At 67.8% G+C, this 54,291-nt stretch carries 57 protein-coding genes, 2 tRNA genes and 1 pseudogene (1 of these 60 only partly in view); 23 read left to right on the forward strand and 37 right to left on the reverse strand.

Annotated elements, in window-relative coordinates; genetic code table 11:
• Positions 1 to 137 precede the first annotated feature (137 nt).
• From ACILRB_RS00005 to ACILRB_RS00015, 3 genes are all read right to left on the reverse strand, one after another.
• Positions 138 to 1,628 (reverse strand): MBOAT family O-acyltransferase, encoded by a 1,491-nt coding sequence (locus ACILRB_RS00005; RefSeq protein ID WP_395664250.1) that lies wholly within the window; start codon positions 1,626 to 1,628, stop codon positions 138 to 140.
• A gap of 2 nt (positions 1,629 to 1,630) precedes the next feature.
• A complete protein-coding gene (locus ACILRB_RS00010) occupies positions 1,631 to 2,647 on the reverse strand; it encodes a hypothetical protein (RefSeq protein ID WP_395664251.1) in 1,017 nt (338 codons plus the stop codon).
• 496 nt (positions 2,648 to 3,143) lie between these two features.
• Positions 3,144 to 3,219, reverse strand: a tRNA-Asn gene (locus tag ACILRB_RS00015).
• Positions 3,220 to 3,408: 189 nt separating this feature from the next.
• On the opposite strand from ACILRB_RS00015, the gene ACILRB_RS00020 reads away from it, so the two are divergent.
• From ACILRB_RS00020 to ACILRB_RS00030, 3 genes are all read left to right on the forward strand, one after another.
• Positions 3,409 to 3,482, forward strand: a tRNA-Cys gene (locus tag ACILRB_RS00020).
• Positions 3,483 to 3,628: 146 nt separating this feature from the next.
• Positions 3,629 to 4,531 carry an efflux RND transporter periplasmic adaptor subunit gene (locus ACILRB_RS00025; RefSeq protein ID WP_395664252.1) on the forward strand — a complete coding sequence of 301 codons (903 nt, stop codon included), beginning with the start codon at positions 3,629 to 3,631 and terminating at the stop codon, positions 4,529 to 4,531.
• Between the two features lie 49 nt (positions 4,532 to 4,580).
• A complete protein-coding gene (locus tag ACILRB_RS00030; RefSeq protein ID WP_395664253.1) occupies positions 4,581 to 5,627 on the forward strand; it encodes an RluA family pseudouridine synthase in 1,047 nt (348 codons plus the stop codon).
• Positions 5,628 to 5,691: 64 nt separating this feature from the next.
• Here the strand turns inward: ACILRB_RS00030 and ACILRB_RS00035 are convergent, their stop codons facing one another.
• From ACILRB_RS00035 to panC, 4 genes are all read right to left on the reverse strand, one after another.
• On the reverse strand, positions 5,692 to 5,871 hold the full coding sequence (locus ACILRB_RS00035; RefSeq protein WP_395664254.1) for a hypothetical protein: 180 nt from the start codon (positions 5,869 to 5,871) through the stop codon (positions 5,692 to 5,694).
• A 95-nt stretch (positions 5,872 to 5,966) separates the two neighbouring features.
• The gene (locus ACILRB_RS00040) at positions 5,967 to 6,293 is read right to left on the reverse strand and encodes an acylphosphatase (protein ID WP_395664255.1); all 327 of its coding nucleotides are present in this window, start codon (positions 6,291 to 6,293) and stop codon (positions 5,967 to 5,969) included.
• A 38-nt stretch (positions 6,294 to 6,331) separates the two neighbouring features.
• On the reverse strand, positions 6,332 to 7,231 hold the full coding sequence (locus ACILRB_RS00045; RefSeq protein WP_395664256.1) for a hypothetical protein: 900 nt from the start codon (positions 7,229 to 7,231) through the stop codon (positions 6,332 to 6,334).
• A gap of 98 nt (positions 7,232 to 7,329) precedes the next feature.
• Positions 7,330 to 8,199, reverse strand: coding sequence for a pantoate--beta-alanine ligase (gene panC / locus ACILRB_RS00050; protein WP_395664257.1), 870 nt, complete (start codon positions 8,197 to 8,199; stop codon positions 7,330 to 7,332).
• Between the two features lie 192 nt (positions 8,200 to 8,391).
• Here panC and ACILRB_RS00055 point away from each other — a divergent pair, with 192 nt between their 5' ends.
• The 6 genes from ACILRB_RS00055 to ACILRB_RS00080 all read left to right on the forward strand — a co-directional run bounded on the left by ACILRB_RS00055 (position 8,392) and on the right by ACILRB_RS00080 (position 15,780).
• Positions 8,392 to 10,698, forward strand: a complete 2,307-nt coding sequence (locus ACILRB_RS00055) for an NADP-dependent malic enzyme (protein WP_395664258.1) — start codon at positions 8,392 to 8,394, stop codon at positions 10,696 to 10,698.
• Positions 10,699 to 10,966: 268 nt separating this feature from the next.
• Entirely contained in the window at positions 10,967 to 12,025 is a 1,059-nt protein-coding gene (gene gmd / locus ACILRB_RS00060) for a GDP-mannose 4,6-dehydratase (RefSeq protein ID WP_395664259.1), read from the forward strand.
• Between the two features lie 199 nt (positions 12,026 to 12,224).
• Positions 12,225 to 13,190 carry a GDP-L-fucose synthase family protein gene (locus tag ACILRB_RS00065; RefSeq protein WP_395664260.1) on the forward strand — a complete coding sequence of 322 codons (966 nt, stop codon included), beginning with the start codon at positions 12,225 to 12,227 and terminating at the stop codon, positions 13,188 to 13,190.
• Positions 13,191 to 13,417: 227 nt separating this feature from the next.
• Positions 13,418 to 14,683, forward strand: coding sequence for a hypothetical protein (locus ACILRB_RS00070; protein ID WP_395664261.1), 1,266 nt, complete (start codon positions 13,418 to 13,420; stop codon positions 14,681 to 14,683).
• A gap of 151 nt (positions 14,684 to 14,834) precedes the next feature.
• Positions 14,835 to 15,161 carry a hypothetical protein gene (locus ACILRB_RS00075; protein WP_395664262.1) on the forward strand — a complete coding sequence of 109 codons (327 nt, stop codon included), beginning with the start codon at positions 14,835 to 14,837 and terminating at the stop codon, positions 15,159 to 15,161.
• A 130-nt stretch (positions 15,162 to 15,291) separates the two neighbouring features.
• On the forward strand, positions 15,292 to 15,780 hold the full coding sequence (locus ACILRB_RS00080) for a hypothetical protein (RefSeq protein WP_395664263.1): 489 nt from the start codon (positions 15,292 to 15,294) through the stop codon (positions 15,778 to 15,780).
• Positions 15,781 to 15,823: 43 nt separating this feature from the next.
• Here the strand turns inward: ACILRB_RS00080 and ACILRB_RS00085 are convergent, their stop codons facing one another.
• From ACILRB_RS00085 to ACILRB_RS00100, 4 genes are all read right to left on the reverse strand, one after another.
• Positions 15,824 to 18,202 carry an RND family transporter gene (locus ACILRB_RS00085; protein ID WP_395664264.1) on the reverse strand — a complete coding sequence of 793 codons (2,379 nt, stop codon included), beginning with the start codon at positions 18,200 to 18,202 and terminating at the stop codon, positions 15,824 to 15,826.
• A gap of 67 nt (positions 18,203 to 18,269) precedes the next feature.
• Entirely contained in the window at positions 18,270 to 18,806 is a 537-nt protein-coding gene (locus tag ACILRB_RS00090) for a gamma carbonic anhydrase family protein (RefSeq protein ID WP_395664265.1), read from the reverse strand.
• Between the two features lie 33 nt (positions 18,807 to 18,839).
• Positions 18,840 to 19,235, reverse strand: coding sequence for a DUF3126 family protein (locus tag ACILRB_RS00095; protein WP_395664266.1), 396 nt, complete (start codon positions 19,233 to 19,235; stop codon positions 18,840 to 18,842).
• Between the two features lie 85 nt (positions 19,236 to 19,320).
• Positions 19,321 to 20,088 carry an alpha/beta fold hydrolase gene (locus ACILRB_RS00100; RefSeq protein ID WP_395664267.1) on the reverse strand — a complete coding sequence of 256 codons (768 nt, stop codon included), beginning with the start codon at positions 20,086 to 20,088 and terminating at the stop codon, positions 19,321 to 19,323.
• A gap of 165 nt (positions 20,089 to 20,253) precedes the next feature.
• Here ACILRB_RS00100 and ACILRB_RS00105 point away from each other — a divergent pair, with 165 nt between their 5' ends.
• A complete protein-coding gene (locus tag ACILRB_RS00105) occupies positions 20,254 to 20,478 on the forward strand; it encodes a DUF2093 domain-containing protein (RefSeq protein WP_395664268.1) in 225 nt (74 codons plus the stop codon).
• Positions 20,479 to 20,506: 28 nt separating this feature from the next.
• Here the strand turns inward: ACILRB_RS00105 and ACILRB_RS00110 are convergent, their stop codons facing one another.
• The 8 genes from ACILRB_RS00110 to ACILRB_RS00145 form a co-directional block, all read right to left on the reverse strand.
• The gene (locus tag ACILRB_RS00110; RefSeq protein WP_395664269.1) at positions 20,507 to 21,814 is read right to left on the reverse strand and encodes a 3-deoxy-D-manno-octulosonic acid transferase; all 1,308 of its coding nucleotides are present in this window, start codon (positions 21,812 to 21,814) and stop codon (positions 20,507 to 20,509) included.
• A gap of 51 nt (positions 21,815 to 21,865) precedes the next feature.
• Complete coding sequence (locus ACILRB_RS00115; RefSeq protein ID WP_395664270.1) at positions 21,866 to 22,129, reverse strand: DUF4170 domain-containing protein; 264 nt, start codon at positions 22,127 to 22,129, stop codon at positions 21,866 to 21,868.
• A gap of 164 nt (positions 22,130 to 22,293) precedes the next feature.
• A complete protein-coding gene (locus tag ACILRB_RS00120) occupies positions 22,294 to 23,118 on the reverse strand; it encodes a 3'(2'),5'-bisphosphate nucleotidase CysQ (RefSeq protein WP_395664271.1) in 825 nt (274 codons plus the stop codon).
• A 154-nt stretch (positions 23,119 to 23,272) separates the two neighbouring features.
• Positions 23,273 to 23,953, reverse strand: a complete 681-nt coding sequence (locus ACILRB_RS00125) for a hypothetical protein (protein ID WP_395664272.1) — start codon at positions 23,951 to 23,953, stop codon at positions 23,273 to 23,275.
• 263 nt (positions 23,954 to 24,216) lie between these two features.
• Positions 24,217 to 25,194: a dicarboxylate transporter/tellurite-resistance protein TehA gene (tehA, locus tag ACILRB_RS00130; RefSeq protein ID WP_395664273.1), complete on the reverse strand. Its 978-nt coding sequence runs from the start codon at positions 25,192 to 25,194 to the stop codon at positions 24,217 to 24,219.
• Between the two features lie 44 nt (positions 25,195 to 25,238).
• The gene (locus tag ACILRB_RS00135) at positions 25,239 to 25,745 is read right to left on the reverse strand and encodes an ester cyclase (RefSeq protein ID WP_395664274.1); all 507 of its coding nucleotides are present in this window, start codon (positions 25,743 to 25,745) and stop codon (positions 25,239 to 25,241) included.
• A 75-nt stretch (positions 25,746 to 25,820) separates the two neighbouring features.
• Complete coding sequence (locus tag ACILRB_RS00140) at positions 25,821 to 26,609, reverse strand: glycine betaine ABC transporter substrate-binding protein (RefSeq protein ID WP_395664275.1); 789 nt, start codon at positions 26,607 to 26,609, stop codon at positions 25,821 to 25,823.
• Entirely contained in the window at positions 26,606 to 27,721 is a 1,116-nt protein-coding gene (locus ACILRB_RS00145; protein ID WP_395664276.1) for an L-dopachrome tautomerase-related protein, read from the reverse strand. The genes ACILRB_RS00140 and ACILRB_RS00145 overlap by 4 nt, the downstream gene beginning before the upstream one ends.
• 642 nt (positions 27,722 to 28,363) lie before the next feature.
• Here ACILRB_RS00145 and ACILRB_RS00150 point away from each other — a divergent pair.
• The gene (locus ACILRB_RS00150; RefSeq protein ID WP_395664277.1) at positions 28,364 to 28,867 is read left to right on the forward strand and encodes a cupin domain-containing protein; all 504 of its coding nucleotides are present in this window, start codon (positions 28,364 to 28,366) and stop codon (positions 28,865 to 28,867) included.
• A gap of 7 nt (positions 28,868 to 28,874) precedes the next feature.
• Here the strand turns inward: ACILRB_RS00150 and ACILRB_RS00155 are convergent, their stop codons facing one another.
• Positions 28,875 to 29,564 (reverse strand): response regulator transcription factor, encoded by a 690-nt coding sequence (locus ACILRB_RS00155; RefSeq protein ID WP_395664278.1) that lies wholly within the window; start codon positions 29,562 to 29,564, stop codon positions 28,875 to 28,877.
• 170 nt (positions 29,565 to 29,734) lie between these two features.
• On the opposite strand from ACILRB_RS00155, the gene ACILRB_RS00160 reads away from it, so the two are divergent.
• Positions 29,735 to 30,124 carry a response regulator transcription factor gene (locus tag ACILRB_RS00160; RefSeq protein ID WP_395664279.1) on the forward strand — a complete coding sequence of 130 codons (390 nt, stop codon included), beginning with the start codon at positions 29,735 to 29,737 and terminating at the stop codon, positions 30,122 to 30,124.
• A 21-nt stretch (positions 30,125 to 30,145) separates the two neighbouring features.
• On the opposite strand, the gene ACILRB_RS00165 is transcribed toward ACILRB_RS00160, so the two are convergent.
• Positions 30,146 to 32,164: an ATP-binding protein gene (locus ACILRB_RS00165; protein ID WP_395664280.1), complete on the reverse strand. Its 2,019-nt coding sequence runs from the start codon at positions 32,162 to 32,164 to the stop codon at positions 30,146 to 30,148.
• Positions 32,165 to 32,245: 81 nt separating this feature from the next.
• Complete coding sequence (locus ACILRB_RS00170) at positions 32,246 to 33,187, reverse strand: DMT family transporter (RefSeq protein ID WP_395664281.1); 942 nt, start codon at positions 33,185 to 33,187, stop codon at positions 32,246 to 32,248.
• A 125-nt stretch (positions 33,188 to 33,312) separates the two neighbouring features.
• Here ACILRB_RS00170 and ACILRB_RS00175 point away from each other — a divergent pair, with 125 nt between their 5' ends.
• Positions 33,313 to 33,804: an Lrp/AsnC family transcriptional regulator gene (locus ACILRB_RS00175; RefSeq protein ID WP_395664282.1), complete on the forward strand. Its 492-nt coding sequence runs from the start codon at positions 33,313 to 33,315 to the stop codon at positions 33,802 to 33,804.
• A 31-nt stretch (positions 33,805 to 33,835) separates the two neighbouring features.
• Here the strand turns inward: ACILRB_RS00175 and ACILRB_RS00180 are convergent, their stop codons facing one another.
• Both ACILRB_RS00180 and rclC read right to left on the reverse strand, forming a co-directional pair.
• Positions 33,836 to 34,324, reverse strand: a complete 489-nt coding sequence (locus tag ACILRB_RS00180) for a cupin domain-containing protein (protein WP_395664283.1) — start codon at positions 34,322 to 34,324, stop codon at positions 33,836 to 33,838.
• Positions 34,325 to 34,403: 79 nt separating this feature from the next.
• Positions 34,404 to 35,057, reverse strand: a complete 654-nt coding sequence (gene rclC, locus ACILRB_RS00185) for a reactive chlorine resistance membrane protein RclC (protein WP_395664284.1) — start codon at positions 35,055 to 35,057, stop codon at positions 34,404 to 34,406.
• A gap of 437 nt (positions 35,058 to 35,494) precedes the next feature.
• On the opposite strand from rclC, the gene ACILRB_RS00190 reads away from it, so the two are divergent.
• The 9 genes and pseudogenes from ACILRB_RS00190 (at position 35,495) to ACILRB_RS00230 (ending at position 43,385) form a co-directional block, all read left to right on the forward strand.
• Positions 35,495 to 36,676 carry an L-dopachrome tautomerase-related protein gene (locus ACILRB_RS00190; protein ID WP_395664285.1) on the forward strand — a complete coding sequence of 394 codons (1,182 nt, stop codon included), beginning with the start codon at positions 35,495 to 35,497 and terminating at the stop codon, positions 36,674 to 36,676.
• A 70-nt stretch (positions 36,677 to 36,746) separates the two neighbouring features.
• Entirely contained in the window at positions 36,747 to 37,718 is a 972-nt protein-coding gene (locus ACILRB_RS00195; RefSeq protein WP_395664286.1) for an MBL fold metallo-hydrolase, read from the forward strand.
• A gap of 167 nt (positions 37,719 to 37,885) precedes the next feature.
• A complete protein-coding gene (locus tag ACILRB_RS00200) occupies positions 37,886 to 38,314 on the forward strand; it encodes a DsrE family protein (protein ID WP_395664479.1) in 429 nt (142 codons plus the stop codon).
• Positions 38,315 to 38,586: 272 nt separating this feature from the next.
• Positions 38,587 to 39,540 (forward strand): annotated as a pseudogene (locus ACILRB_RS00205) (ABC transporter substrate-binding protein); the annotation flags it as partial.
• A gap of 6 nt (positions 39,541 to 39,546) precedes the next feature.
• A complete protein-coding gene (locus tag ACILRB_RS00210) occupies positions 39,547 to 40,425 on the forward strand; it encodes a branched-chain amino acid ABC transporter permease (protein ID WP_395664287.1) in 879 nt (292 codons plus the stop codon).
• Positions 40,426 to 40,427: 2 nt separating this feature from the next.
• The gene (locus tag ACILRB_RS00215; RefSeq protein WP_395664288.1) at positions 40,428 to 41,276 is read left to right on the forward strand and encodes a branched-chain amino acid ABC transporter permease; all 849 of its coding nucleotides are present in this window, start codon (positions 40,428 to 40,430) and stop codon (positions 41,274 to 41,276) included.
• Positions 41,273 to 42,067 carry an ABC transporter ATP-binding protein gene (locus tag ACILRB_RS00220; protein WP_395664289.1) on the forward strand — a complete coding sequence of 265 codons (795 nt, stop codon included), beginning with the start codon at positions 41,273 to 41,275 and terminating at the stop codon, positions 42,065 to 42,067. The genes ACILRB_RS00215 and ACILRB_RS00220 overlap by 4 nt, the downstream gene beginning before the upstream one ends.
• Positions 42,064 to 42,786 carry an ABC transporter ATP-binding protein gene (locus tag ACILRB_RS00225; RefSeq protein WP_395664290.1) on the forward strand — a complete coding sequence of 241 codons (723 nt, stop codon included), beginning with the start codon at positions 42,064 to 42,066 and terminating at the stop codon, positions 42,784 to 42,786. Before ACILRB_RS00220 ends, ACILRB_RS00225 begins: the two co-directional genes overlap by 4 nt.
• A 179-nt stretch (positions 42,787 to 42,965) precedes the next feature.
• Complete coding sequence (locus ACILRB_RS00230; RefSeq protein ID WP_395664291.1) at positions 42,966 to 43,385, forward strand: hypothetical protein; 420 nt, start codon at positions 42,966 to 42,968, stop codon at positions 43,383 to 43,385.
• Positions 43,386 to 43,445: 60 nt separating this feature from the next.
• Here ACILRB_RS00230 and ACILRB_RS00235 read toward each other — a convergent pair whose 3' ends face one another.
• The 10 genes from ACILRB_RS00235 to ACILRB_RS00280 form a co-directional block, all read right to left on the reverse strand.
• On the reverse strand, positions 43,446 to 43,895 hold the full coding sequence (locus ACILRB_RS00235; protein ID WP_395664292.1) for a hypothetical protein: 450 nt from the start codon (positions 43,893 to 43,895) through the stop codon (positions 43,446 to 43,448).
• Between the two features lie 238 nt (positions 43,896 to 44,133).
• Complete coding sequence (locus ACILRB_RS00240; RefSeq protein WP_395664293.1) at positions 44,134 to 44,631, reverse strand: hypothetical protein; 498 nt, start codon at positions 44,629 to 44,631, stop codon at positions 44,134 to 44,136.
• Positions 44,632 to 44,662: 31 nt separating this feature from the next.
• Complete coding sequence (locus ACILRB_RS00245) at positions 44,663 to 45,106, reverse strand: hypothetical protein (protein WP_395664294.1); 444 nt, start codon at positions 45,104 to 45,106, stop codon at positions 44,663 to 44,665.
• The gene (locus tag ACILRB_RS00250; protein WP_395664295.1) at positions 45,103 to 45,444 is read right to left on the reverse strand and encodes a hypothetical protein; all 342 of its coding nucleotides are present in this window, start codon (positions 45,442 to 45,444) and stop codon (positions 45,103 to 45,105) included. Before ACILRB_RS00250 ends, ACILRB_RS00245 begins: the two co-directional genes overlap by 4 nt.
• A gap of 112 nt (positions 45,445 to 45,556) precedes the next feature.
• Positions 45,557 to 46,036, reverse strand: coding sequence for a rod-binding protein (locus tag ACILRB_RS00255; RefSeq protein WP_395664296.1), 480 nt, complete (start codon positions 46,034 to 46,036; stop codon positions 45,557 to 45,559).
• Positions 46,037 to 46,084: 48 nt separating this feature from the next.
• The gene (locus ACILRB_RS00260) at positions 46,085 to 46,459 is read right to left on the reverse strand and encodes a hypothetical protein (RefSeq protein WP_395664297.1); all 375 of its coding nucleotides are present in this window, start codon (positions 46,457 to 46,459) and stop codon (positions 46,085 to 46,087) included.
• A 29-nt stretch (positions 46,460 to 46,488) separates the two neighbouring features.
• Positions 46,489 to 47,244, reverse strand: a complete 756-nt coding sequence (gene fliR / locus ACILRB_RS00265) for a flagellar biosynthetic protein FliR (RefSeq protein ID WP_395664298.1) — start codon at positions 47,242 to 47,244, stop codon at positions 46,489 to 46,491.
• Positions 47,241 to 49,331, reverse strand: a complete 2,091-nt coding sequence (gene flhA / locus ACILRB_RS00270) for a flagellar biosynthesis protein FlhA (protein ID WP_395664299.1) — start codon at positions 49,329 to 49,331, stop codon at positions 47,241 to 47,243. Before flhA ends, fliR begins: the two co-directional genes overlap by 4 nt.
• Positions 49,332 to 49,422: 91 nt before the next feature.
• Positions 49,423 to 50,445 (reverse strand): bile acid:sodium symporter family protein, encoded by a 1,023-nt coding sequence (locus ACILRB_RS00275; RefSeq protein WP_395664300.1) that lies wholly within the window; start codon positions 50,443 to 50,445, stop codon positions 49,423 to 49,425.
• Positions 50,446 to 50,697: 252 nt separating this feature from the next.
• Entirely contained in the window at positions 50,698 to 51,741 is a 1,044-nt protein-coding gene (locus tag ACILRB_RS00280; protein ID WP_395664301.1) for an extensin family protein, read from the reverse strand.
• Positions 51,742 to 51,901: 160 nt separating this feature from the next.
• On the opposite strand from ACILRB_RS00280, the gene arfB reads away from it, so the two are divergent.
• A complete protein-coding gene (arfB, locus tag ACILRB_RS00285) occupies positions 51,902 to 52,324 on the forward strand; it encodes an alternative ribosome rescue aminoacyl-tRNA hydrolase ArfB (RefSeq protein WP_395664302.1) in 423 nt (140 codons plus the stop codon).
• A gap of 139 nt (positions 52,325 to 52,463) precedes the next feature.
• Here arfB and ACILRB_RS00290 read toward each other — a convergent pair whose 3' ends face one another.
• The 3 genes from ACILRB_RS00290 to efp all read right to left on the reverse strand — a co-directional run.
• Positions 52,464 to 52,949 carry a DUF2852 domain-containing protein gene (locus tag ACILRB_RS00290; protein WP_395664303.1) on the reverse strand — a complete coding sequence of 162 codons (486 nt, stop codon included), beginning with the start codon at positions 52,947 to 52,949 and terminating at the stop codon, positions 52,464 to 52,466.
• 121 nt (positions 52,950 to 53,070) lie between these two features.
• Positions 53,071 to 53,862, reverse strand: coding sequence for an inositol monophosphatase family protein (locus ACILRB_RS00295; protein WP_395664304.1), 792 nt, complete (start codon positions 53,860 to 53,862; stop codon positions 53,071 to 53,073).
• Positions 53,859 to 54,291, reverse strand: partial view of an elongation factor P gene (efp, locus tag ACILRB_RS00300; RefSeq protein ID WP_395664305.1) — the 3' portion only. 137 nt of this gene lie beyond the right edge of the window; only the last 433 of its 570 coding nucleotides appear in the window; the start codon falls outside the window, past its right edge; its stop codon occupies positions 53,859 to 53,861. The genes ACILRB_RS00295 and efp overlap by 4 nt, the downstream gene beginning before the upstream one ends.

Below are 54,291 nucleotides of genomic sequence, written 5' to 3' on the forward strand. Positions count from 1 at the left end.
TTTGTCGGCAGATGCGGCTCGATCTTTGAAAATTGTTCGTCCGTCAGCCAGAACTGATCCCGATTCATCGGCGCTTCCTTTCGGAAGCCGTGAATCACAAACCGCTGATCACGCCAACCATTTTATGGGTCCAGACCCTAGAACTGGAAGTAAATGAAGTCGAAGCTGCCGAACGCGCCCCACAGGATGACGTTATAGGCCAGCAGGACGGCCGCCGTCGTCGACGCCCAGGGCTTGCGCCCAAGGCTTCTCAGCAGGCTGGCTTTATTGGCGAGCACGCCGTCGACGACGATCAGAAGCGCGAGATTGGCGACGAGCACGACGAGTTCGACGCTCGGAATGCCGAGGATCTTGAAGGTTCCGTAAGACAGGTCGCCGAGGGAGGTCCAGGATTTCAGAATGTGGACGGCGTCCGGCACGTCGCGCGCCCGGAAAAAGACCCAGCCGACGAGAACGATCGCGAGCGTGTAAAACACGCCGACGACATTGCCGAGGCGGCCATGCCAGCTTCTGACGTCCGTGACCGTCACGGTCGCCGCTTCGGCGCCGACGGCCAGGGGCTTCCGGCGCGCCACGAATTTCATGCGCCTGAACAGATCCTCCGCGACGATCGCCGCGCCGTGCCACAGCCCCCAGATCAGGAATGTCCAGTTCGCGCCGTGCCACAATCCGCTGACGCCGAAGACGATCAGCGTGTTTCTCGCCCATTTCGGGCGCGTGGTGCGGTTGCCGCCGAGGGGAATGTACAGATAGTCGCGAAACCAGGTCGAAAGGGAGATGTGCCAGCGGCGCCAGAAATCGGTCAGGCTCGACGCGAAATAGGGCTGCCGGAAGTTGGTCATGAGATCGACGCCGATGATCCGCGCGATTCCGATCGCCATGTCGGAATAGCCGGAGAAATCGCAGTAGATCTGCAGGGCGAAGAAGACCGACGCCAACAATGTGTAGCTGCCGTCGAACGATCCGGGGCTCGCATAAACGCCGTTGACGAAGGGCGCCACGACGTCGGCGACGCACATCTTCTTGAAAAGACCCCAGGCGCACAACCACAGGCCCGATCCGATCCGGTCCGGGGTCGTCGGCCGCCAGTTCCTGTATTGCCTCAGCATGTGGGACGCGCGCTCGATCGGGCCGGCCACGAGCTGCGGGAAGAAGGCGACGTAAAGCGAATAGAAAAGAAGATTACGTTCGGCGGGAAACACGCGATTGTAAACGTCAAGCGTGTAGCCGACCGACTGGAACGTATAGAAGGAGATGCCGATCGGCAGGATCAGGTTGAGCGCAAGCGGCGGAATTTCAACGCCGACGAACCCGGCCGCGCCGACGAAGCTCGCGAGCATGAAATCCAGATATTTGACCGAAAACAGGATGCCGAGATTGACGCTGAGCGCCGTGGCGAGCGCAATTTTTCTCAACAGCGGCTTCCTGGCCGTATCGATGACGATCGCGGTCGTATAATCGACCACGGTGGTCAGAAGCAGCAGAAGCAGAAAAGACGGACGCCAGGCCGCATAAAAGATATAGCTGGCGATCAGCATCACGACGGGTCGCGCGCTTTTCGGCGCCGAAAAGAACAGCGACAGGAACGCCGCGAAAAATATCGCGAACTCGAAAGAGTTAAAAAGCATTCTCAGTGTTCTCCCATCGCGGCGCGTCCGACGAGATCGGCAAGGCCGCTCGTGTATTTTTGCGCGCCCGCAGGATTAAGGTGGACCGGGTCGGAGAACTCCTTCGGCTCGTAGAGCCAATAGGCCGGGCCAAGGACATGCGCGTTCGGGAAGGGGCGCAAGGCGTCGGTCAGGGCTTGATCGACGGGCGGAGGCGGGGCGTATTCGCCCTGACGGAAGGCGGCCGGCGCCACGAACACCTGAAAGCCATACTGTTCCGCGAGCCGCATGAGCCGCAGGAAGTCGGGATCGCTCGGGTTGAAGGGGCGCTTCATGATTTCATTGGGACGGTCGGTCGGAAGCGCATAGCCGTCCGGCAGGCGGTCGCCGGGAAAATGGCTTTGGGATTTGATGAAAAAATATCCGCGGTCTTCGCCCAACTGGCGAATCTGATCGGCGTTGGACCTGTATTGCGCGACGACCCCGCGCCCCCGGGATTCAAACGCGAAAACCACGGCGTCACGGACGAAATTACGGAACGGAAAGAGAATATTGGCGATTTTCTTATTGTCCTGAAGCAGAGCCCAGAATGACGATTCATGCGGATCGGCTTCCGGAAGAAGCTGCAGAAGGACATGGCTCGGCACGTTGCCGGCCTTGAGGGCTGAGTCCAGAAGATCGACGAATTTCGAGTCGCCGGGAATGGCGAGATTATACGCCGTGACCTCGCCGCCCAGCGCCCGGTCGAAGCTTTCCGGCTCAAAGCCGGCGAGCGATTTGCTGTTGCCGAAGGCGAAGTAGCGGAATTTCGCGTCCGGGCTGAACAACCCGGCCTTCTGCGCCGCAGCATATTTGACGTTTTTCACGGCGGCCGCGCCGTTCTGAACATAAGGGAATAGATATTGCAGGGCGTAAAGACACACCCACACAATAGAAAAGACGATCAGGAAACGAATGATTGACGCACGTAAAGATTGATAAGTCCGTCCCAGCGGCAAGTCCCGCGATTCTGTCGCCCAATCCTTTACACGAACGTCCATATGATAATCCGCTGTAAGATCAAGCCATATGCTCGAAGATTTATTTCAGGACCCATACAACCCATGCCAATTTGCGGGATTGTGACGGCCGTTATCGAATGACCTTTTATCGTAGCTGTAACTTGCGCGTGAATGACGGCAAAATTTTTGCAGCGCATTGATTTGGACTTCATGCGTCATTTTGTCCGTTGATAGGCGGGCGCGACACGGCGCCCGACGCGTTCTCGGCGGCGGATCGGCCTGTTCGATCCTGGCTTTGACGGCGCGATTCATCGCTCGAACGCAGGACCGGCGGGGCGCCGCCCGGGAGCTCGCGGCGGCGCCCTTGCCTGACGCCAATGACCCGCCGGGGGCTTTCAGGATGGCATGGGGCGAGCCGGAAACGCTCTCACAGAAGCTTAGGGAGGACGGCGCGGAGAAACGCCGGGACCCCGCGTCAACTCGTCATGACGCGGAAAATCCTGGACGTTTAGATAAGGGCGCGATGAAAAATCGGTGGCTCCCTGAGCAGGACTCGAACCTGCGACCGATCGATTAACAGTCGATTGCTCTACCAGCTGAGCTATCAGGGACCGGCTCCGCGGCGCGCCCAGGGGGGCGGCGTCGGCGGATGGCGGCATATAGCAAGCCGTTTGGCGCTTGCAAAGCCCTAATGCGACGGTTTTGCAGGCTCAGGCCGCATCAGCGGCGAAGCGCCGAAGTTTCCTTGCCTGCCGGCCGCATCCTTTGCTATAGGCGAAGCGCGCTGTCGTCGCGACGGAGGCCTCGTGGCGGAGTGGCTACGCAGAGGACTGCAAATCCTTGCACCCCGGTTCGATTCCGGGCGAGGCCTCCAATCTCGAAGACCGCGCGGAAGGCCGGGAAACTTCCGCGAATTTCTTCTCCAAACTTTCTCCCCAGGCGCTGACGCAAGCGCGTTTCGGTTCTAAGCTTGCGCGGGAGCCGCCGCCCGAGCGCCGAGCCATGCCGGATTTTTCACCCTTGAACGCCATCGACTCGCGCCGCGGCGCCTGCGCCTCGCGCCGCGGCGCCTGCGCCGCCGTTCTTTTTGGAGCGACGCTCGTCTCCGGCGGTCCCGGCCTTCGCGCCGAAACGCGCGAGCCCGCCGCCATGACCGTGAGCGTGGTCAAGGCGAAGACGCAATGTTTCGTCGACAGCCTGCGGCTCGACGGCCATGCCGTCGCGCGCGAGGAGATTCTGCTGCGCCCCGAATATGAAGGGCTGCTGCTCTCCCAGATTCTGGTCGAGGACGGCGCGACGGTCGCGGCCGGCCAGCCCGTGGCCCAGCTTCTGCGGCCCGACTGGCTGCCCGGCCTGCCGACCAAGGCGACCATGACCGCGCCCGCCGCCGGAACCCTGCTGCACGGGCGCATCGCCGTCGGCATGCCCGCCTCCGCCCGGGCCGAGCCGATGTTCCGCATCGTGCGCGGCGGCGAACTGGAGCTTCAGGCGCAGATCCCCCTGCCCGCGCTCGCCCGCGTCAGGCCCGGCCAGGTGGCGCGGATCGAGGCGCTCGACGGCCGCGAGCTCGCCGGCGCGGTGCGGCTCGTCTCGCCCGAAATCGACCCGATGACGCAGCAGGGCTCGGCCCGCATCCAGCTCAGCTCGAGCGCGGGGCTGAAGCCCGGCGCCTTCGCCACGGCGATCGTCGACGCGGGCCAGAGCTGCGGACCGTCAGCGCCGCTTTCGGCCATCCTCTACGGGCCGCAGGGCGCGATCGTGCAGACGGTGCGTGACGACCGCGTCGAGACCCGCAGGGTCAAGGTCGGGCTGTTCGGGCCGTTCGAGGCCGAGATCCGCGAAGGTCTCGCGCCCGGCGACGTCGTGGTTTCGAAAGCCGGCGCCTTTTTGCGCGAGGGCGACCGCGTGCGCCCGGCGTTCTGACGCGCCGGCGGACGTTGGCTCCCAAAACTCAAATCCAAGAGGACGGCGCTTGAGCGCTCAGACATTTCAGGTGACGGAAGACGAGGACGGGCTCAGGCTCGACCGCTGGTTCAAGCGGCGCATCCCTTCGCTCTCCCTCTCCCATCTCAACAAGATCGTGCGCACGGGGCAGGTCCGCGTCGACGGCGCGCGCGTCAAGACCGCGACCCGGCTCGCTGAGGGCCAGAACGTGCGCGTGCCGCCGCTCAACCTCGAGGCCGCGCCGGTTGCGCCGGCCGTGCGCATTTCGGCCGAGGACGCCCGCGACATCCGCAACATGGTCCTCTACGAGGACAAGGACCTCATGGTCCTGAACAAGCCGTTCGGCCTCGCCGTGCAGGGCGGCTCGGGCATGAAGCGCCATATCGACGGCATGCTCGCTTCGCTCCCCAACGAACGCGGCGACCGGCCCGTTCTGGTGCATCGTCTCGACCGCGACACCTGCGGCGTGCTGCTCGTCGCCAAGACGCGCAAGGTCGCGGCCGAGCTTGGCGAGATCTTCCGCTCGCGCGAGGCGCGCAAGATCTACTGGGCGCTGGTCGAGGGCGTGCCCAAGCCCGCGCAGGGCAAGATCTCGCTGTTCCTCGCCAAGGGCGAAGGCATGGACGTTCGGCCGGTCCGGCCCGGCGAAGACCGCGCCGCGCTCGAAAAAATGCGCGTGGCGAAGCATGGCGACGAGGACGCGCGCCATTCGGTGACCTATTACGCCACGGTCGACTCCTTCGCGCCGCGCGTCGCCTGGCTGTCGATGAAGCCGATCACCGGCCGCACGCACCAGCTGCGCGCCCATGCGGAGGCGATCGGCCATCCGATCGTCGGCGATCCCAAATATGGTCTGAAGCCGAAGACCGACCCGCGCCGCTCCGATCCGATGCGCGCGATCCCCGAGGGCGTCGAGAAGAAGCTGCATCTGCTCGCGCGCCGGCTCGTGCTGCCGCATCCGCGCGGCGGAATCCTCGACGTCACGGCGCCGCTGCCGCCGCATATGGCGAAATCCTTCGAGCTGTTCGGCTTCGACGCGAAACGCTACGATCCGATCGAAGGCGCGCCCGAATAGGGCGTGGCGCCGGAAAGCTTCAGGCGTCCCGGTCCGGCGTCATGCGCCGGACCAACACGCGGCGTTATTGCGTCTTGTCCTTGCCCGTGTCGTAGCAGACTTTCGGAAAGACCGGCGCGTTGAACTTCACCGGGCCGCCGCAGCGGTCGCAGCCGGCGAGCGCGAAGGCCGACAGCGCCACGGCGGCCAGCGCAAGCCGCGCCCTGCGCGGCCTCAAAGCGGCCCCAAAGCCTTTATGCGCCACGCCGCTCATCCGCTTCGCCTCCGCTCCGTCGAGACTTCAATATCGCGGCAGGGCGGCGCGCGGCAAGGGCGCAGGTCCTTGAACGCTGGGGCGCGTCAAACCGTCGGCAGGCGCACGAAGCCGGCCCCCTCGCCGCGCAGCGCGAGCTCATTCTCGCCGGCCTCGAACAGCTCCACGGCGGAAACCCGCGCCGCCGGCGGCCCGCGCCAGAATTTTTCGCACATCAGCGCGACCGCCGCGGCCGGCCCGGCGACCACCGCCTCGACCTCGCCGCTGGCGCGGTTGCGCACGAAGCCTTCGAGTCGGAGCGCTTCAGCCTCGGCCAGCGCCCAGTCGCGATAGCCGACCCCCTGCACCCGCCCGGCGACGATGGCGCGCAGGACGCGTCTTGATTCGGGCCCCGGATGGTCGTCGTTCGCCAAGGCTCGCCTCCGCTCGCCGCCAAGAGGAAACGCCGGCGTCAGGGACCGGCGAGGAAATTGATCTTCAATACCTGTCCCGCGGGACATTGCGAATTCGGCTGGGGGATGGGCGTGGGGAAAAAATAGGCGTTGTCGCAGCTTTGGCCGCCCCCGACGCAACGCGCGTTCGGATTGCCGCATTTGACCGGATAGTTGGCGCTTCCATAGGTTCCGCCGCGCGGCCCCTGGCAGACATAGGTCGGCTGCCCAACGCAGGAGAGCGCCACGGGAAGATTATAGGACGCGCCGCCGGCGTTGGCGCAACGGTTGAGCGTCCAGCCGTCGGCGGTGCAGTTCTGCGGGATGACGCTGACGTCGTACCAGACGCAGCTCGCCATGCTCGTCGGGTAGCAGCCGTTCGCGCCGGCGCCGAAGGTCGTTTCGACCATCGTCTGGTTGCGGGCCTGGGCGAGGTTGCAATTGGGGAGCCGGCCCGCCGGAACGGGCGTGGCGGAGGCGCAGAACCGCGTGGTTCCGGCCGTGGCCGGCACGGTGGCGGCGCAGCTCGCGCCCGGAGGAATGGCCATCTGCTGGTTGACGAGGCCGCGGAGGCAGTTCGCCGCCCAGACGATGGGCCCGGGCTTCTGCGTGGCGTAGTTCGTGAAGGCGACATAGAGCGTGGCCGCGCCGCTGTTGGCGACGAGCACGCTGACGCCCGGGGCGCCGGCGGCGAGGTCCGGGTCGCAGGCTTTCGCGGCGATCGCGCGATCCGCCGGATCGACGATGGCGCGCCGGCGCCCGCCCCCGTCGACGAGCGCCGGCTCGCCCGAGGAGGGGCAGGCGAGGGTCAGATCGTCCGCCGCCGCAGCCGGCGCAAAACCTGTGGCGACGCCGCACAAGGCGCAAAACGCCGCCAGCAGCGCGGCCCTGACGACAGATTCGATGAATGTTTTCGCCATTGCGCGCGCTCCGGCCGCGATCCAAGCGCCGGTCGGATGCGTTGATGCGCCGGCGCCTTTAAAATGACGCGCGATCGCTGGCGCGAGGCTTGCGCCTGTCAGACGGCGAGATTGTCGATGAGCCGCGTGCGGCCGAGCCGCGCCGCCGCGAGCAGCCGCAGCGCCCGCGCGCCGAAGCCCTCGGCCGGCTCGGGCTCCAGCGTCGCGGCGTCGCGCGCCTCGACATAATCGGCGTCGAAGCCCGCGATCGCGAGCGTCTCGCGCGCCTGCTCAAGGCTCTCCCCGACTTCGCCGCCGGCCCGGATCGCCGCGGCGCAGGCGCACAGCGCCTCGTGCAGCGCAGGCGCGCGCCGCCGCTCCTCCGCCGAGAGATAGACATTGCGCGAGGACAGGGCGAGCCCGTCCGCCTCGCGCAGCGTCGGAGCCGGGACGATCTCGACGCCGAGGTCGAGGTCGCGCGTCATGCGCGAAACCACCTTGAGCTGCTGATAGTCTTTCTCGCCGAACACGGCGAGGTCGGGGCGGCACTGGTTGAAGAGCTTGGCGACGACGGTGGCGACGCCTGAAAAATGCGTCGGCCGGAAACGGTCCTCGAGCCCCGCGAGCGCCGGGCCGCCGACTTTCACCATGGTGGCGAAGCCGTCCGGATAGATTTCAGCGGCGGCGGGGGCGTAGACGAGGTCGCCGCCGGCCGCGGCGAAGGCCGCGGCGTCGGCCGCGAGCGCGCGCGGATAGGCCTCGAAATCCTCGCCCTCGGCGAATTGCGTCGGATTGACGAAGATCGACATGACGACGCGGGACGCCCTCGCCCGCGCATGGCCGACGAGCGAGGCGTGGCCGGCGTGGAGCGCGCCCATGGTCGGCGTCAGCGCCACGCGTTCGCCCTGCGCGCGCCAGCCTTCGACGACGCGCCGCAGCGCCCCGGACTCCCGCACCACCGCGACGTCCCCGATCCGTTCAACCGTCATGCCCGCGTCTCCAGATCCGCGACGTTCGCGCGCGCCAGCGCCGGCGGGACGATGGACTCCCCCGCCGCGCTGGCCTATGCCACATGGGTTCGCCGGCCGGAAACGGCCGACAAGTCGACGCCGTCGACGCCGGCCCGCCGCCGGCGCGCGGGCGATCCCGAAGATCGACGCGGCGAGCAGGGAGCAAGCCCAGTGTCTCAGCAGATTCCTTCAGAGCTCGCGTCGAACGCGCTCCACTACCACCGCTCGCCGCGGCCGGGCAAACTCGAGATCAGGGCGACGAAGCCGCTCGGCACGCAATACGACCTGTCGCTCGCCTATTCGCCGGGCGTCGCCGCCGCCTGCCTCGCCATCGCCGGCGATCCGGCCGAGGCCGCCGAAATGACGGCGCGGCAGAACCTCGTCGCGGTCGTCACCAATGGCACGGCGGTGCTCGGCCTCGGCGACATCGGCCCGCTCGCCGCCAAGCCGGTGATGGAGGGCAAGGCCGTCCTGTTCAAGAAATTCGCCGGCATCGACGTGTTCGACATCGAGGTCGAGGAGAAGGACGTCGATCGCCTCGTCGACATCGTCGCCGCGCTCGAGCCGACCTTTGGCGGCATCAATCTCGAGGACATCAAGGCGCCGCAGTGCTTCGACGTCGAGCGCAAGCTGCGCGAGCGCATGAAGATCCCGGTCTTCCACGACGACCAGCACGGCACCGCCATGGTCGTCGGCGCGGCCGTGCTCAACGCCATGGAGCTCAGCGGCAAGCGCCTCGACGAGGTCAAGATCGTGACCTCGGGCGCAGGCGCCGCGGCGCTCGCCTGCATCGACTTTCTGGTCGAACTCGGCGCGCGGCCCGAAAACATCACCATCACGGACATCGACGGCGTGGTCTACAGGGGCCGGCCCTCCATGAACGAGCGCATGGCGATCTACGCCCGCGACACCGACGCGCGGACGCTCGGCGAGGCGATCGGCGGCGCCGACGTGTTCCTCGGCCTTTCGGCCGGCGGCGTGCTGAAGCCCGAGATGACGAAGGAGATGGGCGAGAAGCCGCTGATCATGGCGCTCGCCAATCCGACGCCGGAGATCGAGCCCGAGGCCGCGCACGCGGCGCGCCCCGACGCCATGGTCTGCACCGGGCGCTCCGACTATCCAAACCAGGTCAACAACGTCCTGTGCTTTCCCTATATCTTCCGCGGCGCGCTCGACGTCGGCGCGACCACGATCAACGAGGCGATGAAGCTCGCCGCCGTCAGGGCGATCGCCGAACTCGCCCATGAGCCGCCCTCCGACGTCGTGGCGCGCGCCTATGGCGGGAAGTCGCGCCAGTTCGGCGCCGAAAGCCTCATTCCCTCGCCCTTCGACCCGCGCCTGATCCTGCGCATCGCGCCGGCGGTGGCGCGCGCGGCGATGCAGAGCGGCGTGGCGCTCCGGCCGATCGCCGATTTCGCCGCCTATGAAGAAACGCTCGCGCGCTTCGTGTTCCGTTCGGGCTTCATCATGAAGCCGCTGATGCAGGCGGCGAAGGCCGATCCGCGCCGCGTCGTCTACGCCGAGGGCGAGGACGAGCGCGTGCTGCGCGCCGTCCAGATCGTGGTCGACGAAGGCGTCGCCAAGCCGATCCTGATCGGCCGCCCCGAGGTCATCGTCTCGCGTCTCGAGCGCTTCGGCCTGTCGATCAGGCCCGATCGCGATTTCGACCTCATCAATCCGCAGGACGATCCGCGCTACCGCGATTATGTCGCGACCTATCTCGAGGCCGCCGGCCGGCGCGGCGTGACGCCCGACAACGCGCGCACCAAGGTGCGCACCAACTCGACCGTGATCGCGGCGGTCGCGGTGAAGCGCGGCGACGCCGACGCCATGCTCTGCGGCCTCGACGGGCGCTTCAAGTCGCGCCTCGCCTATATCCGCGACATCATCGGCCTTGCGCCGGGCGTCACGGATTTCGCGTCGATGAGCCTCGTCATCACGAACAAGGGCCCGTTCTTCATCACCGACACCCATGTGCGCGACGACCCGAAGGACTTCGAGCTGGCCGAGACGGCGATGCTGTGCGCCCGCCATGTGCGCCGTTTCGGGCTCAGCCCCAAGGTGGCCTTCCTGTCCCATTCGGACTTCGGCTCGGACGACGGCGAGTCGCCGCGCAAGATGCGCCGCGCGCTCGAGATCTTCCACAAGCGCGCCCCCGACGTCGAGGCCGACGGCGAGATGCAGGCCGACGCCGCGCTGTCCGAGATGGTGCGCGAGCGGCTCGTCACCCAGTCGCCGCTGAAGGGCGAGGCCAATCTGCTGGTGATGCCCAATCTCGACGCGGCCAACATCGCCTATTCGCTGGCGGTGAGCCTCGCCGACGCCCTGCCCGTCGGGCCGCTGCTGATCGGCGGCGCGCTTCCGGCCCACATCGTGCGGCCCTCGACGACCGCGCGCGGCATCGTCAACATGACCGCCTTCGCGGTCGTCGAGGCGCAGAGCCTCGCCCGCGACGCAAAGCCGCAGCTTGCGCCCTGAAGGCGCGGCCGGGCCCTTTCGGCGCGCGCTTCCAAAGACGGGACCGCGCCCGGGCGGCGCGCCGACCGCGGCCAAAATCGGCGCTTTTTCCGCGACGCTTCGTTAAATGACGAAAAAGCTCTATGCTCAGGATACGCGCGAGGCGTAACTTTTGCTGGCCCAGCCGGAGGCCGCTGGCCATGCCGGTCCGCTTCTGCTATGGCTCCGCCTCGGCCGATAGCGAATACGCCCGCACGGGTCCGCAACAGATCAAAGGTATCAACCCCTTATGACTGCACAAAAGACAGCCTTGATCACCGGAGTCACTGGCCAGGATGGCGCTATCCTCGCCGAACTTCTGCTTTCCAAAGGTTACATTGTGCACGGCGTCAAGCGCCGTTCTTCACTGATCAATACGGACCGCATCGACCATCTGTATCATGATCCCCATGAAGAAGACGTCGGCTTCTTCCTGCATTATGGCGATCTGACCGATTCGACGAACCTCATCCGCATCGTTCAGGAAGTTCAGCCCGACGAGATCTATAATCTTGCGGCGCAGAGCCATGTGCAGGTGAGCTTCGAGACGCCGGAATACACCGCCAATTCCGACGCGCTCGGCACGCTGCGCATCCTCGAGGCGATCCGCATCCTCGGCCTGACCGAGAAGTCGCGCTTCTACCAGGCGTCGACCTCCGAGCTTTACGGCAAGGTGCAGGCGGTCCCGCAGAGCGAGACGACGCCCTTCTATCCGCGCTCGCCCTACGCCGCCGCCAAGCTCTACGCCTACTGGATCACGGTGAACTACCGCGAAGCCTATGGCATGCACGCTTCGAACGGCATCCTGTTCAACCATGAAGGCCCGACCCGCGCGGAGACCTTCGTGACGCGCAAGATCACCCGCGCCGTCGCCGCCATCCATCTCGGCTTCCAGGACAAGCTCTACCTCGGCAACCTCGACGCCCAGCGCGACTGGGGCAACGCCAGGGATTACGTCGAAGGCATGTGGCGCATCCTTCAGCAGCCCGAGCCCGACGATTATGTGCTCGCGACCGGCGAGATGCACACGGTGCGCGAGTTCGTCGAAAAAGCCTTCGCCGAAATCGGCATTTCCATCGGCTGGAAGGGCGAAGGCGTCGACGAGCGCGGCTTCGACCTGAAGACCGGCAAGGCGCTGGTCGAGATCGACCCGCGCTATTTCCGCCCGACCGAGGTCGAGCAGCTTCTCGGCGACCCGACCAAGGCGTACAAGAAGCTCGGCTGGAAACACAAGACGACCTTCAAGGAGCTGGTCTCCGACATGGTCGCGAGCGACCTCGTCGTCATGAAGGCGCGCGGGCGCGTCTGAACGGCGCGTCGCGCCGGGTCCTTCGACCCGAGTCGTCCCGACGGGGCGGCAGGCCCGGCCGCCGGGCCTTAGAGTCCCGCGCGCCGGCAGACCTCCTGCGTTCGGGGCACGGCCGCCGGGCGCGGCCTCCCGCGGCGACGGCGCGTGTCCTTTTGCGTTTCGCGGCCGCCGCGCAGCCGGCGGGCAACGAGGAGAAACCATGGCCGAAGTTTCGACGGGCGCGGCCCGCAACAGACGAATCTGGGTCGCCGGCCATCGTGGCATGGTCGGCTCCGCCATCGTGCGCCGGCTCGCGGGCGAGCCCGTGGACGTGCTGACCGCCGGACGCGAGACGCTCGACCTGCGCGACCAGGCCGCCGTGCGCGCCTGGGTCTCGCGCGAGAAGCCCGACGTGATCATCCTCGCCGCGGCCAAGGTCGGCGGCATCCTCGCCAACGACACCTATCCGGCCGACTTCCTCGTCGACAACATCGTCATCGAGGCGAACGTCATCGAGGCGGCGCACCGCGCCGACGTCGAGCGCGTCGTGTTCCTCGGCTCGTCCTGCATCTATCCGAAATTCGCGCCGCAGCCGATCCACGAGGATTCGCTGCTGACCGGCCCGCTCGAGCCGACCAACGAATGGTACGCCATCGCCAAGATCGCCGGCATCAAGATGTGCCAGGCCTACCGCCGCCAGCACGGGCGGCGCTACATCTCGGTGATGCCGAGCAACCTTTACGGCCTCAACGACAATTTCGACCTCGCCAACAGCCATGTGCTGCCGGCGCTCATCCGCAAGTTCCATGAGGCCAAGCTCGCCGGCCGCAAGGAGGTCGTGGTGTGGGGCACCGGAACGCCGCTGCGCGAGTTCCTTTACGTCGACGACCTCGCCGACGCGGTCGTCTTCCTGATGGACAATTACGACGGGGCCGAGCCGATCAACTGCGGCGCCGGCTGCGACGTCACCATCCGCGAACTCGCCGAGACGGTCGGCCGCGTCGTCGGCTTCGAGGGCGCGCTGGTGTTCGACACGTCGAAGCCTGACGGCACGCCGCGCAAGCTCATGGATTCGGGCCGCCTCGCCGCGCTCGGCTGGACCGCGAAGACCGGCCTCGCGGACGGGATCGCCGAAGTCTATCGCTGGTTCCTGAGCGAGAAGGCCGGCCAGCTCGCGACCGCCTGACGCCGCGGGACGGGACGCGCCCGCGCGCGTCCCGTCCCTTCCGGCTCCGCCTGGCCGTCCGGCTCCGCTTGGCCCTTGCGCTCGGCGCGGCCGACGCCCTAGACTGACGGCGAAGCTGCGGCGCACAGGAACGACCCGCATTTCGCCGCGCCGCGTCCTGCGACGCGGTCTCGCTTCGCCCCTTCGCCTCGCCCTCCCCGCCACCGCCAGTCCCGGGCCTGCGCGCCATGTTCGTCGCCCTCGGTTTTCTTCTCGGCTCGATCGCCCTCTGCGTCGCCACCTCGTTCCTCGAGGCGACCCTTCTCCCGGCGCTGCCGCCGCTTCTTGTGGCGACAGGCCTGCTTCTCGCCGTCTGGAGCGCTCCGGCCGCCGATCTCGCGCGGCTGCGCAGCCTGCTCTGGCCGATCGCGATCGGCGCGGCGATTCCCGCCCTGTGGATGATCGTGCAGATGGCGCCCATGCCGCTCGCCTTCGCCCATCCGGTCTGGAGCAGCGTCGCGGCCGGCTATCCCTCGCCACGTTTCGGCGCGCTGTCCGTCGACATCGGCGCCACCGCGCTCGCGCTCGTGCGCTATCTGACGCTGGTCGGAGCCTTCGTGCTCACGACGCTGCTGACCTTCAACCGCGAGCGGGCCGAGGCCGTGCTCATCGCGCTCGGCGCCGCCGCCACCGTCGTCGCCCTGCTGTCGATCATCTTCGACCTCGCCGGCGCGCCCGAGCGCGAGGAGGCGCAGAGCGTCGCCTGCGTCGGCCTCGTGCTCACGGCTGCGCTCGCAAGCTATGTGCTGGAGCGGCACGAGACGCGCCGCGCCAAGCTCGGGATGACGACCGCCAAATTCCTCTATCCCATGATCGCCACGGCCGTCGCCTTCGTGATCTGCGCCGCGGCCGTCGCCCTGTCGCGCTCCGGCTCGCTCTATTTCGCGGCCGCCTGCGGCTTCGGCTCCTTCGCCGCGCTCGTTCTCGTGCGCCGGCTCAACCTCGGACGCTGGGGCGCGGGCGCCCTCGCCGCGACCGGCGCGGTCATCGCCCTGACGCTGATCAGCGGCGCGGCCGGGGGCGCCGAGCCGCGCCTCGCCTTCGTCAAAAAGGATCCGGCAACGGTCGAGCTCACCCAGCGCATCCTCATCGACACGCCGATTTCTGGCTCGGGCGCCGGAACATTCGCTTCGGTCACGCCGATCTACGCCTCGACCGCGCCGGACGCGCCGGAGCCCCGCGCCGCCACCGCCGCCGCCCAGCTTTCGATCGAAATGGGCCGCTTCATGCTTTGGGCGGCGCTGGCCGTGGCGCTGCTCAGCTCGGCGTGGCTCGCGCGCGCCGCCTCGAAGCGCGGGCGCGACTCCTTCTTTGCGGCGGCGGCGGCCTCAAGCCTCGTCGCCCTCACGATTCTCGCCTTCATCAATGTGAGCCTGTTCGCGCCGGCCCTTCCCTTCCTCGCGGCGACGATGCTTGGCCTCGGCGTCGCCCAGGCCCAAAGCCGCGGCGCGTGAGCGTCCCGCGTCCGCGTCTTGCGGGCGCGGCGACGCGGCCCCATCTTCAGCCTTCGCCCTGGCTCGCGGGCCTGCGGCGCCTAACGTCGCCTGCGCCTCATGGAGCGTCGCGAAGTCTCATTGGAGCGTCGCGAGGAAGGACCGTTCGCCATTGGCCGACAAAGACCAGCAAAGGCTCGATCGCCATCTCGACAGCTTCCAGGATCGGCTGCCGAACCGGTTCTCCGGCTGGCTGACCTGGCTGCGCCAGCCGTCGTCGAGATGGGTGCGTCTTCCTGCGGGCGTGCTGTTGATCGTCGGCTCCGGTCTGAGCGTTCTGCCCGTGTTCGGTCTCTGGATGGCGCCGCTCGGCGTCGTCCTGCTCGCGCTCGACGTGCCCGCGTTGCAACGCCCGACCGGCCGCGCGCTCGTGCGTGCGCGGCTGTTGTGGAGCAAATGGCGCAAGCGCGGCGCGAACGGCGGCGGGACGGCCGGCTGACGCCGGCGGCGTTGCTTTCAGCCGCGCTCTCGACTATGGCGAAGCCTTCGGAAGGCCGGCCGGCCTTCGTCCTTCACTACCCTTTCCTTCAGCGCGGCGCCCGCGCGTCTCATCGAACGCAGAGGATGGCATGTCGTCACTGAAACGGTCGGCGCGCGGGTTCGCCCTCGCCCTCGCCCTCGGGCTTCCCGCCTCGGCCGCCCTGGCCGAGGGCCCGTTCTCGAGCCTCTCGGGCTACTGGACGGGCGGCGGAACCATCGCCACCAAGAATGGCGTGAGCGAGCGCATCCGCTGCCGCGCCACTTACGCCGTCAACGACCCCGGCACCGCGCTCAACCAGAGCCTGCGCTGCGCCAGCGACAGCTATCGGCTCGAAATCACCGGAAATCTGTCGGTCATCAATGGCGCGCTCTCCGGCAACTGGACGGAGGCGACGCGGCACGCCACGGGCCAGGTCTCGGGCGGCGCCTCCGCCACCGAGATCATGGCGCGCGTCGACGGCGTGGGGTTCTCCGCCGGCCTCAACGTCCGTTTCAAGGGCGGCCAGCAGTCGATCTCGATCCGCCCGACCATGGGCTCCGACGTGACCGCCGTCACCATCACCCTGCGCAAGGGCTGAACGCCCTTTCGGCCTGAACGACAGGCGGCCGTCGCCGCCTTGTTCATGCGTCGCGCGGCCTTTTGGCGGCGCGAAGCGTCTGCGCCGTCCGGTGCAGGAACATGACCACGGGCCGCAGGATGAAAAGATCGGCGGCGAGCGCGGCCATCATCGAGAAGGCGCTGAGCCAGCCGAACAGGCGCAGCGACGGCAGGTCCGAAAACACCGTCACGGCGAGGCCGCAGGAAAGCACGATCGAGGTCAGGATCAGCGCCGGGCCGACCAGCACGGTCGCCTGTTCGACGGCGAAGGCGTAATCGGAGCCGGCGTCGCCCGCGATGCGCAGCCGGTTGAGGAAATGGATCGTCGCGCTGAGGCCGAGGCCGAAAGAGACCGTCAGCGCCACGACGCTCGCAAATTGCAGCCCCTGCCCCATCGCGGCCAGAAGCGCGCCAGAGGCGACGACGGGAAAGATCCCCGGCAGAAGACAGGCGAGCCCGACCACCGCCGAGCGGAAGGCAAGGCCGATGAAGGCCGCCACAAAGAAGAACTCGATCGTCAGCCCGGCCGTCAGCTTGCCGATCATCGTCGCGCTGTTGCGCGCGGCGATGGCCGAAAGTCCGGTCACGGACAGTTTGTAGCCGGGATAGGCCTTGCGCAGCGCGTCGAGCGAATGGTCGATCTCGTCGACGATCGGCAGCAGCCGGCTTGCGTCGGCGTCGGGCACGCGCCCCGTGACCAGCACCGAGCCGCCGTCGGCGGCGACGAAGCGCCGCGTCAGATGTTCGGGCAGACGCTCGACATATTTTTTCAGCGTCGCGACGTCGCTGATCCGGAGGCGGTCGCGCAGCCAGCGGCGCAGCGTGTCGATCGACCAGACGTTGCCGACGCCCTTCTGGCGCTCCAGCAGCGTGTGCGCGCGGTCGATGACTTCGAGCGACTGCGGCGCATAGAGCGAGACGCCGGGCGGAAAGGTGATCAGCACGTCGATCGGGTTCGCGCCCGTCAGCTTGGCGTCGAGCCGCCCGCTGGCCGACACCGCCTGGTCCTTGTCAGGCACCTGGTCGGCCAGCCGGTAACGCGGCTCGAGCGAGGCGAAGACGAGGCCGAGCGCGAGCACTGCGACAAGCCCGGCGAAGCTGTAGAGGCCCGGACGGCGAACCATGCGTGCGGCGATCCAGAAACAGAAGGCGCGCAGCGCCTCGACCCCGGCGTCGCCCGCCCGGCCCGTTCCGGCGAGCCGGGTTTCGTCGCGCAGCAGCAGGACGCCGAGCAGCGGCAGCAGCGTCAGCACGGCGACAAGCGCGATCGCCGTGGAGACGAGGCCCGCCTGGCCGAAGGCGCGGATCGCCTCCGAACTCGAAAAGGTCAGCGCCAGAAAGGAGAGGCCGGCCGTGGCGTGGGTCAGCACGCAGGCCGGCCCCGCGATCAGCAGCGCGTTGCGCAGCGCCTCGCTCCGGCTCTGGCCGGCGAGGATACGGTCGCGCGCGGCGAAGGTCAGCTGCATCGAATCGGCGAAGCTGATGACCATGATCAGCGGCGTCATCACGTTCAGGAACATGTTGAGCCTGAAGCCGAGCCAGCCGAGCGCGCCGAGCGCGAACAGGATCGCGAGCAGCGGCGGCCCCGCCGCCACGATCATGAAGGAGAGGCGGCGGAAGAACAGGATGGCGATGAGGCAGCCGGCGACGAAGCCGGCGGCGTTGTAGAGCAGCCGGTCGCGCTCGACCGCGTCGCGAATCTCGAGCTGCATCACCGGCACGCCGGAAAGCTGCGCGGAGAGCCCGCTTCCCTCGAAATCCTGCGCCATGGCGCCGCGCAGCTCCCTGACCGTGGCGGCGAGGCCTGAGCCTTCGACGACCGCGGGGTCGAGCGCGAGCACGACGAGGGTGAGCCGCCCGTCCTCCGACAGGATCTTGCCGCGGATGATCTCATTGGCGCGCGCGCGCGAAACGAGGCGGTCGAACTCCGCCCCCTCGGGCAGGGGGTCGGGAAACAGCGGCCCGGGCGGGCCCTCGCCCTGGGGCGGCTCGCGCGCCGAATAGAGCGAGATCACGCCGCGCACGCCGTCGATGAGCTGCGCGTCGGTCACGAAATCGCGCAGCCTGTCGAGGCCCCGCGGCGTCAGCAGCGTCTCGCCCTCGACCACGGCGAGGACGTCATATTCGCTCGACGGAAATTGGCGCGTCGCCTCCTCATACTGGCGGAACTCGGCCGAGTCCGACCGAAACAGCTGGCTCAGCGAATCGTCGACCCTGAGCCGCGGCAGGCCGAAGCCGGCGACGACGGCGAGCGCCACGGCGAGGACCGCGACGACCATGGGATGACGCAGCGACACGAGGCCGATCCGCTCGATCCCGAGGGCCAGCGTCCTGTTCGCGCCGACGCTCGACGAGGCGAGTTCGACGTCCGTCGCGCGGTCCTTGTGGTCCTTGATGTCCATGCGTCGAGATCTCCGCCGTCCGCGCCGCGGAGCGTCGTCCCTGACCTCCGCCGTCGCCCCGTTCGTCTCAGGACGACTGAACGGCGACGAGCCCAGCGGCGTAGCGGCGCCAGTTTGCGACATAATGACGGGCGCTGCGCCGGAGCCTCGCGGCGGCGTCGGCGTCAAGCTCGCGCACCGCCCGCGCCGGGGCGCCGACGATCAGGCTGTTGTCGGGGAAGGTCTTTCCTTCGAGGATCAGGGCGCCGGCCCCGATGAGGCAGTTGCGGCCGACGCGCGCGCCGTTGAGCAGCGTCGCGCCCATGCCGACGAGGGTTTCGTCGCCGATCACGCAGCCGTGCAGCATGGCGCGATGGCCGATGGTGCAGTCGCGCCCGATCGTCAGCGGAAATCCCGGATCGGTGTGCAGCATGCTGAGATCCTGCACGTTGGAGCCGGGGCCGACGAAAATCTCCTCATTGTCGCCACGCAGCACGGCGCCGAACCAGACCGACGCCTCGGCGCCGAGCCGCACCCTGCCGACGAGCTGCGCGTCAGGCGCGACCCAGAATTCGCCGAGCGGCGGCAGGCTCGGCTCGATTCCATCAAGGGCGTAAAGCGGCATGGCGCGGCTCCGGCGCGAGTCAGAAACGGCTCGTCAAAAATTCTCGAGGTCGAGATCGAGGATGGCCATCTGCAGGGTGAAGCTGCGGCCTTTGGGATCGTCGGCCGAAATCACGCCCAAAAAATCCTCGCCGCGGTTGAGCTCGACCGAGTCGGTCTTCCTCGCCCGCGCCACGATCTTGAGCTTGTCGGTTTCAAACAGGCGGCGCAGGTAATCCTGCAGAATCGGCCGCTCGACGGGAACCGGCATGGCGAAGGCGAAGGAGCGGTCGCCGTCTTCGTCGTCCACCGAGATGACGCCGAGCCGCCGCTCGCCGAGGAACACGTCGGCGTCGTCAGGATTCTGCTTGCCCTGAGCGACCTTGACGCCGTCGTTGCTGAAGGCCTCCCGCAGAAATCCCTGCAGCTTGCGCAATTCGGTCTTGTCCAAGCGGTCCTCCCGGGCCGTCCGCAACGTACGGCCTCCTCCGTTCAGCGGCGCCCGGCGTCTGCGGGCGCGGCCGTTTCGCGCCGGTTTATGGCCGCTCCGCCAGGAATGTCAAAACGCCTTTCTTGAAAACCGGGTCGCCCACGGCGCGATTATGGTCGCGGCCGGGGATGTCGAGCGCCCGTCCGTTCGGAAAAATCGCCGCGAGGCGATGCGGATCTCCCGCGACGTCGTCCTGGGCGCCCGTCGCGACGAGGACGGGCGTGAAGATTTTGCGCGCCTCCTCTTCCGGCAAAAGCTGGCGCGCGCCGCGAATGCACGCGGCCATGGCGCGCAGGTCGCTTTTCGTGGCCTCGGCGAAGGCGCGGAACATGCGCTGGCTCGGCGATTCGAGCGCGTCGGCCGACGTCGCCTCCATGGCGTCGGCGATGCCGAGCGGCAGCCCCGCCCCGTCGATGAGATGATGGCCGAGGCCGCCGAGCACGATGCTGCGCGCGCGCTCCGGATGGTCCTTGGCGAAGAAGGCGGCGATGCGCGCGCCCATGGAATAGCCCATCAGGTCCGGCTTTTCGAGCCCCAGAGCGTCGATCAGGCGGAGGCAGTCCTGCGCCATCTTGCGCACGTCATAGTCTTCGGGCGCATAGAATTTCTCGCTTCGCCCGTGGCCGCGGTTGTCGAAAGCGACAACCCGGCGCCCGTCCTCGGTCAGGGTCTTGACCCATTGCGGGAAGAACCAGTTGACCGCATGATTGGAAGCGAAGCCGTGGATGAGCACGATGGGCTCGCCGCGGTCGAAGCCGACGGGCTTCTCGTCGACATAGGCGATCCGCGCCCCGCCGTCGGCCAGCATCTGCATGATGTCTCCGTCACCCGTCGAAACCGGCCCGAAAATAGTCGCGGCGGCGGCGATTGAAAGCTTTATCTGGAGCTTGGGGCCTCATCCTCGCGCGGAACTGGCGCGCCGGGCGCAACAGCGCTACTATCGGCTTCTTTTATCTCCCGACCACGAGCGCATGAGTTGATGAACCGCTATGAACGGCGCCCGATCTCGACTGGCGAAGCGGAGATCGAATATCTCGACGGCGAATTCCGCATCCTGCGTCCCGGCGCCTTCGTGCGCTGCGCGGCGACCGGCGTCGCGATCCGCCTCGAGGATCTGCGCTACTGGAACGTCGACCTCCAGGAGGCTTACGCCGGGCCCGAAGCCAAGCTCCTGCGCCTCAGGGCGACGCGCGCCGGCGGCTGACTGAAAAGGTCGGCGGCTCCGCCCCGGCTCAGCCGTCCGACTCGTCTTCGACCTGCGGCCGCAGGAAGACATGCGCGAGGGTCGGCGACAGGGCCTGCATGATTCGCGCGGCGGCGCCCGAGCGGCGCTCGACCGCCTCTGCGGCGGCGCGGCCCTGCTCCCTGATCTCGGCGGCGTCATGGAGCAGCAGCGCGACCTCCGCCGCAAGCGCCGCCTCCCCGTCGACGCAGACCGCGCCGCCCGCCTCGCCGAGCGCGCCATAGACGGCCTCGAAGCCGCCGGCGTCGGGCCCGTGCAGGATGGCGCAGCCGAGCTTGGCCGCGGCCACCGGATTGAGCGCCCCCTCGCCCTCGGCCGCGTCGGCCGCGCCCCCGAGAAACACGACCGGCGCGGCGCGCAGCAGCGCGCCGGTCGACGCCGCGGGCGCCACGAGGCATTGCGGCGGCCGCTCGACCGCGTCGCTCTCGGCGTCGAGAAGCGCCGCGCGCAGGCCCCGCCGCCGCGCCTGCTCCAGCACGTCCGGCGCGCGGGCGCGGCGCGGAACGAGAATGAGCAGCGCGTCGGCGAGGCCGGGCGCAGACGGCGCGATGGGCGGCGAGGACAAGCTCGGCCTCGGCCGCGTCGGCGGCGAAGGCGGTCCAGGCCGGGCGTCGCCCGATCCGCGCCGAAAGCCGCGCCAGCGCGGCGGCGTCGGCGGGCCCGGCGCGCGGTCGTAAACGGGGTCGCCCGCCAGGCGCGCGGCCCCGGCGCCGAGCGCGCGCAGCCGGTCCGCGTCGGCGCGGCTTCGCGCAAGGCAGGGGTCGAAGCGCGTCAGAAGCGCGCCGGCGAAGCCCGGCAGGCGGCGCAGCAGCCGGAACAGGCGCGCCGGCATGGCCGCGTCGACGAGCGCCGTCGGCACGCCGCGCCGGCGCGTCTCCTCGATCAGCGTCGGCGGATAATTCGCGCCGACGAAAAGCGCGACGTCAGGGCGCCACCACGAAAGAAACGCCGCGCAGAAACGCGGCGCGTCGAGCGGCGCGTATTGGTGCAGGGCGAAGGGCGGCAGGCGCGGCGCCGGCCTGAATTCGTCGCGCGTCGTCGCAAGGACATGAAACCCCGCGGCGGCGAGCCGTTCGATGAGCGGGGTCAGCGATTCAAGATCGGCCGGGGACGCCGCGGCGATCCAGGCCAGCCGGCCCGAGGCGCGCGCGGCGGACGCGCGGCCCAGCCGCTCCTGCGCGCGCCGCGCGACGGCGGAAGGCCGCCGTCCCGCGCGCCGCCAGCCGCGCAGCCGCAGATACAGCGGACCAAGAGGCGCGAGCGCGGCGCTGCAGGCGCGGTAGAGGCCAGGCAGCATCGAAGGGATCTCCGGCGTCCGCCCGCGACGAGCCGGACGCGGCGGCGAGGCTCAGTCCTGGTCGCCTTCCTCCTCGTGCTCCTCGGGGTCGAGCAGGCGATGCAGATGGGCTACGAAATAACGCACCTGGGCGTTGTCGACCGAGGCCTGCGCCTTGGCGCGCCAGGCGGCGACGGCGGAGGCGTGGTCGGGAAACAGGCCGACGATCTCGACGTCGTCGAGATTCCTGAATTCGTTGGTCTCGAGGTCCTTGAGCTCGCCTCCGAAAACGAAATGGAGAAGCTGCTTCTTGGGAGGCGCGGGCGTGCGTTTCATCGAGTTTCCCACGGGTTTCTTGGGGGATCGGGTTCGTTCCTCGGCGAGAGGCGTAAGCGGATTTCACGCCACGCGCAAGCTCGCGCTTGAGCGCGCCGCGCCCTGCCCAAAACTTGGCCGTAAAGATCGCAGACTGGGCGCGGAACAGGCTGTGGCGACGCCTTTCAGGGCGTCGCCGCGAGCCCGCGCGAGCGCCGCAGCGCCGCATTGACCGCAGGAAAGATCTGAGTCGGCGCGGCGGTCAGCACGCCATGGCGCGTCTCGACCTGATTATAGAGGATCGGAAGGTCGTCAAGGCTCGCGAGCCGCCCGCCCGCCTCCTCGAGAATGAGGTCGGCGGCGGCGATGTCCCAGTCGTTCGAGTTTTCGGAGGCGAAGCCGGCGTCGAGCCTGCCCGACGCCACATAGGCGATGCGCATGGCGAGCGACGGCACGCGCGGCTGCAGGTTGAACCTCAGCCCGGCGAGGCGCAGCTCCTCGGCGAGGAAGATGGGCGCGCCGACGCGCGACTCGTCGTCGAGTTCGGGCCGCGGCGACACGAAGATGCGCTCGCCGTTGAGCCGCGCGCCCGCGCCCCTGACGGCCACATAGGTCTGCTTCAGCGCCGGCGCATGCACGATGCCGACGCAGGGGCGCCCGTCCTGCACCAGCGCGACGGCCACGGCCCATGTCCTGTCTCCGAGCGAGAAGGCGCGCGTCCCGTCGATCGGATCGACGACGGCCACCAGGCTGCGCGAAAGGCGCTCGGGGGAGTCCTCGGTTTCTTCGGAGAGCCAGCCGGCTTCGGGAAGGATTTCGCCGAAGCGCTTCTTCAGGAAGCCGTCGACGAGATGGTCGGCCTCGGTGACGGGCGAGCCGCCTTCCTTGTGGTAGACGGCCGCGCTGGTGCGCTGCCCCTCGCGAAAATAGTCGAGCGCGATGTCTCCGGCGCGCCGTACGGCTTCGTCGAGCGAAGCCACCAGATCGTCGGCGTGCGAAGAAAGCGTCAAGTCTCTCGTCTCGGGAAATGCGCCGGCCGCTTCAGGCCGCCGCCTCGCTTATCGCGCTGCGGCGCGGCAGACAAGCATTTCTCCGGCCACGTTCACGTGCGCTGGCGCACATGAAGGCGTGCGGCGAGCCGACGGCCCGCCGCGCCCGCCTGCGTCAAGGCGTCACGGAGCCGCGCGCCCGGCCGCCGCTGACCTTGCAGGAGCAGCCGACGCCCACATAGGACGCGTTGATGAGCTGGCAGGTGCGCACGGGCGTCGCGCAATGATTGCCGATCGCGCCCGTCGAGACGCTGCGCCCGGTCACGAGCGGCGCGGTCTGGGGGGCGTAGGCGTAACTTCCATAGCCATAGGGCGCATAGCCGTAGTCGCTCCAGTAGCTGTCATAAGGCCAGCCGCCGGCAAGACCGTAGCCAAGCCCCAGGCCGGCGAGGCCGCCGCCCCAGCCCCAGCCCCAGCTCGGGCCGTAGTTCCAGCCCCAGCCGCGCCGCCATCCGGCCCAGCGATTGTAATTGCCATGCCAGCCGCCGTTCCAGCCCGTCCGCCAGCCGCCGTTGTTCCAGCCTGGCCTGTTCCAACCGGCGTTGTTCCAGCCCGGCCTGTTCCAGCCGGCGCCGTTCCAGCGCGGGCCCGCGCCGCTCCAGCCCGGATGCGCCATGCCGCCGCGCCAGCCGCCGGCATGGCCGCCGAAGCCGCCGCCGCGGAAGCCGCCGCCGTGGAAGCCGCCGCCGTGGAACCCCTGCGCGAAGGACGTCGCCGGCACGGCGGCGACGAGCGCGCCCGAAAGCGCGGCCGCGCCGGCCAGAGCGCCTAAACGTGACAAGCCTGAACCTGACATGGCGGTCTCCATCCTGCGCGCTTTTCCCGGCGCGTCTGCGGGGCTTGCGCCCAAATGGCGGTTTTCCGGTCAACGTTCATGAAATTGAACAGGTTCCGGCGGAAAGCGCGGCGCCCGCCCGCCGCGGCCGCATTGGGTGAAATGACCCGGCCTTTCGGGCCCGACGCGTGTGACCGCGGTCATGCGAAGGTCGTGGACCCGGGCGCCGCGAAACCGGCCCTTGGCCCTCGCACGGAAGACATTCTTGAGCGACGCGGCCGCCGCTATTTCAGGATTGGACCTGTCGCCGCGGGCAGGAGCCGACCCTGAAACGCCCGGCGCACCGTGACGCCCGCCACCGCGATCACCGCGACATTGGCGAAGACGAAGAGAATCGGCGCGAGCCAGACGACGCTCCCTTTGTCGCCAAGCGCGACAAGGCGGATCGGAGCCGTCGCCAGCGCCGTGACGCCGAAGGTGAAGGCCCAGTAGGACGGCGCCAGCGGCTCTTCAAGGATCCATGGCAGCAGCCGCAGCAGCACCAACGCCTGCAGAATGCCGTAGCCGATCAGGGCATGCGCAAAGAGCGGCGGCGCCGACGGCGCGACGGCGATCAGGGAGACGGCCCCGACGACGGGCGGCGCCAGCTGAATGCCGAGCGTCGGGCGCAGCCCGCTCGCCATGGCGGGGCTGGTCAGCAGGCGGTGCAGCAGCACGGACTCGATGGCGAGCCAGCCGAAAAGCCCGCAGCCGAAGAAGAACTGGCCGATGTCGCCCAAACCCAGCCCGGCGCCGACCGCGCCGACCACGAAGGTTCCCGCGACGGTCGGCAGATAAAGCACCGGCGTCGACTGCTCGACGGTGCGGTCGCCGAGCCATAATCCTCCCGTCCGCCACACGGCGAAGACGAGGGTGAACGCCGCCCCGGCGATGTAGAGCAGCAGCGCCACGACATGCGAATAGGGCGCCGCGCCCCCCGCCACCAGCATGGTGGCGACGCCGACGAGGCCGATGAAGCAGCAATGAACGGGATGAACGATCTCGGCCTGCGCCGCCGCGCGCGAAGCGATCCACTTGCCGACATAAAAGACGACAAGAACGGCCCAGACCACGGCCGCGAGCGCCATCAGCGCCTCGCCCGGCCATGACGCCAGCCCCCAGGCTGAATGCGCCGCCCGCCAGCTTCCTCCAAGACCGGCAAGCCCGAGCACCATTCCGAAGAAGGAGGCCGGAACGACAGGCAGGCGGATCGTCATGCTCATCCAATGTCTCGCCGATGTCTCGCAGGAAGCGACCGGGCGCGGCCTTATTGCAGGAGCCGCGCCACGCCCATCTGCCGCAGCAGGGTCAGATTGTCTTCGACATGCCAGTTGTCGGCGACACGCCCGTTCCTGACGCGAATCAGGTCGGTGGCGATGAACTCGATCTTCTGCCCCTGTCCCGACGCATCGCCGAAACGGCCGGTGAAATGTCCGGTGAAGACCATGTGAACGGTCACATAATCCCCGGCGATGATCATCTTGCGGATCTCGACGCGGAGGTCGGGAACCGCGGCCCGGAAACTGCGCGACGCGAAGGCGGGCCCGTCCGGTCCCTGCGGCCGGCCCGGCGGCAGGGTGTGATCGGTGAAGTCGCGCGCCGCCGCGTCGTTCAGACGCGTCGGATCGCCGGTGTCCCAGAACTGGTAGAAATGACGCGCCGCCATCTTGATCTGTTCAAGCCTCGCCGCATCGACCGCGTCGGCCACGACGACCTCGTCGATGATCAGTTTCGGCTCGTCCGCACGGGCGGACTCGATCGCCGGAGCCGTCATCATAGCCGCCATGAGGGCGAAGAGAATGCGAAACATGGGAAGCTCTTTCGAAAAAGGCGCGACGGACGAAGGTTTTCATCGGGCCCCGGCGGCGGGATCGCCCTTAAGCCAGGCGCGCGCGGCGTCGAGCGGCGTGAGGCCCTCCACACGCAGCGCATAATCGAGCGCCGTCACGACGTCATTGCCGAGTCGCAGCTTCCCAAGCGCCGCCAGAGCGGACGGCGCGACACGCGGCGCCGCGTCCTCCCGAAGAATCAGCGTCGCGTCATCCGTGCCGCCGAGCAGGCCCTTCGGATCGCTCAGTTCGCGGATCTTGTGAGTGTGATGGAGATATTGCGGGCTCCAGAGCGGAATCACGATCCAGCGCCGCTCCGCGACCGCGCGCTCGAAGGCGCCGAAGCACTCCTCCTCCGTGCCCGGCTCGAAATGATAGCCGGCGGCGGCAAGCCCGTACTGCTCGACCATCGCCTTGGAGAAGCGGCTGATGCCGGCGCCCGGATTTATGCCCTGGATGCGCCGCTCCATCCGCTCCAGCGCGACGGGCTTCAGCAGATCGGAAACCGTCGCGATCTCGGACGCGGGAACGAAGTCCGGCACGCCCCACAGACAATAGGGACGGTAGAGCGCCACAATCTTGCGCACGTCCTTCTCGAACGGGGCAAGATAGGCCGCGTGGCTCGCCGGCAGCCAGGCGGAGACGAGCATGTCGACCTCGCCGCGCCCCATGCGCCGGAACATCTCCTCATGCGGGGCGGCGGAGGTGATCGCCTCATGCCCATGGTCCTGCATGACGGCCTGCACGACCGCGGCGCTGGCGGCATGAAAGGACAGGTCGATGTGACCGAGACGGATGGTCGTGTTCATCGCTTGATCTCCAGCGGCAGACGGAAAAGCTTGACCGGCCAGCGGATGCGCGAGACGCCGCCGTTGAACATGGCCGCACGGTCGATCTGCGGCGCCGGCAGCCAGAGAACCCGCTTGGCGTCGATGAAGGGCGCGTCGCCCCAATGCAGGTCGGGCGAGACGAGAAGCGTCGTGACGGCGCCGTCGGCTGCGCGCTTGCGCAGCGCGTTCGCGGCGAGGTCCGTGAAGTAGAGGTCGCCGTTCGCGTCCATCGCCGTGCCGCCGACGGGCGGCAGGTCGGCCCATGGCTCGACTTTGGCCGCGAGCTCGTCCGGCGAAAGAGCGGCGTCGTCGAGATATCGCGTCTCGACGCGCGACCACGGCCCTTCGAGCGGCCCATAGTACAGCCAGCGCCCGTCCGGCGAGACTTCGAGCGGATCGCTGTGGACATGGACGAGCGTGCCGTCAGGCCCGCGCAACGCCTCGCCGTCGAGGAAGATGTCGCGGCCGGGCGTGGCGGTCGTCGAGGAATGTCCCTCCAGAACCCGGCGGGTCGAGCCGTCGCGCAGATCGAGCACGATCAGGCCTGGCCGGCCGGCGTCGGTCAGATAGGCATGGTCGCCGTTGAACCGGATGTCGTCGATATAGCTGCCGGGAAGCGCCGCCTTTGGCCCCAGAGGAATCACCCGGTCGACCGTGTCGGTCGCGAGGTCGACGCGCGCCAGCTTGGCCGCGTCCGGCAGCGGATCGCCGCCGAACTCCGGCGAGCCCGTGTCCACCGCCCACAGCCCGCCCCTGCCGTCGAGATGGATCGCGTTGACGTTGACGAAGGCGGTTCGGTCGTCGGCGCCGGGCGTCCAGCCGTTCCACCCGACGGACGGATAGGGCCGGGCCGTTCCGTGGGCGTCGATCAGGGCCAGCGCCGGCCCTTTTGATCCGGTCCAGCGCGGACCCGCGACGAAAATCCGGCCGCGGTCGACGGCGACCGCGTTCCAGATCATTTCGCGGCTTTCGGCGGCGGTCGTGAGGGTCGCCGGCGCGAAGGCCGTCTCCGCCGCGGCGGCCGCATCAACTTTCACGGTCCCTACCCACAGCAGCATGGCGAGCATCGAAACGGCGGTTGTCCAGTTCATGGCGTCTCCAGTTCAAAATCCTTCGGGCGCCGCCTTGCCGAAGCCCTCGCCGCGCTCGACGAAGGCGTGCGCCTGCGCAGACGGCCCGCATTGACGGCGCCGGCCGCGTCAGAGCCGAGTATGCGCGCCGCTCCCGCAGGAGGCCTCGCGCAGGCGCGAATCTTCACGTCGGCGGGATGGATCGAGGTCGCCCGAACCTTCGCCAGCAGATCGCGGGGACGCGGCTGGTGGAAACCCACGGCTTTCATGGTGACGCCTTCAACCCAAAAACGTTGCGCCGGGCGCGCGGGACGAAGGTCGCGCAGATCAGCTAGGCGGCGAGCGCGCGGCGATGAGCGCGTCCCTGCCCGCTTCCGCGACGGCGTCCAGGGCGATCCGCGCCCCGCGGAAGCCCAGGAATGACTTGCTGATGTTCAGGCATCCGTTCGACATATCGCGCCAAGAATAGATTGGGCAGTCTCAGATGAGGCACGACATGCTACGTATTTGCGAAGTAGGCCGGTATCATACTGCGGTATGGGTTCCGTCGTCCCATGCGTATGGTTACGTCGCGAAGCGGCGCCCGATAAGGTTAGCCTGTTTTAAGCTTCCGGCGGCGTGGTCCGCCGGTTCACGCCCCTTAAGCCAGCGCGGGACGACGCCATGAAGCCAGGACAGACGCTCGGCGTCGCGACCAACGACGGACGCGCCCCCGCGACGCCGCCCTCCCTCACCTTCATGGCGTTGCGCGCCGACTCCTCCGGCCGGAGCGCGCTCGCCTTCGACGAACTGTCGGGGTTTTCTAGCGGCAGTCTCGGCGGCGGTTCAGCCGCGCTCTGGCTGCGCCGTTTCGGCGGCGCGCCGACCGAGGCGTGGTTCACCGTGCTGCCGGTGGGGTGGGTGGGCGAATGGCATGAAAGCCCGGCGCGGCAATGGGTGCTGGCGCTGTCGGGGCGATGGTGGATCGAGACCGCGGCCGGCCAGCGGATTGAAATGGGGCCGGGCGAACTCCACTGGGGACAGGATGTCGGCACAGACGGCCGGCGCGGCCATCGCTCGGGCCAGACGGGCGACGCGCCCTGCGTCCAGCTGATGATCCGCTATACGGGGCCGGCGGCGGACCAGCCCTCCTGGCCGTTCGGCGATCCTTCGCGGGCCGAAAGCTGACCGCCGCCTATCGCCTGGCCGGTCCTTTCGGCTCCGCAAGCCCGTCGAGATCGAGCGAGCGGATCTTCAGGATCATGTCCGCGACGCTCTTCGCCTTGAGCTTCCGAAACGCGTTGCTGCGGTGCATCTTGACCGTGATCTCGGCGATGCCGAGTTCATGCGCGATCTGCTTGTTGAGCAGCCCCCGGTCGACGGCCCTCAGGATCTGGATTTCACGCGGCGTCAGCGTCTGGGCGAGCCGCTTGAGGCCGTCTTCGACATGCCGGCGACGATGGCGCGCCGCCTCCGCATGCAGCGCTTCCCAGACGGCGTCGAGCAGCTCCTGATCGCGGAACGGCTTCGGCAGGAAGTTCGCCGCGCCGTGCTTCATGGCCCGCACCGACATCGGCACGTCCGCATGGGCGGTGATGAAAATGACCGGAAGCTGCACGCCGTGTTCGTTCAGCCGCTCCTGCAGCTTGAGCCCGCTTTCCTCGGGCAGCCGGACGTCCAGCACCAGGCATGACGGCCCCTGTGGAATCCCGGCCGTCAGAAACGCCTGCGACGAGCCGTAGGACCGCACTCTCAGCCCCACCGAGATGAACAATTCCTCAAGTGAGCTCCGAACGGCCTCGTCGTCATCGACGACGACGACCTCAAGGGCCTCCGATTCCAGCGAAGCCTCGTCGTCGGCAAGCGGTTGCGGCAAGCCACTCATGATCACGACCCCAAGCAGCGTCGGACGCCCTGCGCCCGGTCAAACGCATTCATAATACGGCATGAACAGCCCTCGGCAACAGTAGCTGAACATACCCGAGTATAGTGATCGATCGCGCGCTTCGCGTGCTCTAATTAGCATGACGACACAATCAGGCGCAAACAGAGCACATGAAAGCTCCACTCGACGCGAACCTATCGCCAATCGTCGCCGTCGTTGACGACGATGTCGATATCCGCGTCGCGCTCGCCGACCTGTTCGAAAGCCACGGATTTCGCGCAAATTGCTACGAATCCGCGGAAGACTTTCTACGCGACGCACGTCACATCGACAGCGCATGCATCATTTCAGATTATGTGATGAACGGCATGAGCGGCCTTGAACTTGCCCGCGAGCTGAAATCGCGGCGCAGCGCCGTCCCGTTCGTGCTCATCTCCGCCTTCGTCAGCGTCGCCATCAATGACCGCGCCGCCGACCTTGGCGTTTCCCGCGTCTTTGAAAAGCCGTTCGATCCGGCCGTCCTCGTCTCCCATGTCGCACATGTGACCGGCGGATCCTGACCCGCGTCCCGACGCGGCGCGTCAGAACGCCTCCGTTTCCGGCGAGGCCTCGCTTTTCAATGGAAGCGTGAAGCGAAACGCCGCGCCGCCCGTCGGCCGGTTGCTCGCGCTCAGGCGGCCGCCCAGCGACTGGACGATCGCCTTGCTGATCTGAAGCCCGATGCCGATGCCGTCTGGCTTGGTGCTGAAGAATGAATCGAAGATCCGGTTCATCTCCGCCTCGCCGACGCCGGGGCCGGAATCGGCGATCTCGACGCTGGCCTCGTCCTCCCCGACAAGCCCGATCACGATGTCGATTGTCCGCGCGCCGGCCTGCTCGGCCATCGCGTCGACGGCGTTGCCGATCAGATTGGAGAAGACCTGTTGCAGCTCCACCCGATTGGCGAGGACCTGAATCGCGCTCGCGGGGCATTTGACCGACAGGATCGTGTGGCGAGCGGCGAGCTCGCGATCGAGCAGCGCCTTCATCTCGCGCGAGATCTGGCAGAGGTCGACGCGCTCCAGCGGCCGGCTGCCGCGCACCAGCTGTTCGCGCGTGTGTCGGACGATGGCGCTGACGCGCTCCGCGTTCTTCACCACCCGCCCCATCGTCTCCATGGCCTGCGCGACCTTCGGCGGGTCGGCGTCGAGATAGCGCAACGACGTCTGCGCGTCGATGGTCACCGCGACGATCGGCTGGTTGAGTTCATGGGCGATCGTCGCGGACAGCGCGCCGATGGTCGCCGCCCTGTTGGCGCGGGCCAGTTCGTCCTGCGCCGCCAGCGCCATTTCATGGGCCTGCACCTGCTCGGTGATGTCGATATGGGTGAAAAACGCCGTCGACCAGTCGGCCGGTATGCTCGCCCCCAGGGCGACGGGGATGCGCCGTCCGTCGCGGGCGATCAGCACGCCGGTTGTAGTGAACTGCCGGCGCTCCTCGAAGATCGCCTGCAATTGCAGGAGCCGGACCTGGCGCGCGCCCTCCAGCCGGCTTTCCAGCGGCAACGCCTGCAACTCGGCCGCGCTCGCATAGCCGATCATCCCGACGAACGCCTGGCTGAACGCCGTGCAGCGAATGCTGTCGAGACATTGCTCGACACGTTGTTCATGGTGGGTGAGGAAATCGTAGAAGTCGCTCACCCCCTGCCGCTTGGCCTCGTCGACCAGCCGCTTCGCCTCGTCGATGCGCTGTTCGGTGCAGGCGATGTTGAAAAGGTCGAACAGCGACTGGAAGCGCATCTCCGCCCGTTCGGCGAGCGCGGCGCGCTGGTCCACAAGATCGGCCAGCCGGGCGTTCAGCCGCGCCGCCTCTTGAGTGGCGCGAATCTGCGCGTCGATATCCACCGCGCCGCAGATCCATTCAGTCTGGCCCGAAACAGGATCGACCATCCGGCGCTTGATCAGCAGCAGCCACGTCTCGCCGCCGTCGCTGCGCCGCAGGCGCGCCTGAACGGTCTTTTCGTCGTCATGCGCAATCGGCTCGGCCCGGAACCGCGACAGCGCCGCGTGATCGGCCGGGTTGAACAGAGGCAGCCAGTCCGGCATCTGGATGAGATCGGCGTTGCGCCGCCCGGTCAGCGCCGCGAGGCGGTCGTTGAACAGACGAACCTGCCCCGCGCCGTCCACGGTCCAGAAGATCGCGGGCGCGAGGTCGATGAAGCGCCGCAGGCGGGCGTTGTCGTCACGCAGGCGCGCGGAGTCCCGGCGCTCGCGGTCGCGCCAGCATAGCAGCGCGCCCACAGCCAGCACGGTGACGCCGCCGCTCAACAGGGCGGGGAGATCAAGCGGTTCGGACGCCGCGCCGCCGACAAGCCGCGACAGCGGGCTGAACACGAGCAGCGCCGTCAGCGCCGCAAGGCCGGCGAGCGCACGGCGGCTCACGACGCCGGCCACGAGCATCAGCGGCGCCGCATAGAGCGACGTCACCGCGCCCGTCGCCTTCTGGGCGCCGCCGATCGCGAAGATCAGCAGCAGCGCGATCCCCGCAATAGCGATCTGGCCCTGCGTGGCGCTCTTGCGGGCTGAAGCGACGTCAGCGGAGACGCCGGGGTCTGAAGACATCTGACAAATCCCTGCCGCCGCGAGCGTCCCGGCGGCCCCTGCGGCAAGGGGCCGCCGGCGAAAGCTCATGGTGAAAGCTTATCATGTCGGCCGAGGCCGCGCCGGCAGGGCCGCGAGGGCCATGCCGCCCATGACGAGGACGAGCCCCGCGACGAAGGCGACGCTGAGCCGGCTGCCGAGAAGCGCGACCGACGCGCCGACGCCGACGAGAGGCACGCCGAGCGTGAAATTCGACATGGCGAACGCGGTGATCCGGCGTCCATATTCCGCCGAGATGACGAAACAGGCGGAGGTTGCGACCGGCCCGATATAGACGAGCAGCTCCAGCAGCCGGGCGTCGACCGGGATCGATGTCGGCGGCCCCTCGAGCGCATAGGCGAAGCCGGCGAGCGGCACGGCGGCGATCAGCATCTGCCAGGGCGCGAGCTGAAGCGGCGAGGCGCTCCACTGATGCCGTCTTATGTGAAGAATGACGACCGACCAGCAGATCGCCGCAATCAACAGGAAGACGGCGCTGACGAGCGTGGCCGGCCTCGACCAATCCATCTCCAGCGGCGAACAGATGACGGCGACGCCCGACATGCCGACCGCCAGAGCCAGCAGCTGGCGACGGGTGGGCCGCAGCCGAAACAGCAGCCAGCTCATGGCGACGGCCCAAAGCGGCGTCGTGTAGGCGAGCAGGACGGCGCGGCTCGTGTCGGTGTGGGTCATGGCGATCATGCCGAGGCCGGTGAAGGCCATCATCTGCAACAGGCCCATGCTGGCGACGATCGGCCAGTCGGGCCTGCGCGGAATGCGGAGCCCGCCCCTGACGCCGACGAACACGAACAGGCAGACGGCGGCGGTTCCAAAGCGCAGCGTCGCGAGCCAGAGCGGGGGCACGGTCCCGAGCGCCAGCTTGGTCGCCGGCCAGCTCAGCCCCCAGAGCGCCACCATCACCGCCAGCCAGACGAATGTCTCGGCGCGGGCTCCGAGCCGCGGCGCGAGGCGTTTCATTGGCGCGCAGTCCTGACAGAGGCTCATGATCAAACTCCTTCCGGCCATGCGCGAACTCTATGCGCAGCCCGACGAAATATCTTGCCTTTCTGTTTCAGATTTCCGCCTTTTTAGGATAATTTCACCCACTTGCGGAAATAGGGCGGAAACTCTTGCCGAAATCATCTGACATTCTCGATGAAGCGAGCCTGCGCATCCTCGAGGTGCTTCAGGAAAACAGCGAACTGAGCAACGCCGAACTCGCCGAGCGTGTCGGACTGTCCCCTTCGCCCTGCTGGCGCAGGGTGGCGGACATGAAGGCCGAGGGGGTGATACGCGGCGCCGTGACGCTGGTCGATCCGCTCAAGCTGGGTCTGGCCGTGAACGTGTTCGTCCATGTGACCCTGACCAGGCAGGACAAGCAGACGCTGGAGACCTTCATTCAGGCGATCCGCGGACGGCCCGAGGTCATGGAATGCTATCTCATGACCGGCGAGGCCGACTTCCTGCTGCGCGTGGTGATCGAGGATCTGATCAAATATCAGGCGCTGATGCTGGACTGCCTGACGCAGATCCCCGGCGTCGCCAACATCCGTTCGAGCTTCGCGCTCGATCAGGTGAAATACACCACGGCTCTTCCAACGCGACGCCTTCATCGCCAGTGACGATCCCGAAGCGTCGTCGCGCGGGAACGTCCTAGCGCGGCGCCGCGGCCGAGGTCGCCCCGTCGAGCCAGTCCTGGCGCGCGGGCGCGAAGAAATCGATGTCGATCGTGTCTTCGACGCAGACGAATTCGTGCGGCGCGTTGGGCGGGATCACCAGCACGGCGCCGGCGGTCATGATGAACTTTCGGCCCTGCGAAAAGACCTCGCACCGCCCTTCGACAATCCAGGTGATCTGCTCATAACTGTGATGATGAAGGGCGAAGACGCCGCCCTTCTTCACGGTCCATTTCACGAAGGTGGACTGGGCGCCGCTGAGATATCGCCGCTGGACGAACGGCGAAATCTGCTCGACGGGCTGCTTGTCCAGTTCGTACAGCGTCGGCGCCGCCGCCATATGGCCGCTGACGCCGGGAATGATCCCCCGCCCCGGCGCGTCGGTCACGGCAGGCGGTCCCGAGAGCGTCGGCGCGATCAGGGTCTCGGCGAAGGCGCCAGCTCCCGGCGACATTGTGGCGGTCATAAGAAAGACTCCTGCAAGGTGGCGGAGAAGCGCGCGCATGAGGGCGTTTCTGATCGGCGTCGACGACGCGCCCGCCCCGTCAGGGCGCTGCAATCGAGAGCGGACGGGATTTCGACGGCCGCTCTCCGCCCTGCGTCTGGCGAGGGTCTTCGGGCGAGGCGGCCTCGGCCAGAAGCGAGCGCGCGGTGTCGCCGAGCACGAGCCACGCGCCGGCCAGCAGCGCGACATCCTTCAACACCAGCCGCCCGGCGCCTGAGAGAAAGGGGAATCCGTGCTCGGCGTCGCCGAGCGCCGGCGTCCACGCTTCCGGCGTCGTCAGCAGGAAGGAAAGCGTCACGAAGGGCGTGGCGAAGGCGAAAAGCGCCCCGACAAGGCCGATCCTTCGGCTCCACAGCCCGATCAAGGTCATGGCGCCAATGATCAATTCGACCGTGCCAAGGCCGCGCGAAAAGCCATAGGTGTTGTTCGACGTCTGCCAGGCGCGCTTGGCCGGATTCAGCTCGCCCTCGTGGGTGAGGTGCGGCTTGTAGTCAGCCGGATGGTTGTAGAAGAACGACATGAACGGGCTGTTGGCCACGAAGGGCGTGATGCTGTCGGCTTCATAGGGCGCGAATTTCAGCGCCCCGATCCACAGAAAGATGATCGCAATGGCGATCTTCATTCCGGCGATGCCGATCCTGAACGAGAGGGGCGCAGCGGCGATCCGCAGACAAGCGACATAGATATGATTCATTTTTCATCTCGTCATGAGCGTCATCGTCGCGGAATTCGAGCCAGTCGCGGCGCCACACGCATGCTGTGGCTGCACATGGCCCAGATTCACGGCGATTTGCGATTTCATCCTCCGCCAAACTATGTTTTTGGGGTCCGCCCGGACATACATACGAACGTATGGACGACCTATAATACGGCATAGCTAGGCTCCCCTTTGTCTTCGCTCCACCTTGTCGATCGTTCTGGGCATGATTACTTCCCACGGGCGTGGACAGGACGACGCGAGGCGCGCGCGCGGCTTCGTCCGGTTCGCGTCCCCGCGGAAACATCCGCTGTCCCGGAGAGCGTTCGAGAAGCGACTCGACCGAAAGGGCGCGAATTTTCGTCGGCGACGCCGCCGATGGCCGCGCCGCTCGCGGATGGACGTGGCGCGCGACAGACCCAGGGAGCAAGATGATGAGCGCCATAGGCCCCGTGCTGGCGGCAGCCGGCCTCCTGATCGCCTCGCCGCTCGCCTCAAGGACGTCCGCCGCGGAAACCGCGAGCGCGGCGCTTCCCTCGGAAGCGACGATCGGGGACATCGAACAGGTGTTCGCTTTTGAGACCGGCCCCATGCCTACCGGCGTGACGGTGTCGCACGACGGGCGGATTTTCGTGAACTTCCCGCGCTGGGGCGACGATGTTCCCTTTACGGTCGCGGAGATCCGCGACGGCAGGGTCGTGGCCTATCCCGATGCGGCGATCAACATGGCCGACCCGTCGAAGCCGGGCGCTTCGCTGCTCAGCGTGCAGAGCGTGGTCGTCGATCCGGCCAACCGGCTGTGGATTCTCGACACGGCGGCGCCGGGGTTCGCCGCGCCGATCGCCGGCGGCGCCAAACTGGTCGCCGTCGACCTCGCCTCGGACAAGGTGGTGAAAACCATCGTCCTCCCCGCCGACGTCATCCTTCCGTCGACCTATGTGAATGACGTCCGCTTCGATCTCTCCGCCGGCAGGCAGGGCGTCGCCTACATCACGGATTCCTCGGTGACCGGCCCCGGCGGCGTCATCGTGGTGGACCTCGCGACGGGCGAAGCCTGGCGCAAGCTGACCGGCCACGCCTCGACCTCGCCCGATCCGGCCTTCATTCCGGTGGTCGAAGGCGAGCGGCTGGCGATCCGCGAGAAGGGCAAGCCGCCGGCCCCGTTTGCGGTCGCCTCCGACGGCGTCGCCATCTCGGCCGACGGCAAGACGCTGTTCTACTGCCCGCTGTCGAGCCGTCACATGTATTCCGTGCCGACCGCCCTGCTGCTCGACCGCAGGGCCGATGACGCCGCGGTCGCCGCCGCCGTCGTCGACCTCGGCGAGAAGGGCGCGTCGGACGGCATGGAGACCGACGACAAGGGCCGCGTCTATGCCGGCGACTATAAGCATGACAGCGTTCGCCAGCGCCAGCCCGACGGCGAATGGAAGACCATCGCGCATGACCCGCGCATTCTCTGGCCGGACACGCTCTCCGTCGGCGCCGACGGCTATCTCTACTTCACCGCCAACCAGTTGCAGCGCCAGCCGCTGTTCCACGAAGGCCGGGATCTTCGTCAGCATCCCTACAGCCTGTTCCGCGTGAAGATCGACGCCGGACCCGTGCTGCTCAGGTGACGCCGCCGCGACGCTGCCCGCCATCTTGCTGAACCAGCCATCCCCATCCCGGAAGCCAAGGGCGAAGTCGATGACGTCGATGAATAAACACCTCTTTTCAAGGCGCGGCTTTTGCCTTTGCTGCGTCGTTGCGACCAGCGCCGCGGCGACCGGCGGGTGGCTGACTCCTTCCGAGGCCTTCGCCCAGGCAAGGAACCTCGTCGACGTGTTCCGGGACGAGGCGGCCAAGGCGAAGATCACGGTCCATAAGGCTCGCGACAATGTGAGCGTTCTCGAAGGCTCGGGCGGCAACATCGGCCTCATCACCGGAGGAGACGGCAAGGTCTTCATCGACGCCGGCATCACCGGGACTCGGCCGCGTGTCATCGAGGCCGCGAACCGGCTGAGCGAGGATCCCGTCAGCACGCTCATCAACACCCATTGGCATTTCGATCACACTGACGGCAATGAATGGTTGAGCCAGCAAGGGGCGGCCATCATCGCCCACTCCAACACGCATAAGCACATGCTCGCCACGCAGCGGGTCGAGGACTGGGATTTCACGTTCAACCCGTCGGCGCTCGCCGCGATACCGACCGAGGTGTTCGACGCCGAGAAGCAGATCAGGCGGAACGGGAAAACCCTCTCGCTGAAACATTACGGCCCGGCGCACACCGACAGCGACATTTCCGTCATGATCGGCGAGTCGAACATACTTCACTGCGGCGACACGTTCTGGAACGGTCTCTACCCCTTCATCGACTATTCGACGGGAGGCGGCATCAACGGGATGATCGCCGCAGCGGACGCCAACGTCGCCACCGCGAACAAAGACACGATCGCCATTTCCGGCCACGGCAAGCCTCTGGGCACGAAGGCGGAATTGATTGCCTACCGTGACATGCTCGTCGCGATCCGCGATAACGTCGCCCGGCTCAAGCAGCGCAACAGCCCGATTGACGAGGCCGTCGCCGCCCGGCCGACGAGCGCGTTCGACGAGAAATGGGGCAAGGCGGTGATTTCGCCGGCGTTTTTCACACGGCTCGTCTTCGAAGGCGTGTGACGACACAACAGGAGCGCGAGAGGCCCTACGCGTTTCAGCCGGCGAATCTCTCCGCGTCGCGCGCACGCGCCGCAAGCCCGGCGCAAGCCGCGGCGAACCCGGCCGGCTCGGCGCGCTCGCGCGGCGGCGGAGATGGAATCCAACAAGGAGTCATCTGAGTGACCACCATGGCGAAGCCTCTGAACATCGATATTCCGGTCGTCCTGATCGCAGTGAAGGCGGTCTTTAGCGTCGCCAGCCTGTCGTTCGAGGGCGATCTTCCGGCGTCGATCTTTCACATGCAGCTGATCACGGGCGACGTCGCCGACTGGAAAGCCAGCGCCGACGTGATCGTAGTGTTCCACACCAACGCGGGTCATGTCGCCTTGCATGACGACGCCTACAACGTTGACAGAAACATCTCGACCGGCAATCCCTACAAGAAGTTGGTCAGGGATCTCCAGGATCGCGGCGTCCGTGTCGAACTCTGCGGCGCGACGGCGAAAGCCCATGGCTGGGGCAATGCGGACCTCCTTCCGGCCATCAAGGTCAACACCGACGCCATGTCTCGCACGATCGAGCTGACGCAGCAGGGCTATGTCAAGATCTCCGAATGATTGAGCTTCTCTCCGGGAGCGGAGCGGCGACGGGCGCGTCTTGACGTCAGATCCTGCTGGACCGCGCCGGGCCCGCCTGTGGCCGCTTCCGCTTCGCCCGGCGGGATATCGCCGGGCGGCTCCGTCAGCCTTCAGGCGTCGACCCATTCGAGCGCGGCGCGCCCGGCGGTCGACGCCAGCCTCGCCAGGACGTCCGGCATGCTCGGTCGTCGAGCGCTCTTTCAACAGACTGAAACAGCTCCGGCGCGTGGCGACGCGCCGCGACAAGCGCCTCGCCAGCCGCCGGCGGGGTCAGGGGCCGGCCGCTCCAGATCCTTTACGAGGACTCGGCGGGCTCCAAGGAGCAGGCGATCAACGCCGCGCGCCAGCTTATCGGCCGCGCCAGGGTCCCGCTGCTGCTCGGCCCCACCCTGTCGACCGAAATGTTCGCGGTCGGCCCCATCGCCAACCAGCGCTCGGTCCCGATCGTCGGCACCTCGACCACCGCCAGCGGCGTGCCGGACATCGGCCCCTTCGTGTTCCGCACCTCCCTGCCCGAGGCCGACGTCATCCCGGTCACGCTGCGCCACGCGCGCGACCGCCTCGGCGTCAAAAAGGTCGCCGTGCTCTACGGCCGCGACGACGCCTTCACCAAATCCGCCTATGACGTGATGAAGAAGGCGCTCGACGAGCTCGGAATCGACGTGCTGGCGACCGAGACCTTCGGCGCGAAGGACACGGATTTCTCGGCCCAGCTCACCAAGATCAAGAGCCTCGCGCCGGACGCGATCGTCGTCTCGGCCCTCGCCGACGCGGGCGCCGGAATCCTGCTCGCCAAGAAGGCGCTCGGGCTTGAATCGACCCGCGTCATCGGCGGCAACGGCATGAACTCGCCGACCGTGCTCGAGATCGCCGGGCCTGCGGCCGACGGCCTCATCGTCGGCAGCCCGTGGTTCGTCGGCAAGGCGGACGCGCAGAACCGCGCCTTCATCGCCGCCTATCGCGCGAAATATGGCGTCGATCCCGACCAGTTCGCGGCGCAGTCCTATGACGCGCTGAAGATCGTCGCCGCGGCGCTCGCCGCCGCGCCCGACCTTTCGGGCGACGCGATCCGGCAGGCGCTGCAGGCGACGAAGATCGACGGCGTCACCGGCCCGTTCGCCTTCGACGCGAGCCGCAGCCCGGCGATCACGAGCGGCGTGCTCGTGCTCGAAGCGCGCGGCGGCAAATTCGCGATCTTCAACTAGGCCGCCATGCTCGCGCAGCAGATCGTCAACGGGCTCGTCGCCGGCTCCGCCTATGCGCTGTTCGCGCTCGGCTTCACCCTGATGTTCGGCGTGCTCCGGATCGTCAACCTGACCTATGGGTTCTATTTTTCGCTCGGCGCCTATGTCGCGCTGTTCTTGACCCGCGCCGGCCTGCCCTTCGGCCTCGCCCTGCCTGCCGCCGCCGCCGCGACCGGCGTCGTCGCGGTCGCGCTCGATTTTGTGTTCCTTGCGCGGCTGCGCGCGCGCGAGGCGCCCGAACTCGCCTCCCTGATGGTCACGCTCGGCGCGACGCTGCTGCTCTATTCAGCCATGACCGCCCTGCTCGGCTCCGAGATCCGCCGCTTTCCCCCAGGCCTCGCCGACGCCGCGCCGTTCGTCATCGGGCCGGCGACGATCTCGCCGGCGCAGCTCGCCATCCTCGCCGCGGCCTTTCTGTTCGCGCTCGGGCTCATTCTCGTCCTGCGCGCGACAAAGACCGGCCTCGCCATGCGCGCCATGGCCGAAAACCCCGAGGCGGCCGAGCTGATGGGCATGGACACGGGCGCCGTGATGCGCCGCGTCTCCTTCCTGTGCGGCGCGATCGCCGGCGCGTCCGGCGTGCTGGTCGGGCTGCTCTACAACGCCATCACGCCCTATATGGGCGAAGCCATGGCCCTCAAGGGCTTCGCCGTCATCATACTGGGAGGGCTCGGCGACGTCGCCGGCGCGCTCATCGCCGGCCTCGTCATCGGCCTCGCCGAAGCGCTGACGGCGGGCTTCGTCTCTTCGCTCTACAAGGACGCCGTGGGCTTCCTGCTGCTCGTGCTCACGCTGTGGGCGCGTCCGCAGGGCCTGTTCGGCCGCGCCGCCGCGAGGCGCGCCTGAGCATGGCGGCCGCGCTCGACGATTTTTTGTGGACCTACCAGGGCGTGATCGCGGCGCTCGGCGTCAACGGTCTGCTCGCGCTCAGCATCTATGCGACGCTCGCCGTCGGCCAGCTCTCGCTCGGCCAGGCGGCGTTCATGGGTCTTGGCGCCTATGTCTCGGCGCTGCTCAGCCTCCATACCGGCCTGTCCTTTCCGGCCGTGCTCGCGCTGGCCATGGCCGCGCCGGCGGCTGGCGCGCTCCTTGTCGGCGCGCCGACGCGGCGGCTCTCGGGCGTCTATCTGGCGCTCGCGACCATCGCCCTTTGCGAAATCTTCCGCATCTTCCTCATCCAGTCCGAATTCGCCGGCGGCGCGCTCGGCCTGTCCGGGATTCCCGAGCGCGCGGGCTTCGCGCTGATCTATGGCGCGCTCGCCGCGGCGACGCTCGGCCTCGTGCTCGTGACGCGCTCGCGCGTCGGCCGCGCCATGGACGCGATCCGCCAGGACGAGGCGGCCGCGGCGGCGAGCGGGATCGACCTCGCGCGCTACAAGATGGCGGCGCTCGTCGCCTCGGCGGCGCTGGCGGGGCTCGCCGGCGCGCTCAACGCCCACGCCACGTCCTTCATCAGCCCCAACGAATACGGCTTCGACGCCGCCGTCGCGATCCTGAGCTACGCCCTGCTCGGCGGAACTGGCTCTCCCTTCGGACCTCTCGCCGGCGCGGCGATCCTGACCCTGCTGCCGGAGCTGCTGCGCCCGTTGCAGGATTTCCGGCTGGTCGTCAACGGCTTCATCATCGTCGTCGCGGTGCTGTTCATGCCGCATGGGCTGCTGCCGTGGCGCATGAGCCGCGTCGGGGCGAAGCCATGAGCGCGCCGCTGCTCGAGCTTGCCGGGCTGACGCTGCGCTACGGCGGGCTGACGGCCGTCGACGGAATTGACCTCTCCGTCGCGCCCAACGCGCTCGACGCGCTGATCGGCCCGAACGGCGCCGGCAAGACGAGCCTCTTCAACCTCATCTCGGGCTATGTCCGGCCGAGCGCCGGCGGCGTCCGCTTCGACGGCGCGGCCATCGAGTCGCTGTCCCCGGCGCGGCGCGCGCGGCTCGGGCTCGGGCGCACCTTCCAGAACCTGCGGCTCTTTTCCGAGGCGAGCGCGCTCGAGACCGTGCTCATCGGCATGCATGCGCGCCTGCGCGCGAGCCTGCCCGAGATTCTGGCGCGCGTCGGCCGTTTTCGTCACGAGGAGCGCGAGGCGATCGAAGAGGCCCGGGCGCTGCTCGCCTTCGTCGGGCTTGCGGGGCGGGAAAGCGCGCGCGCCGGCGCCCTGTCCTACGGCGACCGGCGCCGTCTCGAGATCGCCCGCGCCCTGGCGCTGCGGCCGAAGCTGCTGCTGCTTGACGAGCCGGCCGCCGGCATGAATCCGGCCGAAACCGACCGCCTCCGAACGCTGCTCGAAGCGGTCCGCGCGCGCGGGATCGCGCTGCTGCTGGTGGAGCATGACATGAACCTCGTCATGCGGCTTGCCGAGAAGATCACCGTGGTCAATTTTGGACGCCGCATTTTCGTGGGCCCGCCGCAGGACGCGCGGCGCGACCGCGCCGTGCTCGAAGCCTATCTCGGCGCGGGCGCAGGACGGGACGAAGGCGCGCGCGGACGATGACGGATTGTGTGCTGAAGGCGCGCGGGCTCGAGGCGGGCTATGGCGCGGGGCTCGTCGTCAAGGGGATCGACCTTGAGGTCCGCCGGGGCGAGATCGTCTGCCTCATCGGCGCGAACGGCGCGGGCAAAACGACGACGCTGCGCGCCCTGAGCGGCCTCATGAAGCCGCGCGCCGGCGAACTGCGTCTTGACGGCCGCGACGTCGCCGGACGCAGGGCGCATGAAATGACGGCGCTCGGCATGGCGCATGCGCCCGAAGGAAGACAGGTCTTCGGCGACATGAGCGTCGCCGAAAATCTCCTCGCCGGCGCCTATCTGGCGCCCGGGCGCGCCGAGACCGAGCGCCGGCGCAAGGCCGCGCTCGCGCTTTTTCCGCGTCTTGAGGAACGGCTTGCGCAGAGAGCTGGCCTGTTGTCTGGCGGCGAGCAGCAGATGCTCGCCATCGCCCGCGCGCTGATGAGCGCGCCGAAGCTCCTGTTGCTCGACGAGCCATCGATGGGCCTCGCCCCTCTGATGGTCCAGGAAATCTTCTCCATCCTCGCCCGCCTGCGCGCGGAAGGCGCGGCGATTCTGCTCGTCGAACAGAACGCGCACGCCGCTCTCGCCCTGTCCGACCGCGCCTATGTGCTCGAGCTTGGCCGTGTCGTGCTTGAAGGCGCGGGCGCCGAACTTTTGCGCCATGACGCTGTTTCCGCAGCCTATCTCGGCCGCGGAGGCTGAAGACGCGCGCGCCGATCGCGACCGATCGCGACCCTGCCGCGGTCTTTTCACGCGTCGTCGGGCGAGGCGCGTTTTCGCTCGCGCCGGCTTCGTTCACCATGGCGGGCGAAACCCGTTCATGCGCGGACCCGCTCGCGCTACTCTCCATTTTTTCAGGGCGCGCTTAAACGGCCAATCCGATGAAAGACGATCAAAAGACCCCCCTGCTGGAGGCGACGAAAGTCGGGCGCCGCGAATGGCTGTCGATCTCGCCGGGATTCGCCTATTACGCCGCGCCCATCGATCGGCGCCGCACGCGACGTCAGCGCACGCGCCTGCGCTCCGCCAAGCTGCTCGACGGCGCCAACGGTTTTCTCGCCGACTGCCAGATCTTCGACCGCTCCGAAGGCGGAGCGCGCGTTCGCCTGTTCGCCGCGCTCGCCCCAACCGCCTCCTTGCGCCTCTATGAAGATCGCCCCGAAGGCCTGTTCGAGGCGAGGCTCGTCTGGCGGAGCGACGGCGCGCTTGGCCTCGCGCTGACCCGGCCGGCGACGGGACGCGGCGTCGCGTTTCTTGATCTGTTGGCGCTGCGCAACCGCCGCTACGCGGTGACGGACTGACAACCGGGCCTTTTGCGGAAGCGCGTGCGCTTCGCCATGCGTCGAGACCGGGAACGCGCGTCACTCCGCTTCAAGCACGGCGCCGCGTTCGGTCACGACGCGCCACCGCCCGTTGCGATTTTGTACCGAAAGGACGGAGCCGAGATCGGGAACGACCGCGCCCGGCTTCGCCTCGACGCGGCCCTTCGGACCTTCGACGACGAGCGCGCCCTGAGGCGCGACCCTCAGGACATAATTTTTTACGACTGTCTTTCCGCCAGGGCCTGGATCAGCGTTGCGCCCGCCCGATGCGCCGATTGAGCCCGTGGCGTTGAAATCGACCGCCGCGCCGGACGCAACTGGCTCCCGTTGAAGTTTGGAGCCGCCGATCGGCTGGGCGAAAATCATCAGATGCTCCACGCCGCCGAACATGGGCCTGCTGTTGTCGCGCGACAACATTGCGCCTGCGAAAGCGACCGACCCCAGGGCCGCGGCGACGCCCGCCAAGACCAGCATGCGGTCGACGGTCATCACAGCGCCGCGCGCAAGGGCATGGCCGCCGGCCCATTTCGCTCCGGCGGGCGAGCCGAAGCCTCCCCCGGCGTCAAACGCTCCGCGCCGCGACGACGCCTCGACGCGGGGCAAAGGCGCGCCGCCCGGCGCCGATCGGCGCGCGGCCTTTCCGCCGCGTGGCGCCATAACTCTGTTGGTCGTCATCCCATGCGTCATGGCGTATGGCTCCCTGCCGCGCGTCGCGGCGCCCATGGTTTCATGCGATGAATTCGCGCGCGTCCTTCAGCGAGGGGAACATCCTGCGTCCAAGCAGGGTCTCCACCTCGACGGTGCCGTCGGTGAACTGGACATAGGCGCGGTCCTTGACCCAGCCGCGCTCCAGAATCTTGCGGGCCGTTGCGCGCGGGGCGACGGCCGCCGCATGCCGCTGCGGCGGCGGCCGAAGCTTCGCGTCGACGGACGGCTGCGTCCGCTCGACCGTCCGATCGCGCGCGATTGACGCGCCTGCGGCAGGCGCCTTCGACTGTTGCGACCGCGCGACGACCGCGTCAAAAAATCTGTTGAGCGCGCCAAATCCGGTCTGCAGCGCGCCGATGACGGCGATCCCCAGTCCGCTGATGATGGCGCACTGGGCGACCATCGCGAAATCGAGCCGCAGCGCGCCCGCAGCGTTGAGTTGCGGCGTCGAAAGCAGCAGCGCCCATCCGGCGGCGACGATGATGAAGCCTGTCCAGGTCAGTTTTTCAAAAATCATCCTGTTGCGTCCTTCAAGCTTGCGCCGATCGTCAGCGCGAAATTTCCGTCTTCGGGACGAACGTGAACTGCTCGACCAGCACGTCCTTCACGACGTCCGATCCGAGCCTCTGGTTGACCTTCGCGATCAATGAACTCGTCAGTCCGGCGATGTCGTATTTTTCGAGATGGGCGAAGTCGACCTTGTCGACGTAGAGCCGGCGGAACGCCTCGTCGGTGATGAAGGCGTCAGGCGGCGTCGGCAGCTTTTTCACGGCGTCGGAATCGACGAGATAGGAAAATTTCGCCACGACGTAGCCGGCGACCGACCCATCCGCGATGATCGGCACGCTCACGGGTTCGGTCTTGCGCTGCTCCACCTTCGCCGGCTTGTCCGGCTTCGAAGAGTCCGCCCCGAATTTCCATGTCGCTCCGACATAGGTCGACGCCACCATGACGATGATCATCCAGAACGCGGCCGCGGCGAGCTTGATCATCGTCCGCCGCCTCCTGGCGCCGGACCGATCGTGTAGGTGCCGTCCGACTCATGATCTTCGATCGCGCGCGCGATGATCGCCGCCACGTGGCGCACGGCGCGAAGCCTCAGCTGCAGCGTGGCAAGATTGCGCTCAAGCGCCTCCTGCAGGCCTGAAAGTTGCGCGCGCGCGCCGGCGTCGAGCGTCGCGCCGTCGAAAAGCCGCGCCGCCACAATCGACCGGTTGAGTTCAAGCAGGCCGAGGCTTTTCATCCGGCTCGCCTCGCCGAGCCTTTCGAGCTCATTGCGTCCAAGCGCCTGCGTTTCGGCGTCGAGCGTCTCAGCAAGACGATGGAGCATGCGTCGAAACGGCTCGCGCGCGTCATCCGCCAGGGCGGCCGTTTCGCCCGCGGCCGATCCCGCGCGATCATGTATGGAATCCATTCCCGGCGCGGCAAGAGTCATGACGTGTTCATCCATGCCGGGCCTCCTGCGCAAGGATGGACGGAGTCGCCTTCAAGACGCCGCGCGTCTGCGCCCTGGCTCGCGTTGGGTCCGCAATTCCGAGGTCGATCGTTTTTCCGAGTTCGCGGGCGATCTGTTCGGCGAACATCGAGCGCCAGACTTCGCCCGACGAGCCCGCGCCGAACACGCCCTCGCTTTTCGGCAATATGGCTTCGACGACGCTCTGGAGGAAAAACGTTTCAAGCCCCTTGCGCGCCTTGACCGCCGGATCGGCAGGCGCCGCAGAAGGAGGTTGCGCGGCGCGCGCGACCGCGCCCTGCGCGCCGGCGGCGGACGCTTCGCTTCGCGTCAATACGGAGGCGAAACTTGACGGCGAAGCCTCATCCGTCCGCATTCTGCGCAACCGCTCCGCCGCGGCCATGGCCGCGGTCGGATCCGCCGCCTGGGCGACCTCAAGAACGATGTCAGAAACCGGGCTGATCGACATGCAATGATCCTTAAATCCGCCGCGCGCCGCACTGGCTCAATATCAATCTTAGGGCTTGTCCGGACCTTGCGTCCCTCGTCGCAGGAATGCTTCGATCGCGTCGAGCACGCCCGACTTCTCCTCGAGCTTTCTGGCTTCGACGGACAACAGCTCGGCGTGGACTTCGGCGCGTCGCAGCTTCGCGCGTTCGGCCGACATGGCTTCGGACGCCGCGGCGACGTCCGCGTCGGCCTGCGCGATGTCCTTCTCGAGACCGTCCAGACGCTTCATCATGGCGCTTGCGAACAGGTCTCCGCAGGCTTCCCCGGCGCCGAGAAAGGCGAAAAGCTCCGCGCGTCTTTCGCGCAGATGAGCGAGGCGCCGGCGCGCCTGTTCAAGGCGCCATTCGGCGATGCCGTCGAGTTCGGCGGCGAGCGCGCGCAATCGCTTCGCTTTGCGAAGACGCTGGCGCATCAGCCGGTCGCCAGCCAGCCGGCGAAGCCTTTCGTGAAAAGCTCGAGCGCCTTTCCGCAGGTCAGATACAACAGGAACAGGCCTCCGGCCGCGACCGCCGGAACAGTGACGAAATAAATCGGAATCTGCGGCGCGAAGCGGGCCGCGAGCCCGATCGCAAGATTGACCGTCAAGGTGTAGACGATGAACGGACTGGCGACGCGAAGAGACAGCAGGAACGCCTGTCCGAGCGTGTCGACGATTTCGACGAGGCCGGCGCGCGGATCGAACCGGCCCGACACGGGCCAGGCGACGTAGGACGCGACAAGGCCCCGCAACACCTCCCAGTGCAGATCGGCCAGAAAGAACAGCGCCAGCGCGGCCGACGAGATGAGCGAGACGACGGCGGGATTTTGCTCGGCCTGTTCGGTCAGCGGCGTGAGCGGGCTCGTCAGGCCGATCGCCATGGCGATCGTGGCGCCGGCCATGTCGAGCGCCGCGAAGAAGACGCGGCCGAGAAAGCCGATCAGCGCGCCGGTCGCGCTTTCGGCGAGGATGATCGCAATGAGCGTCGCAGGAGACGCGCCGGCGACCCGGGGCTCGACCTCCCCGAACAGAAGCGGCGTGAGGCCGAGCGCGAGCGCGAAGGCGACGAACAGGCGTATGCGCGCCGGAATCCTGGCGCTGGAGACGCCCGGCATGAGCATGAGGCAGGCGCCGACGCGGCAGAACAGCACGAAGGCCGTGAGCACGCCGTTTGGAAGCGACGCCGTCAAGAGATCGCCCCGAGCGACTTGATCTGGACGCCGCGCGCGATTTCAAGATGCGACAGCACGGGCAAGGTCGCAAACAGCCGCTCCACCACCATGCGCACATAGGGACGCGCCTCGGGCGCCGCGACGAGGACGAAGCGCCGGCCCGCATCCATATGGGAGCGGATGACGGCCGACGCCTCCTTGCTAAACGATTCGACCATCGTCGGGTCGAGGTCGAATTCGACCACCTCGCCCTTGGCGTCGCGCTTGAGGCTCTGATGGAAAGCGAGATCCCAGCGCGCGCCGAGGCGCAGCACGTTGAGCACGCCGCCCTCGGCGAAATCGCCGCAGATCTGCGGCGCCATCCGCATGCGCACATGCTCGGCCACCTGTTCGGCGCGGCGCGCATGCGGCGCGATCTCCGCGACCGCCTCGAGGATGAGATGCAGGTTGCGGATCGAGACGCGCTCGGCGAGCAACAGCTTCAACACCGCCTGCAGTCCGGAAAAGGAGATCTGCGACGGACATACGTCGTCGATCAGGCGCTTGTAGTCAGGCCCCAGCCTGTCGAGCAGAATGCGCATGTCCTTGTAGGACAGCAATTGCGAAAGATTGTTGCGAATGATCTCGCTGAGATGGGTCAACAGCGCGGACACATTGTCGACCGGGCTGTAGCCGTCGCGCTTGAGTTCGCTTGCGAACGCCTGCGACACCCACATGGCCTTCATGCCGAACGCCGGTTCGCGGCATTCCTCGCCGGGAAGATTCGGCCGCCGTCCGTCGCCGACGATGACGAGAAGATCGCCGATGCGCAGTTCGTTCGCCGCGGCGAGCGCGCCATGGATGCGGATCTCGTAGGATTTGGTCGGGATGGCGAGGCTGTCCGAGAGCTTGATCTCCGGCACCACGAAGCCGTACTGGCGCGCGAATTTGCGCCGCATCTTGGCGACCCGCGCGGCGAGCTCGTTATGCGAGGCGACGAGGCGCGCCGAAAGCTGCTTGCCGAGGCACAGCTCGATCTCGGGCGAGCGCATCGACTCCTTGAGCGACTCCCGCGCCTCGATGGCGTCGCGGCGCTCCTCCTCCGCCTTGCGCGCAGCCTGCTCGGCCTGCTCGCGCGCCTGGCGCTTCGGCCCCTCGAAGCTCACAAAGGCCAGCACGCCGCCGAGCGCGGCGAAGGGAAAGAACGGCAGGCCCGGCGCGAGCGCCATGCCGAACATGAGCGCGGCGGCCACAAGCAGGGCGCGCGGATATTTGACGAGCTGCGTCACCACCGCGGTTTCGGCCGCGCCCCTGACTCCGCCCTTCGACACAAGCAGGGCGGCGGACAGTGAAATGATGAGCGCCGGGATCTGCGACACGAGACCGTCGCCGACCGACAGCTTGGCGTAGACGTCGGCCGCCTGCGCGAGCGGCATGCCGTGGCGCGTGGCGCCGATGACGATTCCGCCGAAGATGTTCACCGCGAGGATGACGAGGCCGGCGACGGCGTCGCCGCGCACGAATTTCGAGGCGCCGTCCATGGAGCCGAAGAAGGAGCTTTCTTCTTCGAGTTCGCGCCGGCGCCGCTGCGCCTCCTTGTCGTCGACGAGGCCGGCCGACAGATCGGCGTCGATGGCCATCTGCTTGCCGGGAATGGCGTCGAGCGTGAAGCGCGCGCCGACCTCGGCGATGCGGGTCGCGCCCTTGGTGATGACGACGAAGTTCACCGTGATGAGGATCGCGAACACGATCAGGCCGATCACGAAGTCGCCGCTCATGACGAGCTTTGAAAAGCCGCCGATGATGTAGCCCGCCGCCGTCAGCCCGTCCGCGCCGTGCGACAGGATGAGCCGCGTCGTGGCGATGTTGAGCGCGAGCCGCAGCAGGGTGGCGACGAGAAGCACGGTCGGGAAGGCTGAGAAGTCGAGCGGCCGCTCGATCCACAGCGCCACCATCAGGATCAACACGGACAGGGCGACCGAGAAGGCGAGGCCGAGGTCGATCAACAGGGGCGGCAGCGGCAGGAAGAAGACTGACAGGATCGCGATGATGCCGCAGGCGAAGCCGATGTCGCGCATGCTCTTGCGCGCGGCCGGGGCCGGGGCGCTCAATGTGATGTCGGTCATGGGTCGGCGGATCTCCCTTCGCTCGCAGCGAAGATGGAGCCTGCGCCTTGCGCGGGCGTTGCGGCGCGCGCCCTCCCCGTCCGGCCGCGTCTCAGCCTTTCGCCAGCCCTATCGCGTCTTTCCTGTGGGGCGCAGGCTCCGCCACGGGCCTGCGCGCATAGCGCTGCGCCAGCACGGCGCAGGCGAAGAGCTGGATCTGATGGAACAGCATCAGCGGCAGCAGGAACAGGCCGAGCGCGGCGTTGGGGAACAAAATGCTCGCCATGGGCAGGCCGCTCGCCATGCTTTTCTTGGAGCCGCAGAAGACGATGGCGATCTCGTCTTCCTTCGAGAATCCAAGCCGGCGCGCGAGCCAGGTCGAGAAGACGAGCGCGATCAGGAGAATGGCGAAATCGAGCGCCATGACGACGCCGAGCGCCTTCCAGCTCAGCAGCGACCACACGCCCGCCGCCGTGCCTTCGGCGAAGGCGACATAGACGATGAGCAGGATCGAGCCGCGGTCGACGATCGAGGTGATCGCCTTGTGGCGGTGGAGAAAGCCGGCGATGAAGGGGCGCACGGCCTGCCCGAGCGCGAAAGGCAGCAGCAGCTGCAGCGACACGTCCTCGACCGCCTTGAGGCTGATCCCGCTCCCGTCCGTCGCCATCAGCAGGGCGACGAGCGCGGGGCTCAGCGCCACGCCGATGAGGTTCGAGGCCGAGGCGCTGCAGAGCGCCGCCGGAACATTGCCGCGCGCGATCGAGGTGAAGGCGATCGACGACTGGATCGTCGACGGCATCAGGGTCAGGTACAAAAGCCCCTGCGAGAGGTCGCGCGGCAGGACGCTGGCGAAGCCCGCGCTCGCCGCGACGCCGAGAATTGGAAACAGGACGAAGGTCAGCCCGAACACGACCGACTGCAGGCGCCAGTGCGTCAACCCCTCGACGACGGCCTTGGGCGCGAGCCGCGCGCCATAGAGAAAGAACAGCAGCGACACCGCCAGGAACGAGGCATGGTCCATGACGACCGCCATCGCGCCGCGCGCCGGCAGGGTCAACGCCAGCGCGACCGTCCCGATGAGGGCGAAAAGATAGGGGTCGATCCCGAAGCGCGACAGAAGCTTGCGACTGAGCATGGCGAAACCCGGCGAGGACGATGCGTCTCTTTGTGTTTTCCCGAAGCAGGCGGCGCAAGTCTTTCCGCGCCGCACGACGCCGCTCCGCAGCGGCTTTTGCGCCGGGCGAGGCGCAGGAGCGACGGCGGGCCGCCGCGCCCAAATTGCGGCGCTGGAACGCGTTCGGCGTTCATCGAGTCGCGAATGAGCTCTAACATCTTGTTTTTACAAATTTTTTAAACGTGAATGCCTGCAATTTCTAATGAAAACGCTCTAGCGCCGCGTCGCGACGCTCGAGGTCAGGTCCCAGTCCGCCGGCCCGCCCTCCGGCGCGCGAGGACGGGCGCGCATGGGCGCAGGGGCCGGCGCCGCGGCCGCAGAAGCCGACGGACGCGTCGCGGGCGCCGTGGGAATCGCGCCAGGCGGGCGCAGCGCGTTCCTGAAATATTCGTCGGGAACGCCGGCTTGCGGCGCGGGGCCCGGGCCGGCCTGGATCACGTCGTTGCGCAGCGACGGATCGCGCGCCTCGGCGACGTCGAGATCGTCCTCGATCTCGGGCGGATCCGGCAGGCCGTCCGGCGCCGGCGGAGCCGGGCGCTGCGGCGCGAGGCTTGGGGCGAACGGCGCGGGGCGCGGCGCGATGAAAGGTTTGCAGATGCGGCGCGGCCCGGTCGAAGTCGCCCCATGCATCGCGAGATCGACATGGATGTGGTTATAGTGAAAGACGTTCGAGCCCGGCCCCAGCACCGTCGTGAAATAGGAGCAGGCGCCCATGTGGACCGACTGGAGGAAGCCGCGGGTCTGGTCGTCGCCCCTCGTCCAGTCGCGCGCGATCTTCAGCTCGCGCCCGTCCGACAGGCGGAAGCCGCCGATGTCGAGGGCGTTGCCGAAGGCGTGCTCCGACAGCCGCCCATGCGTCGAGCCGTTGATGCCGCGGCAGGAATAGGCGCCCATGCCGACGATCGCCGTGACCCGCGCCCCGAAATGGGCGGCGGCCTCGGGCTGCACCACCTCGGCGACCCAGCGGTTCAGCGTCGCGACCATCGGGCAGTCGAGCACATAGGGCGCGCTGAACGACACTTCGCCGCCCTGCAGGGCATAGACCTTGAGCGGCTGGGTCAGACCGCAGATGCCCGGTCCGCTGATCTCGCGCGCCGGCTGGATGAAGGCTGAAAGCGCGAAGGGGCGCTGCGCGAAGCAGGCTTTTTCGGCCTGCGTGCGCCAGGCCGGCCGGCGCGGCGGCTCATAGTTCGAGCAGCCGCCGAGCGAGCCGAGGAGCGCCGCGAGCGCGGCGAAGGGCAGGATGCGACGCGCCATCGGCGCAAAGTGAGCGCCAATCTTTAATCTGGGCTAAAGGTTTGCGGTTAACGGAGCTTTCACGCGGCGGCGTGTGTTTCGCGCGGCGCGCCCGCCTGCGGGCATATGCGTGGGCGTCATTCGCAAGCTTCAAATGCGCAAGCGTCGGAGCGGAGGGTCAATGGCGAGTCTTGAAGCCGCGCCGGGCGTCTTTATCGGCGAGGAGGAGCTGAAAATCTCCTTCGCGCGCGCCTCGGGGCCGGGCGGCCAGAACGTCAACAAGGTCGAGACGGCGGCGTGTCTGCGCTTCGACGCCTGGAATTCGCCCTCGCTCGACGAGCGCGCCAGGCGCCGCCTGCTGACGCTCGCCGGGACACGGGCGACGCGCGAGGGCGAGATCGTCATTTTCGCGCAGACGCATCGCTCGCAGGAGCTGAACCGCAAGGAGGCGACCGAACGGCTCTTCGCGCTGATCGCGGAGGCCGTCAAACGCCCGAAATTCCGGGTGAAGACACGCCCGTCGCTGTCGGCGAAAAAACGCCGCGCGGATGAAAAGACCGCGCGCGGGGCGGTCAAGAAGCTGCGCCGCGCGCCGACGGACTGATTTTTTGCCGCGCGCGCACGGGCGGCGAGCCGCCGGCGCCCAACAGAAAAAGAAAAGGCGCCGCGAAGGCGGCGCCCTAAGTTTTCGCGGGCGAACCTTCGCCCGCCCTCCCCGGCCTTTCAGGCCGTCAGCCTTGGCCTCAGGCGGCCATGCCGCCGTCCCGGGCGCGGCGCTCCTGCATGAAGCGGTCGAACTCCTCGCGGTCGCGGGCGCGGCGGAGGTTCTCCATGAACTCCACGAACTCCCGTTCGGCGGCGACGAGCTTGCGGCGCTCTTCCTCGAGACGGGCGAGTTCAGCGTCGCGCCAGTCGTCAAAGGCCTGGTTGCCGCTTGAATGCATCGCGCTCCAGCCGCGGGAGAAGTTGGACGAGCCGACCGAAGACCAGCGGAAATTCACCGCGCCGTCCCATTTTTCGCGCGCGAAGGAGAACAGGTCGCCCCGGTAGCCGCTGCGCTTCTGCCAGAACTTGAAGCCGATCACGCCGACGCCGAGCGGCCAGTAGAGCATGAAGCCGAACACGGCCGCGGCGATCTCGAGCGGCTTCCAGCCCATGCCGCAGGTCGCCGCCCTCGCGGTCGCGCGGGCGAAGCCGGGATCGTAGGGTTTTCCCATTTCAGGGCTCATCAACAAGGCTCCTCGTCGCCGGGCGCGGGCGTGGCCCTGCGCTCAAGGACCGGGACTGCACATTATGTAAGGAGCCCGTGACCGGCGTCGAGGCCGACTTTCAAAAATTTAATGTCCACGCTCAAGCCTGCCTGACGAGCCCGAGCAGCGCGCGCTGGATGACGTCATTGCCGGCGCAGACCGTGCCCTTGTCGAGCATGGCCGCGCCGCCGTCGGCGTCGGTGACGAAGCCGCCCGCCTCCTTCACCATGACGATTCCGGCGGCCATGTCCCACGACTTGAGGCCCCGCTCCCAGAAGCCGTCATAGCTGCCGGCGGCGACATAGCAGAGGTCGAGCGCGGCCGAACCGAGCCTGCGCACATTGCCCGCCTCCCTCATCACGGCGGCGAGCTCGTCCTGGAAGCGCCTGTGCTCGGCCCGCTTGCCGATATGCGGCGCGCCGCAGCCGATCAGCGCGTCGGCGAGGCCGCGGCGGGCGGCGACGCGCAGGCGCCGGTTGTTGAGATAGGCGCCCTGCCCCTTTTCAGCGACGAACATGTCGTCGGTCGCGGGATTGTAGACGAGGCCCGCGACGATCTGGTCCTCGCGCACGAGGCCGATCGAAATCGCGAAGATCGGCAGGCCATGCAGGAAATTGGTGGTGCCGTCGAGCGGGTCGATGATCCAGGTGTGGGTCTTGTCGGCGCCTTCGACGACGCCGCTCTCCTCCATCACGAAGCCATAGCCGGGCCGGGCCTTGGACAGCTCCTCGAACAGGGTTTTTTCGGCCTTCTTGTCGGCCGCCGAGACGAAATCTCCCGGACCCTTCACCGAGACCTGAAGATTCTCGACTTCGCCGAAATCGCGCTTCAGGCCGCGTCCGGCCTTGAGCGCGGCGCCGGTCATGACGTTCATGAGGGCGGAGCGAATCATCCTTCGGCCCTGCGCAGATAGGCGACCTCATTGGTGTCGACGACGATTTTCTCGCCGGCGGCGATGAACGGCGGCACCAGCACGCGCAGCCCGTTCTCGAGCACGGCCGGCTTGTAGGACGAGGCCGCCGTCTGGCCGCGCACGACGGGATCGGCCTCGACGATCTCGAGCGTCACCTGCTGCGGCAGGCGGATCGAGATCGGCCGCGCCTCATGAAGCTGGAGCGTCACCTTCATGCCGTCCTGCAGGAAGGCCGCGCGCTCGCCGACGAAATCCTTCGGCAACTCGATCTGCTCATAGGAGTCGAGGTCCATGAACACGAGACTGTCGCCGTCGGCGTAGAGGAAGGAGAAGTCCTTCAGCTCGAGCTCGACCGCGTCGACCGTCTCGTCGGCGCGAAAACGCTCGTTGAGCTTGCGCCCGTCGATC

The organism is Methylocella sp., from assembly GCF_044226135.1.
Classification (GTDB): domain Bacteria; phylum Pseudomonadota; class Alphaproteobacteria; order Rhizobiales; family Beijerinckiaceae; genus Methylocapsa.

Excerpts from the sequence above, each read along its gene's own strand:
- ACILRB_RS00005 (WP_395664250.1), bottom strand. The coding sequence starts at position 1,628 with ATGCTTTTTAACTCTTTCGAGTTCGCGATATTTTTCGCGGCGTTCCTG.
- ACILRB_RS00010 (WP_395664251.1), bottom strand. The coding sequence starts at position 2,647 with ATGGACGTTCGTGTAAAGGATTGGGCGACAGAATCGCGGGACTTGCCG.
- ACILRB_RS00045 (WP_395664256.1), bottom strand. The coding sequence starts at position 7,231 with ATGGCGAAAACATTCATCGAATCTGTCGTCAGGGCCGCGCTGCTGGCG.
- panC (WP_395664257.1), bottom strand. The coding sequence starts at position 8,199 with ATGACGGTTGAACGGATCGGGGACGTCGCGGTGGTGCGGGAGTCCGGG.
- gmd (WP_395664259.1), top strand. The coding sequence starts at position 10,967 with ATGACTGCACAAAAGACAGCCTTGATCACCGGAGTCACTGGCCAGGAT.
- ACILRB_RS00065 (WP_395664260.1), top strand. The coding sequence starts at position 12,225 with ATGGCCGAAGTTTCGACGGGCGCGGCCCGCAACAGACGAATCTGGGTC.
- ACILRB_RS00070 (WP_395664261.1), top strand. The coding sequence starts at position 13,418 with ATGTTCGTCGCCCTCGGTTTTCTTCTCGGCTCGATCGCCCTCTGCGTC.
- ACILRB_RS00080 (WP_395664263.1), top strand. The coding sequence starts at position 15,292 with ATGTCGTCACTGAAACGGTCGGCGCGCGGGTTCGCCCTCGCCCTCGCC.
- ACILRB_RS00085 (WP_395664264.1), bottom strand. The coding sequence starts at position 18,202 with ATGGACATCAAGGACCACAAGGACCGCGCGACGGACGTCGAACTCGCC.
- ACILRB_RS00090 (WP_395664265.1), bottom strand. The coding sequence starts at position 18,806 with ATGCCGCTTTACGCCCTTGATGGAATCGAGCCGAGCCTGCCGCCGCTC.
- ACILRB_RS00100 (WP_395664267.1), bottom strand. The coding sequence starts at position 20,088 with ATGCAGATGCTGGCCGACGGCGGGGCGCGGATCGCCTATGTCGACGAG.
- ACILRB_RS00105 (WP_395664268.1), top strand. The coding sequence starts at position 20,254 with ATGAACCGCTATGAACGGCGCCCGATCTCGACTGGCGAAGCGGAGATC.
- ACILRB_RS00110 (WP_395664269.1), bottom strand. The coding sequence starts at position 21,814 with ATGCTGCCTGGCCTCTACCGCGCCTGCAGCGCCGCGCTCGCGCCTCTT.
- ACILRB_RS00115 (WP_395664270.1), bottom strand. The coding sequence starts at position 22,129 with ATGAAACGCACGCCCGCGCCTCCCAAGAAGCAGCTTCTCCATTTCGTT.
- ACILRB_RS00125 (WP_395664272.1), bottom strand. The coding sequence starts at position 23,953 with ATGTCAGGTTCAGGCTTGTCACGTTTAGGCGCTCTGGCCGGCGCGGCC.
- tehA (WP_395664273.1), bottom strand. The coding sequence starts at position 25,194 with ATGAGCATGACGATCCGCCTGCCTGTCGTTCCGGCCTCCTTCTTCGGA.
- ACILRB_RS00135 (WP_395664274.1), bottom strand. The coding sequence starts at position 25,745 with ATGACGGCTCCGGCGATCGAGTCCGCCCGTGCGGACGAGCCGAAACTG.
- ACILRB_RS00140 (WP_395664275.1), bottom strand. The coding sequence starts at position 26,609 with ATGAACACGACCATCCGTCTCGGTCACATCGACCTGTCCTTTCATGCC.
- ACILRB_RS00145 (WP_395664276.1), bottom strand. The coding sequence starts at position 27,721 with ATGAACTGGACAACCGCCGTTTCGATGCTCGCCATGCTGCTGTGGGTA.
- ACILRB_RS00150 (WP_395664277.1), top strand. The coding sequence starts at position 28,364 with ATGAAGCCAGGACAGACGCTCGGCGTCGCGACCAACGACGGACGCGCC.
- ACILRB_RS00155 (WP_395664278.1), bottom strand. The coding sequence starts at position 29,564 with ATGAGTGGCTTGCCGCAACCGCTTGCCGACGACGAGGCTTCGCTGGAA.
- ACILRB_RS00160 (WP_395664279.1), top strand. The coding sequence starts at position 29,735 with ATGAAAGCTCCACTCGACGCGAACCTATCGCCAATCGTCGCCGTCGTT.
- ACILRB_RS00165 (WP_395664280.1), bottom strand. The coding sequence starts at position 32,164 with ATGTCTTCAGACCCCGGCGTCTCCGCTGACGTCGCTTCAGCCCGCAAG.
- ACILRB_RS00170 (WP_395664281.1), bottom strand. The coding sequence starts at position 33,187 with ATGAGCCTCTGTCAGGACTGCGCGCCAATGAAACGCCTCGCGCCGCGG.
- ACILRB_RS00180 (WP_395664283.1), bottom strand. The coding sequence starts at position 34,324 with ATGACCGCCACAATGTCGCCGGGAGCTGGCGCCTTCGCCGAGACCCTG.
- rclC (WP_395664284.1), bottom strand. The coding sequence starts at position 35,057 with ATGAATCATATCTATGTCGCTTGTCTGCGGATCGCCGCTGCGCCCCTC.
- ACILRB_RS00190 (WP_395664285.1), top strand. The coding sequence starts at position 35,495 with ATGAGCGCCATAGGCCCCGTGCTGGCGGCAGCCGGCCTCCTGATCGCC.
- ACILRB_RS00195 (WP_395664286.1), top strand. The coding sequence starts at position 36,747 with ATGACGTCGATGAATAAACACCTCTTTTCAAGGCGCGGCTTTTGCCTT.
- ACILRB_RS00200 (WP_395664479.1), top strand. The coding sequence starts at position 37,886 with ATGGCGAAGCCTCTGAACATCGATATTCCGGTCGTCCTGATCGCAGTG.
- ACILRB_RS00210 (WP_395664287.1), top strand. The coding sequence starts at position 39,547 with ATGCTCGCGCAGCAGATCGTCAACGGGCTCGTCGCCGGCTCCGCCTAT.
- ACILRB_RS00215 (WP_395664288.1), top strand. The coding sequence starts at position 40,428 with ATGGCGGCCGCGCTCGACGATTTTTTGTGGACCTACCAGGGCGTGATC.
- ACILRB_RS00220 (WP_395664289.1), top strand. The coding sequence starts at position 41,273 with ATGAGCGCGCCGCTGCTCGAGCTTGCCGGGCTGACGCTGCGCTACGGC.
- ACILRB_RS00225 (WP_395664290.1), top strand. The coding sequence starts at position 42,064 with ATGACGGATTGTGTGCTGAAGGCGCGCGGGCTCGAGGCGGGCTATGGC.
- ACILRB_RS00230 (WP_395664291.1), top strand. The coding sequence starts at position 42,966 with ATGAAAGACGATCAAAAGACCCCCCTGCTGGAGGCGACGAAAGTCGGG.
- ACILRB_RS00235 (WP_395664292.1), bottom strand. The coding sequence starts at position 43,895 with ATGACCGTCGACCGCATGCTGGTCTTGGCGGGCGTCGCCGCGGCCCTG.
- ACILRB_RS00240 (WP_395664293.1), bottom strand. The coding sequence starts at position 44,631 with ATGATTTTTGAAAAACTGACCTGGACAGGCTTCATCATCGTCGCCGCC.
- ACILRB_RS00245 (WP_395664294.1), bottom strand. The coding sequence starts at position 45,106 with ATGATCAAGCTCGCCGCGGCCGCGTTCTGGATGATCATCGTCATGGTG.
- ACILRB_RS00250 (WP_395664295.1), bottom strand. The coding sequence starts at position 45,444 with ATGCTCCATCGTCTTGCTGAGACGCTCGACGCCGAAACGCAGGCGCTT.
- ACILRB_RS00255 (WP_395664296.1), bottom strand. The coding sequence starts at position 46,036 with ATGTCGATCAGCCCGGTTTCTGACATCGTTCTTGAGGTCGCCCAGGCG.
- flhA (WP_395664299.1), bottom strand. The coding sequence starts at position 49,331 with ATGACCGACATCACATTGAGCGCCCCGGCCCCGGCCGCGCGCAAGAGC.
- ACILRB_RS00275 (WP_395664300.1), bottom strand. The coding sequence starts at position 50,445 with ATGCTCAGTCGCAAGCTTCTGTCGCGCTTCGGGATCGACCCCTATCTT.
- ACILRB_RS00280 (WP_395664301.1), bottom strand. The coding sequence starts at position 51,741 with ATGGCGCGTCGCATCCTGCCCTTCGCCGCGCTCGCGGCGCTCCTCGGC.
- arfB (WP_395664302.1), top strand. The coding sequence starts at position 51,902 with ATGGCGAGTCTTGAAGCCGCGCCGGGCGTCTTTATCGGCGAGGAGGAG.
- ACILRB_RS00290 (WP_395664303.1), bottom strand. The coding sequence starts at position 52,949 with ATGAGCCCTGAAATGGGAAAACCCTACGATCCCGGCTTCGCCCGCGCG.
- ACILRB_RS00295 (WP_395664304.1), bottom strand. The coding sequence starts at position 53,862 with ATGATTCGCTCCGCCCTCATGAACGTCATGACCGGCGCCGCGCTCAAG.